We start from the raw sequence: 57,671 nt of genomic DNA, 5'->3' as shown, positions 1-57,671 counted from the left end.
TTCCCGATGAAAAGGGTTCAATAGCCTATGAGCGACTTTTATATCATTGCAGTAATTCGGCTACATCACGGCCATAAAATTCTTTAAACAGTTTCCTGAAATAAGCTGGGGTTTCAAAACCGGCAACGTAAGATATTTCGGCAACGGTGCGGTACTTACCGCTATTGATCGCTTCCATCGACATCTGTAAACGGATCCTCCGGATGTAGTTATTAGGTGTAACCCCTGTAGTATTTTTTATGCGCCGGTGCAACTGTCTTTCACTTAAGCCCATTTCGCTGCTCAGCAACACAATACCCAAATCAACTTTCCCAATGTATTTTCTTACCAGCGTTTCAAGTTCATAAAGCCACAACTGGTCGGCAATGGAAAGTTCGCTGATCGGCTTGAGGAGGTCTGTACGGGTAAGATCGCCCTCTTTCAGTATTTCGCTGTTTCGCGCCGACAGTAATGAGGTCCTGCTAAATTCTTCCAGCTTCTTTTTATCGGTAATATTTTTGGCGATGGCAAAAACCAGTTGCTGGCTTTTTACCGGCATCGATGTCCATGAAAGCCATACTATTTCCCCGCTTTTGGTTAGATACCTGTTCTCAAAATTATATAGCGGATTGTTTTTTTTGATACTCTCACGTTTACTGGCGGTGATGCTCCTATCCTCTGGATAAACAAACGAGTCGATAGGCTTTGCAAACAGTTCGCTGTCGGTATAACCTAAGGTTCTTGAAACAGCCGGGTTAATTTTTTTAAAGTAACCATCGAACCCGGCCACGCACAACCAATCGGGCGACAGGTGAAAAAAGTATTCCAAGTCAAAAATCTCATTCAAGTTTTCCATGCAAATTTTCGTTCTTCTTCACCGGGTATTGTAATATGCCAGGCAAGTAATATGATATAGCCGCAGGTTGTGAAATGGCCAATCCAAAAGAAACCATTTTTTATGACACAAACAGCCATTTATTTTATACTGGCAGGATTGTTTAATAAAATGTCAGTCTTGTCAACTTTCGGAAACCCATTTGTCGGTTCGGGTAATAGCGTCGACAGTAAAATCATGTTTTGCTGCTCCTGTGCGGTGGTAATTTTCGACGTTTTTTTATATCATTACGGGTAATATGAAAACCCTATTCCCAAACACAATTAAGCTCATTTCCTTTACCTTGCTGGCTATATCATTACAAAGCTGTATCAAACAGCCCGGAGCCTGGCGAAACGACCAGATCCCCGGAGGTAAACGCGACGATTTTCACAAACTTAATGAACAACTGCTTCATGACCTGCGCAGCAACAACAGCGATGATATCGGCAACATGGAATCACAGGAGATGCTGCAGGATAAATCAAACCTCCGGCAAATTGAACTGGTAGGCAACGCAGCAAAAACCACCGATTATGACATTTATGACGAGTACTACATTATAAACAAACATCGCAATACAGATACAGCAAGCAATCTGTCGGCAGGCATTAACAGCTATAAAATGATCTACAATGGCATTACCCATGAAATGTACATTGCCTTATTTTTGCCCAAGGATAAAAGCTTGCCTAACCAGGAAATGATAACCGCCATGTATGCTAAATACAATTATGGCTGGAAGCTAATCTCAGTAAATGTAAATACCTATAAGATCAACGGTAAAACGGCGCCCGAGCTTTTTGAACAGGGAAAAGAAAAATACAACAAACAGCATTTTGCCGATGCCCGTTTAACACTCGAGCTGTCTTTACAATGTACCGCCCCTAATGATTACTGGCAATATCTGCATGATACCGATGCAGGCAAATTATTCCAGGATGCTGCCGAAGCAACGGTAAAGCAATATCGTTTCCCGGTGGTAATTGATGGTGTTGCAGGAGAACCGAGGGTGTTCCGGTTAGCCAATCAAAAGAACAGTCATGGCTGGTTCCCGGTAATTTATTATGCCACCAAGGTAAACATTGCCGATACCAACGCGGTAAAAAACGAAAACACGCAGATTGGGAAGGTTATCAACAAACTGCTTCCGGGAATTACCGAGGATAAAGATTATATTTTTTATTCTGCCTGTAGCAAACTTCCGCTAAGTTCGGCGAGAGTTGAGCATTTTGATATGACGAAGAAGTTGAGGTAATAAATAGTACTCATAATATATGAATGAAACACCTCTTGTAATTGCAAAACCGAGCTTAGGAGCATTTATAACCTGTATATCAGGCGTGGGCTTTTTTGGCTGGATTACATGGCTGATATGCAATTCGGGCAATAAACATATAGAAGACTCATCGAAAACAGCCTTTTATATACTTAGCGCTTTTTTTGCTTTTGCTGCAATTGGTTCTCTAATTACATTGTTAACAGTGCGATCATTTGAATTAACCCAAAAAACATTAATTGTAAAAAGACCTTTTTTATTTTTAAAGCATACAATCCACTTAACCAGCATTGAAACAGTTACCGAAAAACCTTTCAAAGTTGAAAGCACGACACGGGGAAACAAAATTCTTATTCATACCGGCTCAAAAGCAACAATTATGCTTATCAATGGGAAGAAACTAACAATAGATACCTTTTCGACACGAAATTATAAAGAATTGATCAAGCAACTCAAGCATCTACATCGCCTTAAATAAAAGCACATTTACCGCAAGGCTGCGCCTTGTGGTAAATGTGCTAATTAAGATACGCGATGACGAGTTTGTTTGCTATATGAAGTAAGATGATAAGGTGATGCAATGAACACCTTGCATACGGGCCACAAGGCAAAGCCTTGCGGCAGCGATGGACTATTGATTATTTGTCAAGTTAAGCTGAAAGCTTGACCCATTTTAGGTCGAAGTCACGCTATCGCTAAACTTCGACCAGTTCATAAAACAAGAAAGGGAGCGGCAAGCCGCTCCCTTTCTTGTTTTAAATCGTTCCTATCAGATCGCTTCCAACTGCAGTACCACACTGGTATGGTAAGTACTGGCTTCAGGATTGATACCTACGTTCATCAGGAAATCGCCGGTAAAGGTTAAATCTTCGTTTCCTAACACCGAACCAGTGCCAGGGTAAAGGTTGATCTCTTTTACACGGTATTTTTTGTTAGGGTCGAGGCCTTTCAGGCGTACAGGTACTTTGCTGCCTGAGCCGTAACGGTTATTCACCAAATAATTGAACATTACCGCTTTTGATTTATCAGTATTTACATACATGATAGAAGCCGCGTCGTTATCCCACGGTGATGATAAACGGTACTGATCGCCATGCCAGATCACATCTTTCAGTGCATCATAATTTTTCAGGGCCGACTGGCAGAAGCTCAGATCGCCTTCGCTCAGTTTACCAATCACAATATCAAAGCCCATTTTACCCATCATAGCCACATCCACACGGTATTTAATTGGCTGTTTGCCCCAATCGGTTACGTGATTTGAACTGGTGATTGCCGGATAGAAGAATGAATATTCCCACTGGATAAACACGCGCTCCAGCGGATCAGTGTTGTCACTTGGCCAGTACTCGGTAAAGTATTGCAGTGCACCATAATCAACACGGCCACCACCGCCTGAGCAAAGCATCAAAGGCACTTTAGGATACTTAGCACGAACACGTTTCAACACGTTGTACAAACCGTTCACATAATCAACATAAATGTGCGACTGGTCTTTTTTCAAATAAGCCGAATAAGCATTGTAGATAACCGCGTTACAATCCCATTTAATGTAAGCCAAATCGGGATTTTTGGTGAACAAGTTATCAACCACGCCAAATACAAAATCCTGCACTTTAGGATTGGCCAAATCAAGCACCAGCTGGTTCCTGAAATACTTTTCAGGGCGGTTTGGTTGTTTGATCACCCAATCAGGATGCGCTTTATACAGATCGCTGGCAGGGTTAACCATCTCCGGCTCAATCCAGATGCCGAATTTTACGCCATTGGCCTGCGCTTCTTTTACCAATGAGCTGATACCGTTAGGGAGCTTTTGTTTGTTCTCCTGCCAATCGCCCAAACCGGCGTTGTCGCCATTACGCGGGTGGCTGTTACCAAACCAGCCATCATCCAGTAAAAATAAGTCGACACCAAGCTTTTTGGTATCTTTTAACAAGCCTGCAAGCTTGCTCTCATTAAAATCGAAATAAGTGGATTCCCAATTATTGAGCAACGTAAGCCTTGAGCCTTCGCCGTCAACAATTTTGTATTTACGGGCCCAGCTTTGCAGCTTGCGGCTGGCATCACCTTTACCATGATCCGAATAGGTGTACAGGAAAGCTGGGGTTGCAAATTCAGCACCCGGCTTTAAATGGTACTCGGAAGCAGCATTGTTAATACCTGCAATAATTTTCAGGTTATTGGCCACATCCAGCTCAAAATCAACCCTGAAATTGCCCGACCATTCCAAAGCGCCGTAAAGTACTTTGCCTTCATCCTCGGTAGCAGGTTTATCCATCGATACCATGAACATCGAGTGCTCGTATAAATTGGCACGGGTACCCAGTTTACTGTCGATAGTTTTAATACCGTGAGTTAACCTTGCTTCTTCAGGCTGCATTTCCATGGCCCAGTTGCCGTGGTATTGTTTCAACCAAAAACCGCCGGTAGTATTACCTTTTAAGCTCAGGTTGGCAGATGCATATTTATCAAGCGTTACTATTCCTTTTTCATTATGTTTTATCACCGACCATTGTTCGGTAACATCCTCTTTAAAATAGGTTTTGTAGTAAAGCTTTACCTCAAAATCGTAAACAGGATCTTTCATGGTAACCACCAATAGTGAAATATCATCATCAACCTTGCTAACCGTATGGCTTACATAGGCCAGGTTTAATGATTTATTACCATCGGCATGGGTAACGGTAATGGCAGGTTCGCCAAGACTGGCCGATCCTGATGGCGTATAAACATCATTCTGTACACCCGAATCATCGGCCTGTTTGTACATTTTCCGGATGCGGGCATACTCGGCTGTGTTGGCAAGCTTTGCGCCGAGGTACACCATGTTCAGGTGTTTTTCGGCATCGGTTTGCAATACGATAGCGTTGTGTTGTGTTTCAACGGGGATTGTTACATCCTGCGCTGCCGCCCTGCCGGCCAACAGCATTGAGCCTGCAAAAAGCAGGCCCAGTGGTAAAGTTTTTCTTTGAGTAGTTCTCACGTGTGATTTTTGGTTTAACCGGCTACTTCGGTAATTTGGTTTATCATGTTTTGATGGATCCTCGCCCCAAAGTGCCCGGCGTCGAGTTTCAGAACTTCGGTAAAGGACTTTTGTGCATGCTCAAAATCATGTAAACCGAGATATCCCAGTCCCTGTAAAAAGTAGCAATGCACCCTGTTCCTTACCTGCAGATCATCTTCAAAAATGAGCAAATTTGGCAGCGAGACGGCAAAGTAATCAATTTTTACGTTATCATCCATGTGCCCAATACCATAATTAAGCAGTTTTTTGAAGATACGCTCTGCCGATGTACTGTCACCGAGACATTTTTTAGCTAAACCCTGATAAAAGATCTTATCGGGCTGCTGATCGTTGTAAAAAACTGCCGCTGTGGGATCTTCCAAACCGATGGCTGCTTTCTCAAAATAAGCCTTAGCTTCTTCGGTTTGCTGCAGGTTTTCATAGGCCTTACCTAACCAATAAAAGATATCATTTTCCTGCGTGCCGAACAACTTGCCCTCGCCTAAATTATGCGGATAAGTTTGTGCTTGATTTAGTTGTTCAATGGCCTCGTTATTTTTACCATCACGGATATTTTGCTTGGCCATTTCAACCAATGATGCAACATACTGGCCCGAAGCCTTGCCTTCGCCTCCCTCCCATGGATGGAAAGTCCTTTGCGTCACTTGTTCAAAAGCCGTTTGGTGTTCGCCTAAAAAGTTATACAGGGTTGCGCGCTCCAAATAAACATCGTCGCGGAGTTTGGCAGTTTCCAGGTTAGCTTCTACAAATTTCAGGCGAGCATCGGCAGGGTGGTTCAGCTTTTTGTATAGCTGATCAAGCTCCATCAAGATGCGGGCATCGGTTATATCCAGCGCGAAGGCTTTTTCAAAGCATGTTAAAGCTTTTGCCGGGTCGTTGCGCTTGTTGTAATAAGCTATGCCCAAATTCCTGAATACAGTTGGGAAAGTATCATCCAGTTGTGCCGATGCTTCCCAGGCTGCAATGGCATCGTCATACTGCAGTTTATCATAAAACAGGTTGCCTAAGTAATAAGGCGCTTTGGCATCGGCTGGCACTAAGGCAGCGGCCAGTTTCAACACGCTGATATCTTCGAGCCTGTCGGGGAAACACAGGTATGAATCAGCCGCCGAAGCCAGTTTAAAGTACGCTGATGCCTGTTCATTATTACCCAACTGACAGGCAAAATAACCGAGATAATAATACACCATAGGACTGGTAGCATCACCATTCACAGCATAATTCAGCAGGTCGGTAGCTTCCTCATATAGTCCCGCATTAGCATAATCAAGTGCGTACTCAATATAGTTTTGGTAATACCCCCGTGATAGTTTGGTCAATTCATTAAGGCTGTTCATGGCTTTTTCTTCATTGCCCAAAGCTTTGTAAGCATATACCAGTTCAAACAAAGCGCCTAAGTTAAAGGCATCCCTCTTAATAGCTGCAACACCAACTTCAACAGCCTCTTCAAACCGTTCCAGTTTGCGGAAAGCCGCGGAGCGTAAAACATAAGCTTTACTGTTGTTGGCGTTCCTGTCTAAAGATGACAACGAATGGTCAAGCGCCAGTTCATAATCGCCGTTTTCCAGGTCAATCTGTGCTACCGAAAAGTAGCCGCTGTCTTTCCAGGCATTGCTCCAGGTGGCTTTGTAAAATGTTTTATAAGCTTCATCCTTTTTACCAAGAAACTTCAACGCCAAACCTAAATTATAATAGCACTCGCTATCGTAAGGGTTAGGGTTGCGCTGGGTAATGGTTTCAACCGCCCTGCGGAAGTATGGCTCACTTTTAGCAAACTGCCCGCGGCGCAGGTACCATAAACCCAGGGCATTGTTGTTACGGAGATCTTTTGGATCGCGGCGTAAAGCCTCTTCATAATAAGGTACCGGGCTGTAGGTAGCATGACGGTACTGCTCCAGATGTTGCGCGGTTAAAAACAACTGCTCGTTATTTTCCACATCGGCAGGCAGTAAAGCCGGTTTGGCAGCTTCCGGAATGTTGTTAAGCTTATTGCTTGCCGCATCGTATTTAATAAGCTCCTTGCCAGCCTCTGAATGTACGGTTAGCAATAAAAGGTTTTCATCGATGTTTTTAACGGCTATATCCCTTACAAAAACCTGCTCCGGTACGATAGAAGCATTTTCGCTTAGCAATAACTTACCATCGTGCTGTAGTTTGATGTTAAGGTTATTTTGTTCGCCGGTTACATATACTTTTAACAGCAGTTTGCCATCTTCATAATTCAGCGCCACCAGGATATCTTTAGTAGCATTTTTAATTACACCAAGTTCACGGTATGGCATAAAGTACTGGGTAAAATGCTTTTCTTCATGCGGCATCAACCAGGTAAAATCTGGTTGGTTATCGGTAAACATTCCGGTCATCAGCTCAATGTATGGGCCATCCTCATCCGTCAGGTTCCTGTCCCACGCAACACCGAAATCGCTATGGCCCCAGGTCCACTGTTTTTTACCGGGCGATACATGATGATTGGCTACGTGCAGCAAACCGGCCTGGCTATCATGCTCATATCCGCCTACAAAATCGTAGTTGGAGTTGATAGCCATGTACGATGTTGGCACCGGGATATTTTTATACCTCGAAATATCCGTACCCGGCGAATAGTCAACTTTGTAATAAGTACCAGTAGCAATTGGGAAAGTTGATACATCGCGCTTGCCGTGGTCAAATACCGCGTTCACATCAGGCGGAAAAACCGACTGGTAATCGTCATTCACCTTTACAGCCGGGTTTGCCCACCATAAAAAGGTTTGCGGCAGGGCCGAGCGGTTATACAGTTTCGCTTTTATTTCGATGTAAGCTTTATCAGGGTGCAGGGTAAAACCGGCCATGCCCTTGGTATGGAACATGCGCTCTACCTCGTTAACCCAAACGGTTTTACTGCCGTCAGCATTTTCTTCAATCTTATAATCAACCGGCTCAAATGTACTTGGGCGGTGGTGCTGCGGCCAGTTAAACTCAATACCGCCCGAAATCCAGGGACCAGTTAAGCCTACCAGCGCCGGTTTAATCACCTGGTTGTGGTAAATAAAATGACGGTCTTTGATCTTGTCATAAGCTGTCTGGATCCGGCCGCCAAGCTCAGGCAGGATCAGCACTTTAAGGTATTTATTCTCCAGGTACAGGCCTGTGTATTCCTTATCTTCCTTTTCGTCGTAAATTTTTTCGATAACAGGGTTAGGGTATACCTTACCGCTGCTGCCCTGGTAAACCCGCTTTTCAAAAAACATGGGGTTTTTATCGGGCTTGCCTATACCGTAGGTTGGGATAATTACCTTTTCTTCCCAAACATTTACATCCAAATTATTCATGTAGCTTACAATTATTAATGTCTTATTAAATTTTCTTCTAACTCTTCAAGGGTTTGGCCTTTGGTTTCCTTCACTTTCCTCAGTACAAACAAAAAGCCCAGAAAGCAGATCACCGCGTACATATAGAACGGCCCGTAAGTACCCAATACCTTAGCCAGGATCGGAAAGGTGAACACCAGTATAAAATAGGCTCCCCATAACGATACAATGGCCACTGTTGATGCAGCGCCGCGAATTTTATTAGGGAAGATCTCCGAAATGAGCACCCAGGTGATAGGCGCAAGTGAAAGCGCGTAAGTACTGATGGCCAGTAACACAAAAACCGACACCAGTTTAGCCGACAAGTGATTTTGCAGCAGGTATGCCAATACAATATAAAATATCGACAATCCTAAGGAGCCAATGAGCATCAATGGCTTACGGCCAAGTTTATCAACCTGCCACATAGCAAGCAGCGTAAACACCAGGTTAACTATGCCGATAGAAACAGTTTCAAAAAGCTGCTGGTTAAGGCTTGAACCTACCGAAGCGAAGATGGTTGAGGTATAATTAAACACCACATTGATGCCGCAAAACTGCTGAAACACTGCCAATGTAATCCCTATCAGCACAGCGGGGCGTACGGCTTTTTCAAATACTGCGCGGTATGATTGCTTGCCTGTCCCTCCTTTCAATGACTTTTCAATGGCTTCCTGAGTAGCGGTAACAAACTCTTCAGGGCCTATTTTGTAAAGCACCTTTTCGGCATCTTCATTCCTGCCTACTTTCATGAGCCATCTTGGGCTTTCGGGCAGGAACAATACACCCAGCATAAAAACTACTGCAGGTACAGTACCCAGGCCAAACATCCATCGCCAGGCATTGTGGCCGGTATCTGCCAAAAAGTAATTACACAGATTGGTGATCAGGATGCCCAGCACTACCGTAAGCTGATTGATAGCCACGTTACGTCCGCGTACTTTGGCCGGCGAAATCTCGGCAATGTACATGGGGCAAAGCATGGATGCCATGCCTACGCCAACGCCAGCCGCAAAGCGCATCGTAATAAAATAGGCAAGCCATGTTGATACCGAAATAGCCAATGACGATACCGCGAAGATGAACGCGGCAATCATCAGGCCCGGCTTGCGGCCAAATTTTTCGGCAATACTACCGGCAATGATACAGCCTAAAATACAGCCCAGTGCCAATGAACCGGTCAGGAATCCTTCCCAAATAGGGTCGAGCCCAAATTCTTTACGAAGGAACGGCAGCGCACCAGATATTACAGCAAAATCAAAGCCGAACAGGTAGCCGCCCAGTGCCGATATAAAGGAGATCCCTATAATATAGCTGCTGTTAAACTTAATTTCTTTTTTCAAATCGATGGTCATTTTATATTGGTTAGCTTCTTCTCTTTATAAATTTACTTTAATTAACTCTTTACTAAATATAGAGCATCGCACCTTTTGCTTTCAGCTTTCAGCTTTAAGCCTTCGGCTTTCAGCTCCTGCCTTACCTCCCGTGCAGGTGAACTACTGCGCCGCCACCCGATGCCAGCTTCAGGTTTAACTTGGTTGAGCGGTTAACGGTGATGGTTTTATGCTCGTATTTTTCGGCATTCTTATCTGCATCGGCAGCGTCAGAGTACAGGTCGGCAGTATAATTAACTCCGGCAGGCAAAAAGGAGAAATCAACATTGATGTCCCTTGCATCCCAATTGGTCATAGCGCCCACGTACCAGTCGCTGCCTTTCTTTTTTGCTATCGCGATGTATTCGCCTACTTTGGCGTCCAGCGGTTTAGTTTCATCGAACACAGTCGGCACGGCCGATAGGTATTGTTCGATGTCCGGGTACTTTTCATACTCGGTCGGCGAATCGCAGAATACAGCTAAGGGCTGATCAAACACCACAAACATGGCCAGTTCATGACAACGGGTGCCCTGTGTTGATGGCAAACCCTCAGCTATCGGCTTAAATGTATCTTTTGATTTGTTGCGCATAGATCCCGGCGTATAATCCAGCGGACCACCCAGCATCCTGATAAAAGGAAAAGTAGTATGATGCACCGGGTTGGTGGTAAAATCCCATTTTGAACATTCCTGTCCGCGCACAGCCTCGTAATTCACAATATTTGGATAGGTGCGTTGTAGGCCGGTTGGTTTTGAACAACCGTGAAAATCGACCATTAAATGTCTTTTGGCAGCACCTTCGGCAATTACCTGCAGCCATTTGATAGCCTGCTGATCGTCGCGGTCAAAAAAATCGACCTTGATACCTACTGCGCCGATCTCTTTCAGATAATCCAGATTAGCATCCAGATCTTTCAACAAAGGCGAAGCTACGCACCATACAAAGATGCCTACATGTTTTTCGTTAGCGTGCTGAATTACAGCCCGGATATCTGTTTTTTGAAGAGGTTTTTTAACATCGTAATTATCGCTCCAGCCTGCATCTATCATCATGTACTCCAGTTTGTTTTTGGCAGCGAAATCGGTATAAAAATTATACAGTTGGGTACTCCGGTTTTCCATACCCGATGGAATAGGCGCACCGGGCAGGATAGCATCATGCCACCACTCCCAGGCTGCCTTTCCGGGTTTTATCCAGGCTGTATTTTCCAATACCGACGGCTTTGATAATTTGTAAATGAGCTGGTTATTCAGTAAAGTTTTATCATCATCGGTAGCGATAAGCACACGCCATGGGTACTCTTTTTTGCCGGGTTCTTTGGCGATATAATTTTCACGCGAGGTTACTAACGATACAAAATCGCCCCAGCTGCCCATTTTTGTGGTAGCCGGATAGCCAGCCCATTCGCTTGTGATATTGCCGTTTTTCTTTTTAACGTACATGCCGGGGTAATCAAACAGGTCGGCTTCGGCAATAACCAATTTCACACCATTGTTGTAACTGTACAATGCAGGGGTAATGGCATGTTTATCTTCTTTTACTTCGCTGATGGATTTGTATTGATTATAAGCCAGTTCCCAGGCGGTGTAGTTATCCGTTTCGGCAATGGTAGTGCCGGGCGAGCCTTTCAGGTTAAAACCGGCCTGCTCGCTCATTACTTTAACCGAATCTTTTAAATCGGTAACAAAACGGTAAGCAACACCTTCGTTATAAGCGCGGATAAGCAGCTTATAGTTCCCTGCAAAACTGATAGCTAATTCGTTATAATTATCGGTAAGCACAGCAGCCTTACCATACAACGGGCGGATAGTTTTATTTACCGTTGATGGCTTGGTGCCCAATACTTTGGCATTTGCACCAAGGGTAGTTTTATCCAACTTCAGACCGATGGCCGATGGCGAGATCAGCTGGCTGTTTTTATAAGTCAATGAATAACTAATGCTGTCGTTCACCTTAAGCTCCAGTTTCAGGTTATTATCGGGCGATTTAACCGTGTAACTTTGCGCCGATGCTCCAAGGGTAAAAGCAGACAGGATAAAAAATATCAGGGTAGTTTTTTTCATATAGTGCCGAACTTGTATAAAATGCTTTGATCGTAAACATCGCCTGCCTGTAATATGGCCTGCGGGAAATTGGGATGGTTAATGCTATCCGGATAATGCTGGCATTCCAGGCAAAGGGCATCAAACGGTTTTGCCGGCTTACCGGTATGGGTTGGCGAGGTGCTGCTTAAATAATCGCCAGTGTACAGGAACACGCCGGGATAATCAGTATATACTTTGAGCGTACGGCCCGATTCTTCATCGGTTAAAAGAGCGGCGTAAGCAAATTCGTTCTCTTCAGCTTTGGTATCGATGATATAAAACAGGTTAAGCCCTTCAACCCGGCTTTCATCTATTTTAAATTTATCGCTCAGTTTATTATTGCTAAAAGCCTTTTGCCTGGCAGGTATAATAGCCCCGCTCGGCGTATAATCTTCGTACGAATCGACAATAGATTCCGATGATATGGTAAGCCTATGGTTATATATCTTACTTTTAAATGCCGAGAGATTAAAATAGGCATGATTGGTAAAGTTGGCTATCGTAGTTTTATCAGTAATAGCTTTATAATTGATCAGCAGTTCGTTACCGGCACTCCAGGTGTAGGTAATAGTAAGCTGCAATGTACCTGGATAACCACCATCTCCATCGGGACTGGTAAGGGCCATCACTACACCATTTTCAATAGTTTCGGCAGTAAATACCCTGTAGTTAAAACCACTTTTGCCCGCGTGGTTGGAATTTTTCCCGTCGTTAGCGTCCAGCTGGTAAGTTTCGCCTTCAAACTGAAATTTCACCCTGCTGATGCGGTTGGCATAACGGCCAATAGTTGAGCCAATGTAGCAGGTATCGCTTAAATATCCGTCCAGATCAGGAAAACCAACCACCACGTTTTCGAGCTGCTGATGCCTGTCGGGCACCACAACCGACACAATGGCCGCACCATAATTGGTAAGCTCAACATAGGCCCCTGTTTCGTTTTCTATTTTGAAAAGGTAAACATTGTGCCCCTCGTATTGCCCCCATAAACGGGATGTGGTATTAACTGCGTACGGATATTTAAATTGTTTATTCATGTGTTTCAACTTCATCAAAACAGCCGGATAATCACCGTTACTGGTTTCTGTGCTTAATTGGTTTCGGTAAACCTACTATGAAACAGCGGTTAAAAAAATGGATAATTTTCAGAAAGTGATGGATAATACTATCATATATAAAGACGGCTAAAGAACTTGCTTTCAATAAAAAATAAATATCTTTAAACACCAATTAACCATTAAGCTATGAATGTGATAGCCGAACCTAAAAAAAAGATAAAAGAAGGCTTCATCGGTCAAAAAAAGATCGTATTACCGCCCAACATCAAAAAAACCATTACCAATAACCCTTTGACCAAAGGCTTCTACCTAACGGCGATAGGCTATTATCCAAAGGCCGCCTATCATGATTGGGAGCGCCGGGCCGGCAGCAACGAGTATATTTTACTTTACTGTATTGATGGAGAAGGCTATGTTTATTTGAACGGGCAGCACCATGTTTTGAAACCCAATACTTTTTTCATTATTCCGCGTAATGTGGGCCATCGCTATCAAAGCTCTGAAACCACGCCCTGGAGTATTTATTGGGTGCATTTCAGCGGCTTAAATTCACAGTTCATTTATGAGCGCTCGCTTCAAAACGGGCAGCCTGTGGTACAATCCATTCCTTATGATAACAGCCGGATAAAGCTTTACGAACAAATTTACGCCGTACTTGAACACAGCTACCACGAAAAGGAAATGGAGATCGTAAATATCAACCTGCTCAATTTCATCTCTTCACTGGTTTACTATAAGCAAACCAACCCGGTTGATTACGATAACGATTCTGTGAGCAACTCCATCGCTTACATGAAAAAGCATATCAGTAAAAAATTTGAGGTGATCCATTTGGCTAAACAGCAGGGCATTTCGGCCTCACATTACTTACGCCTGTTTAAGCAAAAAACAGGTTCATCGCCTATCAACTATTTTAACCTGCTCAAGATCCAGGCATCGTGCCAGTATCTTTACTTTACCGACAGGAGTATCAAGGAGATCTGCTCGGACCTGGGCTTTGATGACCCGTATTACTTTTCGAGGTTGTTTACCAAGTTGAGCGGCATGTCGCCATCAAAATATCGAAAAACGCATAAGCGGTAGACCAGGCGAAGATTTTGGCTAAAGCCGGTTGCCGGTTATCTTTTCCCCGTCGGTTAAAAACCGACGGCAATGAAGTTTTTTTGTAGAGACGCATCACATGCATCTCCCGCAGGACAAGCCGACTTGCAAGAGCGGAATCATCCGTTTGGAAAATCGTTTGCCGTGTTGGTGAATCAAACGTAATTTGCATACGGGAGACGCAATTATGCGTCTCTACCAAAAACTTGGCTATGCACCCGCCCAAACCCCGACTTTTCCATATCAGCGAACAGCCCGGTATCAGCATATTTACCCCTCGTCCTTCCCCATCTCATTTTGAAAACATTACAGGCGATGTTGTTTTGCCATCAGCGATCAGTTACTGCATAATTACCTGCTGCCCCGCGATTGCCCGAGGGTAACATTTTATGCAGGGACTAATACTACTGATGCAGATAAGCAAAAGTTCATGGGCAATACAACGGCCAGTCATGTTGTTGCTGTTGAAAGCGGTTGGTATCAGCAAATCAAAGAAACTACGCTGTACTGCTACGAGTTTTTACCGGATGATTTTATGCTGATAGATGATTGTGCGGGATACTACGTATCCTATAAACCTGTTGTGCCGATAGCAGTGACCATTATTGATGATATTATGGCCACGTTGTTAAACCGGGATATTGAGCTGCGGTTTATGCCATCGTTAATTGATATTGCAGATGCTGTGCGCGATTCGAGCCTTCAGTTTTCGTTGATCAGGATGCGGAATGCGAAGAGGGTGAATTGGAGTAAATAAAGTGGGCTGTCACCCTGAGCTTGTCGAAGGGTCGCGCGCAGAGGCCCTACCCACCATGCTTCGACAAGCTCAGCATGACACCCATTTTTTAACTTGCCATGGGTAAAGGGTAAAAACTACAAATCCCGCTGCTTCAATTGAAACAACGGGAATTTGCCATTATTAAACCAAACCAAGGTTTTATTTATCCACTTTATACATAGTCAGTTCTATGAGGTGGAAATAATTTGTTCCGCCCCAGGTTTCCAGTACTTTGAACCTGATGTAACGGTATGCAGGCAAGTCGGCAGGGAAGTTGAACGGTTCGCCAGCTGCTGCAAAGTCGGCATCGGCCTGGGTGTTTTGTCCCACAGGCAATCCCGAAGGCTTAACCGAAGTAAAGCTTGCCAGCTTTGTCCAGCTGTTGTAACTGCCATCCGAGCTCGGGCTGTTGCTGCCGTAGATCTCAAACCTTTTCGGATTACCTACATTATATAACGCCGAAGTACGCTGCCAGATCTTCATTTTAGCCAGCGATGCCTGTTGGCCCATGTCAAATGTAAACCATTGCGGCATACTCGTTCCCGGTGTATGAAAGCCCGGCTCATTGGTACTCTTATCCCACAGGTTATAAGTTTCCCAGCCGTATGCCGATGGAATATCGGTAGGCAGATTATAGGCTTTAAACAATGATTTATCACACTCTACTGTCCCATAGATCTTCGGAAAATCATCGAAAGATGTTGTATTGAACACATCAACCGCATCCGTTGTTGGTTTGTATGATGAGCGGTATTGGATATTTGTTCCCAGTTTAAGATCTGTTAGCGTTATACCGCTGCTATCTACACTAAGCTCTTTTGTTGCCCCGGCCCCTGCTGTATTGATGTACTTAATAGTGGTTGAAACATTACCGGTATCCGCCTTATTAAAAAAAAGCCTTACCGAACCATTATCATTTACCTGAAAAGGGTTAGCGGTATTATACGAACGGTTCAGGAGACTTGCCTGGTAAACCGCGCCATACACCCGCACGTTATTTACATCCTGCCCAACCGATGAATTGCCTGCATTATCGTGCGCTGTGAGCCTGAAGCTGTAAACGTATTCTTTCAAATCAGGGATCGATACGCTGATCGAATCTGCAGGGCTATGTGTTGTGGCATCTACTATCAACGAATCGGTACCATTGTTCCAGGTGATCTTGTAATTTTTAATACTCGGATCAGGACTTGGGTGCCAAACCAGCACAGCCCTTAAATTACCGGGATGAAAGTTCACCCCGCTTGCCAAACCGGGGTAGGTTATTTCATGGTTATCTAAATAATTTTTGTAATCCTTATCGTACTTTTTGCAACCGAGCATTGCAATACCTACCAAAAAGAAAGCAGCTATATTGTGTCTGATGTTCATTTCTTTTAATATTTAACTGTTATTGCAATGGGTTACCGTAAAATGAAATTTCAAGCGCATTCACATAATTGAGCCCGCCCCAGGTTTGAGTGCATTGCAGCCTGATAAATTTGGTTGCCGGCGCGCTGATGTCGATCTTGAAGTTAACGCCCGCGGCAACAAAGGCCTGGTCGGAAGCGTTGGCCTGGTTTGGAGGCAAGCCCGACGGCGGATTAGGATAGGTAAAGTTGCCCAGGTTAACCCAATCGCCGGATACGGTGCCCGGTGCTGAGCTTAGCGGCAGCGTGGAATCCTGCGGTGCATCGCTGCTGCTACCCCAAAGTGTCATCTGCCTGATATTTTGATATCCAAAAATACCGCTCAAACGCTCCCACAATACAAAACGGCTTAGTTTGGCATTCATGCCTAATCCTAATGTACCCTGGTTTGTTGGCGCGGGATCAGTGTGCCAGCCCGGCTCGCCGGTATTACCATCAAACAGGTTTTTAAATACCCAGCCAAAACCTATAGGGCTATCACTTGCAAGGTGATACGTATAAAACTTACTTTTATCAAGCAAGGTTTCAAACAGCGGGGTAAGAGTTTTAAATACCGTGTCTGACACGTTGCCAAACCTATCGGTAGTAAATACACCAAACTTTTTAGGCGTAGCGTCAAAACCACGAACCGAAAGGTTTACTGTATCTGTGCTCAGGTACTGCGGGTCCTGCTCATCATACTTATTCTTTTTGTCGTTAAACGATAATACGTGTATGGCTACCGGCACTTTGTTAGGGTTAAAGCCAAAAAAGTTAGCGCCGCCAAAATCTGGAGTAATATCCAGGTTGTCATTTATCAACAGATAATTAGGTGTTTTAGGACTAACCTTAACTACTATAGGGTCTGATTTGATATTGGCCCTGCTCACAGCGTACAAAGTAACCTCGTACTCTTTGGCGCGGGCAAAACCATCAACCATAATGGTATCGGTATAGTAGCTGGCCTTCGTTTCGCGGGTTATTTTATCATTGATATTATAGCTGGCCAGTACGTATAACAGGTTTTTTGAATTGGGCAGTGTGTATGTTAACCTGGCTGCACCATTTAAATTTTCAACTTTTACGTTGGTTACCACGCCCGGTTTAGTAGTGTCGTTTGATACCACTTCAATGCCCGATTCATTTTTTTTGCATGAAACGATGAGCATCACGAGTAAAACCGGTACCAGTAGTAAACTACCAAGCCATCTGCGGTTATTAATCTTTTTCATAATTTATATTTTAAATATGGATCATCTTAATTGTTCAATAAAATGGCGCTCCTACCAGTAAGGGTTTTGCGTAAGGTTATTATTCACAATGAGGTCATTGGTGCTTATGGGCCATAAATAATCCTTAATACCAAATACAGGCCGTACAACAGTTAGCGGACGGTAGTAATTTTCGGCATTGCCTTCATTTACGTTCCAGCCCTGCAATGGTTTGCTCAGCACATCCTGCAGCTCTTTCCAGCGGCGCAGGTCCCAGCCGCTTTGTGCTTCAAAACAAAGCTCAATACGGCGTTCCTGGTGAATGATTTGGCGCAGGCCTTCTTTTGAGGCTGGTTTCGATGGATTTTTTGAGTAATTGGCCCATGATTCCTGTACACCTTTTAAACCAGCCCTTGCTCTTACCCTGTCAATGTAGCTATAAGCTTCAGCTGTAGGCCCTTCGGCTTCATTCAGTGCTTCGGCATATAACAAGTACAAGCCCGATAAACGCATTACCGGCAGATGGTAATTTTCTGTAGTGAACAGGTTGGTGTAAACAGTTAGGTAGTTAGCCAGCTTTTTAGGCCAGTAACCGGTAATATTGGTAGCCGTTAAGCTTTTAGGACCGGCCAGTGCATATGGACCCCGGGCATTAACATAATAAGCCTCACTTTCGTTGCGCTTGCCGTTACCAAACCAAATACCGCCATCAAAAGCGATATCAGCGTAAAATCGCTGCTCGCGGTTAAAATGGACCCTTGCGGTGGCATAGCCCGATTGAATAAGCGGCTTGCTGGCGTCATCGCCGGTTTGAATGGCGTAACGATTGGCATAATCCCAGCTTTTATCTTCATTAAGGGGCACGCCGTTATCGGTATAAAACAACTCGGCAGTTTGAATAGGCACCGCAAAGGTACCCGGATTACTTGATGCCAAACCAGCCGCCTCCGATGTAAGCCTTGGTATAGTAAAGTTTTGATAAGTAAACCCGTAGTTTAAAGCCCAGATAAGTTCAGGGTTTTGCTCCCATTTTTCGGTGATATCATTCTGTAGGGTTAAAATGCGGCTCAGCTTATCTGATATGGTGCCTACGTTCACAGTTGGCGCGGTGGTATAAAGCTTCAGGCCCTGCGCTTCGCATTCGGTTATAGCGGCTTTGCAGGCATCGGCGGCTTTACGCCATTTGGTGGCATCATAACTGGCCGAAAAAAGCGCTTTGCCATCGTGATCTTTAATGTTGGCATAATCCGGATTGCCATTAAACAATGGGCTTGCCTGGGTTGCCAGTATTTCGGCCTTTACCGACATAGCAATAAACTTCGTGATCCGGCCAAACTCAACAGCTTGATTTTCGATAACCGGCGGCAGGTCAGGAATGGCTTCGTCAAGCAGCGATACCACATAATCAAAACCTTCATCAACCGATGCCCGTTTGCGCTTCACCTCTTCGGCACTGGCAGTTATCGGGAAGTTTTCTTTGATGAGCAGCATCGGCCCGTACATCCTGATCAGATAGTAATGATAGTAAGCTTTCAGGAACTTGGTTTCGGCTATCCAGCGCTTTTTCTCCGAAGCGCTCAGGTCAATGGGCTTATCAATATTCTCCAGCATGATATTACAGCGCCTTAAGGCCTGAAACAATTGCTGACCGCCGTTTGTACCGTCCCAATAATTAAGGGCCGGATCTGAGCTTATTTGCAAACCTCTGATGAGGTTAAAGCCCGATTCGTTAAAAAAGTGATCGTTAAGGTTGTTGGGATATACGATCTCTGACGAATACACAAAACCCGGGTTGTTCACCACATCGTTCAGGTGCTGCATGGTTGAGTAACAGCTAAACAGGTAGTCTTCAGTCTCGTTGCGGTTCCTGAATGTGTAATCAAGCGTGGCTACATTATCCGGGGTAATATCCAGGTATTTTTTGCATGACTGGCCCATGGTAGCCAAAGCAGCCAGCAGCATTATTTTATAGTATGATCTTAAATTTTTCATTTCAAATCCGTTTTAGGGTTATAAACTCACGTTTAAGCCCAGGTTAAACACTTTTTGAATCGGGTATGCAAAGCCGTTACCGCCAAGCTCAGGGTCCCAGCCCTTGAAAGGGCTCCAGGTAACCAGGTTTAAGCCGTTAAAGTAAATGCGGCAGCTTGTTACGTGCAATGACTTTGAAACACCTTTTGGCAGCGTATATCCAAATTCAACCGATTTGAGCCTCAGAAAGCTACCATCGCGCAGCCACCAGCTGCTTGATTGCAGGTTGTTCAACTCGGATGACAGCGTGGTACCTAAACGCGGGTAAAGGGCGTACAGGTCCTGGTGCTCCTCGCTCCAGTGACTGTCGGCAAAATCCTGCAATACCTGGGTGTTACCGTAGATATACTTTTCGTTGCTGGGGATAAAAGGGCTCACCTTGTTCGGGTCGATGAAGAACGATACCCTTGCCTGCCCCTGGAAGAAGGCCGACATATCGAAGCCTTTATATCCTCCCGAGAAACCAAACCCGTAAACAATTTCGGGCGTGGTTGGGTAACCGATAAAGGCCTGATCAAGGTAATCGATCTTACCATCACCATTTAAATCGCGGTATTTGATATCGCCGCCTTGTGGTAAAATACCGTTTACGGCGTTACCGTAGGCATCGGCCCCTTTAAAGATCTGGGTAGGTGAATTACGGGCCTCCTGATCGTCAACAAATAAACGCTCGGCAATGTAACCGTAACCGCGGCTTATAGGCTGACCGATAAAGTGCCTCCATGGCTCTTTATAATCGGGCTCTTCAATGTATTTATACCTGTTGGTTGAGTATGTAAAGTTACCGCGGATCTGCGCCCAGCCGGTATTGCTGAAACTTTGCTTATAATCAAGTGAAAGATCGACACCTTTTGAATCCACCTTGCCTAAGTTAGCGCTGGTGGTTGACTCCAGTCCCTCGCTTGTTGGCGTATTTTTACGCTCCTGTAAAATATCATAACGGTTATTACGGTAAAACTCGGCCACAAAATTGAAATTTTTGAACAGCGTAGCTTCAACCGCAAGGTTGGTTTGTTTAGAGGTTTCCCAGGTTACATCAGGGTTGGCATAGTTGCGGATGGTAACGCCTTTACGCTCATATTGGTTATTGATACCAAACTGGGCATAGTTATAACCCTCGTTCAGCAATACATCCGACTGGTAGAAGAAACGCTGTGAACCGATAGCATCATTACCCACCTTACCATAACTGCCACGGATCTTTAAACGATCAATGATTGACGGATCCCAGAATTTTTCGTTAGATACAACCCATGAGCCGCCGATAGTTGGGAAGAAACCATACCTGTGATTTGCCGAAAAACGCTCGGAGCCATTATAACCGAAGTTGGTTTCAACAAAATATCTGCTTTTGTAGGAGTAGGTTAACCTGCCGGCCAAACCCAAGTTGCGGAAGGGCAGTGAGTAAGGCAATGTGGTAGTATTGGTACGCGGATCGACAGCGCTTGAATAAAGCGTTTGCTGCGCGGTACCAATTAAAGTTGAGCTGATATTATGCCCGTTGCCAATGGCCTTATTATACTCCAATGCCGTTTGCAGGTAGAAAAAAGTATTAGCATTTGGGATGCTTCGGCTAAAGTTTAAGTACTCGGTTGGTACGTTGTTGCCTGTTGGTTTGGGGTTAAGCCATTGCAGCGTGTACTGATTGGTATCCTTATCATAACTGCCGATGTTATAATAAAATGGCGAATACGATAATTGCGAATCAAAGTATGAATACCTGTTGGTGTTGAAAATGGTTTTGAACTTTAAACCATCGGTAAGCCACTTCAGATCCTGGTTTAACTCAAACTGTGCCGACATTCTTGACTCGGACGAGTTTTTATGCCCCCTGAGCAACGAGGCGTAAGGATTATTAAACTGGATATTATTATCGGTACTGCCAGCCAAACCTACGTTGCCAAATAAAATATGCTGCACGTTGGCGTTAGCCGCATCGGGCTGATAGTAAGCCGGAAAATCAACCGGACTGGTGTGGATGGCCACGTTGTACAGATCTGAAGCGAAAGACCCATCCGTAGTGATAGGCCCATTATACTCGCTGAAAGTACCCGAAAGCCTTACAATAATCTCGGTAGTTTTGGTTAGGTTGATGTTTATGTTTGAGCGTAACTGGTAGTTTTTAAAATTAACGTTGTTGTTATTGTTATTACGGATATCAGTACGCAAAACGCCGTTATCAAGATTATACGAACCTGCTATATAATAACGGGCAGTAGGGCCACCGCCACTAATATTCAAATCATTACGCTGGGTAGTAGCACGCTTTTTAAATAACATGCCAAACCAATCAACCGCGGGGTATACATAAGGATTACTGCCGGGCGCGTTGTTGATGGTGTTAATGGTATTGTTGATCTGGCTTTGCGGGTACTTGAGCGGCAAGGTAGGGTTGCGGGTAAGCAATGCTTCGTTAAACAAAGTCATGTACTGAATAGGATCAACCAAGTTGAGTGTTTGCGTTGCCTGCGATGATGAAAACTCCGAACGGAAACTCAGTTTGGCCGGCCCTTGCTTGCCTTCTTTGGTAGCAACCAAAATGACACCGTTTGCACCGCGGGCACCGTAAAGTGCGGTAGCACTTGCATCCTTCAATATCGAAAAACTGGCAATGTCGTCAACATTTAAACGGGCAAGATCATTGGTTGAAAGCTCCACATTATCGATCAAAATCAACGGATCGCGTTTGTAGCCAAAAGTGGTTACACCCCTTATAAAGAACGAGGCATTGTCCTGTCCCGGCTGGCCGCTGCGCTGATAGGCGATAATACCTGCCGCCTGGCCTGCAAGCGCATTGGTTAGGTTACTTGCCGGGATCTTCAATTCGCCGGGTTTGATACTGGTAACTGAACCAACAAGGGCTTCCTTGCGTTCCTTTTTACCAAAGGCTGTTACTACTACTTCTTCGGCAAGGAGCTTTTGCTCTTTAAGTCTGACGGTAACATGTTGATCATCGGCAGTAACAACAATATGCTGGTCAATGAAACCAACAAACGAGATTTTAAGACTTGTACCAGCCGCTACTTCAAGTACAAACCGACCGTTGATATCAGACGTTGTACCTACATTCTTAACATTTTCGGCAATAATGTTGGCGCCGGGAATTTTTACGCCAAGGGTATCGGTCACCTGCCCGATAACAGTGATCTTATTTTGCGCATGTACATTCATGGCAAAACAAAATAATATCAAAAGCATTAATAACCGACCAATGAAAAGATAGCTTTGCTGCCTGCCTCTTTTCACAGGAAATTGATCGTAACTGTAAAATGGTTTCATAAAATTGGGTTCATATAAATTATTTAGGGTTAGCCGGATTTTTCAAAATCAAATTTTCGGTCGCTTAAGTCCATAGCATTTCCATGCCGGGTTACCTTAACCATTGATTAAATAGTTAAGCAACCAACACTAATAGAAAAATTAAATAATAGCTAATAATATCATTTGGCCGAAATGGCATGATGAGTTACCGGACTTATTCGGCTTCGGTAAATTTTAATTGTAGCAACGACAGTTTCGCCGTATTAAGGAAGTAGAGCTTCTTTTCATAATTTTTTGCGTTTGATTTTACTAATTGGTTTTGTAAATGTATACGAGTATCGTAAAATTTAAAATGGATAAAACATATAAAAAGATGGATAATATTATCAGCACAAACACTCCTATTCGAAGTGAATTACAGACATTTATACCATCTTTTTAAACAGACCTATCAAACTGAACCAATAGGATTTGACAGCATTACAGCTTCCGGTATCAACAGAAGAAGGCCGCTATGCGGCCTTAACAAAATGAACACTACTGCTTTTTACTATTGCAAAAACCTTTTAGTTACCCCGAAGCCGCTCACGCTCCTCTTTTGAGCCACTTTCTTGTTTACTGCGGTTTGAAGATCCGGTACCGCCAAACGACTTTGTATAAGTAAGCTTGATTATTGGGAAACGCCGTGTTTCTGTATTGACAAGCACGTTGCTTTTTATATTAAAAGCCTCGCGTGTAAGCGTACCATACCGCACATGAATTTGCGAAGCGCTAAATATATCGGCCACTGCTAATTGCAGGCTGCCTCCGTTATTTTTTAACTCTTTTTTGATGCCGGCATTGATCACCCCAAAACCATCAACCCTTACGGTGCTGTTGTACGACAACGAGTTGTATTGCCCCGATACCTCTGCCGAAAAGCTGTTGGGCAACTTAAACAGCTGGTTAAAATTGAAGGAATAACCGAAATATGATTTAGTTAAGGGATTCAAAGTATAATCTTCCTTAAACTGACGCAGTCCGCCAACGAAGCTGTAGGTCATCTCCCACCAGTTGCCTACTTTAAACGGCGCATTAGCCTGAAAGGTAAGATAGTTTTGGTATGGTAAATTTTGAGGGGAGATAAACAGGATATCATGCGCAGGGCTTTCGCTGAGCTGATAACGGGCAATGGCGTTATCGTCCCGGCTGTAAAGCAGGGAAAAGCTATAATCCCCATAATTATAGCCCAGCTTTATATTATTGGTGATGGTTGGTTTAAGAAACGGATTACCGGTGTAAACAGCAGTAGGATCGCTGTAAGCAAAGTACGACGCCAGATCATCATATGACGGCCGGGCTATCCTTTTGGTATAAGATAACTGCAGTTCTGAGCGGTCATTTAGCTTTTGGGTAAAAAGTACTGTCGGGAACAGTTTGCCCAGTTTTCTGTTCACGATATTGCTGCCGGTTTGCGGGTTATCCATATTGGTATATGAATATTCATAGCGCGCGCCGGTATTCAGGCTTGTACCTTTGCTCAGTTGCCAGTTAAGCGAAAGATACGCAGCGCCAATATCTTCTTTCATGTAAATATTTGCCGCGGTTTGCATGTTGCGCTCCCAAACCCCATTGTCAAAACTTTCGATACCCGATGAACTGGAACTGCCGGTATGTGTCCCCTTAATGCCGGTTTCCAGCTTTAGCAAAGGCGATAGCTGGTTAGTATAATCGGCTTTAAACACACCTACGTTGATAGTGGTATTGGCAAATCCACGCTGCTGCTGGGCGCTTACACTGTTATTGGCGTAAACCTGTTCGCCATGTTTGTTTACAAAGGAAGTATTAACTACGGTTGGGCCATCGCTGCTGTAATGGATATAATCGCCCTCCATGCTGATCTTCTCTCCTTCCTTCAGTACGCGCTCAATATTGATTGAGCTTGTGAGATTACTAAGGCGGTCGTTACCGTTGATATGCCCGATATACCTGAGCAATGAATCGGGCAGGATATTGTACCCGGCGTCACTGTAAGTATAATTTGGCGAGTGGATGTTGTTGTAACTCACGTTACCGCTCAGCGTGGTTTTGGCGTCCAATTTAATATCCGCTCCCAAATTAGCATTATGATTATTGCTGATCCGTTTGGTTTTAGTATAAAACTCAACCTCGGCATTACCACCGATGAAGGGCATATACTGGCTGCCGGTGATAAAAAGATCGGTATAGGTCCGGTCGTGCTGGAAAGTATAGGAACCGTACAGGTTAATATTTTTGGTGTTATGATTGAGGTTGAAGCTTGCCGTACCTTTTTCGCCCATGCCGTAGCCTCCGGTTAAGGAGTATGAGCCATTGGTGCCCTGCTTTTTACTTTTCTTCATTACTATGTTGATGATCCCGGCGCTGCCTTCGGCATCGTATCCGGCAGGCGGGGTGCTCAGCAGTTCTATCTTTTCAATATTATCGGCACTGGTACCGTTAAGCAGGTTCGTGATCTGTGCCAGCGGCATGCGCACCAGTTTACCGTTTATCATAATCGTAGCGCCGCTTTTTCCATTTAATGAGATACCATTGTCCCGGTGGTCAATGGCTACGCCCGGCGACCGTTCCAATACCTGCAAAGCCGTACTGCCTTTGGTAAGCACACTGCTCTCCACATTTACCACCAACCCATCACTTCGCTGCTGATATAAGGGCTTGCTGGCCCTTACCACCACCTCTCCCAGTTGCCGGGTATCTTCTTTCATCACAATAACGGCAAGGTATTTTGCCTCTTTGTTTCCGCTGGTTTCAAAAGGGGATGAAAACCAGGTTTGATAACCGATGCTGCTTAATTTAAGGCGATAATTGCCGGCGGGTACGTCAGCGATATTGTAAGCCCCCTGCTCATTGGTAAGCATACTTTTAACTGATAGTGAATCTGCCGCTTTCATAAGCGATACGGTTACATATGCTAAAGGCTGGCCATTGGAGGTAGTTACCCGGCCTGACACCTGCGCTTTTACACTCTGTAAAAGGCAAATAAACAACAAACTGAGGCTTAAAGTTTTCATATGCTTTATAACCTTTTTAGCGGTTATGCCAACAAATAAAAACCGGTTCCTGAACTTTAAAAAACTTCAGTGATGAGTAGCTGCGGATAATTGACCACCTACACAAATACAGGCTAATCCACTTAAAATCAAAACCATATTAGCTTTTTTACCATTTATAAGTTAAGCGTTGCATTTGGTCAATTATTTATGCCGCTTGATATAATGACGGTGCATAAATCATTGCAATTGCTGTATCTTTAGGTGTGATGTTGAAAATGCGATGAACCTCAGGGTCCTCTGCGAGAGACCCCGAGGGAACGGAACATAAGGTGTAGAGGGCCTGTCATCCTGAGCTTGTCGAAGGACGCGCGCAGAGGCCCCTCCCGCTATGCTTCGACAGGCTCAGCATGACCCGTTTTTGAGGTGTAGCGATCGCCGCGGGGGTATCATGGCGTACAGTCAACTCACCCGGTCTACGCTTCGCATAAAGAGGGTAAAAACCAATCCCCTCTCTACGCAAGCGTAGAGAGGGTGACAAGCGCAGGATGTCGGAGTGAGTCAATACGGTGGCAGAGATATTAACGTCCCATCAGGGTCTCTCGCAGAGGACCCTGATGTCTGCGCCAGGCAACGCAGCAAACCGCAGGGGCTCTTCGAGGACAAGAGGGGAACAATAACCTGTATTTTGAACCATTATCATATTTAATATGAACAGGCTATCAGTAGATACATTAAACCAAAACTGGCTGTTTAAATACAAGCTGTACCACATCCCGTTTTGGTGTGTGTACCATTATTTTTGGTTTACTATTGCAGTGGCTAACCCTGTAGCTGCGGCTAAATCCATGTTCTTTTCGGCTTATAGTGTCAAAATTCTGGCTTATGTGGCATTCCAGGCACTGGCGGTATATTTTAACTTGTACTACCTGATGCCGAGGTACATGAAAAAGGGCAGTCTCACGCAATATGTAATTTACCTTTCACTAACCGTTATCTGCGCATCATCCCTTATCAACGGCGGTTATTACTTAAGCGCTTTTTTTGCAGGCTGTTCGGTTAAAAAAATGTTCGGGGTTGATCCTTCCGACTTCGCATCATTTTATAATACATCGTTCCCGTCTACCGTGGCCAGCATGACTTTGGGCATGAGTATCAAGCTTACCAAAAACTGGCTGCAAACCCAGCACCGCCAGCAACTGCTCGAAAAAGAGAAACTGGAAACGGAGCTTAAATTCCTGAAATACCAGTTTAACCCGCATTTCCTGTTCAATAGTATCAACTCGATATTTTTCCTGATCCACAAAAACCCGGGCATGGCCTCGGCCTCGCTGGCTAAATTTTCAGAATTACTGCGATATCAGCTATATGAATGTAATGACCATCAGATCCCGTTAGGAAAAGAGCTCACCTATCTCGAAAATTTTATCGAGCTGGAAAAGCTCAGGCAAAACAATAATGTGCATGTTACTTTTGAGGCAGATGAACCCCTGTCAGAGCATTTAGGCATAGCCCCTTTTATCCTCATGACCTTTGTAGAAAATGCTTTTAAGCATGTATCCAAGGATGCAGAATCTCCTAACTGGATAGGTATTAAATTGGGACTGGCAGGGCACCAGCTTGATTTTTACGTAGCCAACAGCACATCGCACCAAACGGAAACCGAAGTAGTAAACTACAGCGGCATCGGCCTGAAAAATGTAAAACGACGGCTCGACCTGATCTACCCCGAACTCCACAAACTGGAAATCCAAAATACGGCAAACCGTTTTGAAGCACACCTGCAACTAACATTGGCCGAACTGGAACAATCGGCCGCCACCCTACAAATGGCTTCTCTATGATGAACTGCGTAATAATTGACGATGAACCATTAGCCCGCGAAGGGTTAGCCAACTACGTACGCGAGGTTGATTTCCTGAGTTTAACTGGCACCTGCGAGAACCCGCTTGAGCTGATCATGTTACTTGACCGGCAGGCTATCGACCTGATATTTCTGGATATCCAGATGCCGAAAATGAACGGGATCGATTTTTTAAAGATCATACAAAAACCTCCCATGGTGATCATCACTACGGCTTACCCCAGCTACGCACTGGAAGGTTTCCAGCTCAATGTACTTGATTACCTGCTGAAACCTATCACGTTCGACCGCTTTTTTAAATCGGCCAATAAGGCTAAAGACTACCATCGCCTGCTTAACAATTCGGCCCAGCCGGGCGCACCGAAAACGGAAGCCGATGAGGATTATTTCTTCATCAAATGTGGCAATAAGTACGAAAAGATCTATTTTGACGAGATCCTGTATGTAGAAGGCATGCAAAACTATGTCACCATTTTTACCACCAAAGGCAAATACATAACATTGTTAAACCTCAAAAGCCTGGAACAAAATTTAGATAGCAAACTGTTTATCCGGGTGCATAAATCATACATTGTATCAACCGGTAAAATTGATGGCATTGAAGGGAACGATATTTTCATCGGGCTACACCGTATCCCCATCAGCCGTAATTACCGCGAGCAGGTGATCCAGCAGGTTGTTGCCAACAAACTATGGGATAAAATAAAATTTTCCTGATATATTTATATCAGTTTTAAACCTTTATCAGCCTAAAGCCATGGCCAAAAACACCAACAAAACCATCGAAACTAAAGCAAGTGTAAGCGATTTTATCAACACTGTTGAAGATGAAACCAAACGCAGTGATGGTTTCAAGATCATTGAACTGATGCAGGAGGTAACCGGTCTTGAAGCAAAAATGTGGGGACCGGCAATAGTTGGTTTTGGCAGCTATCACTACAAATCTGAAGCCGGCCGTGAAGGTGATGCCCCGCTGGTAGCTTTTTCGCCCCGTAAAAGCTCCTTTAGCTTATACCTTTCGGGCTATGACGGAAAAGTTCAGTTGCTGGAAAAGTTAGGAAAGCATAAACAAAGCGGGGGCTGTACACATATTGTTAAACTGGCCGATGTGGATACTGAAGTGCTAAAACAACTGATCAAAGGTGCATTTGAAAAGGCGAAGACACTGCATAAGGGTTAATTTGCCAAAGGCACAAGTCATCCACCCCTATGCCAACCACATAGTACCTTGCGCCGGATGAGGGGCATTTTTTTTCAAAAATCGTCAAATTTAAACAGCTTCTAACAAAGCCCCTTTATCAATTTCCCTAATACCCTAAAACTCTCCTCCACTACATCATCAAAAGTTAAACCGAAACTAATGCGAATAAAATTGTTAAAACGCCCATCCACACTAAAGATCTGACCGGGGGCTATACTGATGTTGTGTTCCATAGCCAATTGATAAAGCTCAAAAGCATTTACCTTTTTATCCAGTTCAACCCAAAGGGCGTAGCCTCCCTGTGGCCGGCTTATTTTGGTGCCCGGTGGGAAATGTGTTGCTATCGCCTGCGTGTACCGAAGGCACTGAGTATATAATGCTTTACGCAGGTGCCTCATATGCAAATCATATCGCCCGGTTTCAAAAAAGTGACCTATTGCCGCTTGTGTAGGTGTTGCCGATGCAATAGAATGCATCATTTTAATATTCAATACCTGTTCTTTAAACTGACCGGGAATGCACCAGCCTACCCTGTACCCCGGCGCTATTGATTTGGAAACCGACGAACACAGGATCACCAGTCCCTCTTTATCGTAGCTTTTGCAGGTTCGCGGGCGGCTTTTGTCAAAATAGATCTCACCGTAAATATCATCTTCAATTAAAGGGATTTGCTTTTTGGCGAGCATGTGTACCAGTTGTTGCTTGCGCTCATCGGCCATGCAAATGCCTGTGGGGTTGCTGAAATTAGTAACAAACAGGCATACTTTAACCGGCACCTCCTCCAGCGCCCGCTCCAGATATTCCAGGTCGAGGCCTGTATCAGGGTTAACCGGGATCTCCAATACTTTCAAATCAAGGCTCAGCATCACATTGAAAATTCCAAAATAGGTAGGACTTTCAATGGCGATGGTATCGCCGGGTTTGGTGAGTGCCCGCAGGCAAAATATCAGCGCTTCCAGGCAGCCTTGTGTGGTTACCACATCGTCTTCGGTAATGTTTCCACCCCAGTTAAAAGCATTTTTAGCAACCTGTTTACGGAGTGCCATATTACCCTGTGGGTTTTCGTAAGTGATATTTCCGGTGGGACTGTTACGGATAGACTCCATCATGGATTTGCTGAGTTTAGCCAGCGGGATCAAACTCAATGGCGGCGATGAGCGTGACAATTGCAGCACACTATCTTCAGACATATTGCGGTAAACCATGGCAATCATTTCCGCAACACTGGCTTCCCCTGCTTTTTTAACCGGTGGTTTTGCTTCAGGCACACTCGTAAAACGGGCCGGCAGGTATTTTACGTAATATCCCGATTTGGTGCGGGCTTCAATCAAACTCATGTTCTCCAACTCAACATAAGCCTTATAAGCTGTGCTTAGGCTGATGCCTTGTTCCTGGCTTAGCATCCTTACGGATGGCAGCTTGTCGCCGGGTTTAAGCAGGTTTTGTTTGATCTGCTTTTCAATGCGGGAGGCTATCTGAGCATATAAGAAATCATGATCTGTGCTAACTGCCGGGCTTTCCATACAAAAATCTGTTATGCTCAAAAATAATAAAACTGCATCTGTTTTGCTATTGTGTTATGCTTTTATTTTGTATTGATCAAATAATTAAGCACATGGAACTACAGGTTATCGATTATCAGCCGCAACACGCCCCCTACTTTGAAAAATTTAACAAAGCATGGCTTGAAGAGTATTTTACCGTTGAACCTTTTGACAAATGGGTATTGGAAAACCCTGATGAGGCTATCATTAAAACCGGCGGCAGCATTTATTTTGTCACATCTAACCAAACCATCATAGGCACTGTTGCGCTGCGATATATTGAAGATGGTGTTTACGAGCTTACCAAAATGGCGGTAGATAAAGGTCATCGCGGAGCAGGCGTCGGTCAGTTTTTATGCCAGGCCGGTATTGATAAAGCCCGGGAACTGGGTGTAAAAAAGCTCATTCTATTTTCAAGCAGGGTACTTGAAAACGCCATCCACATTTACCGCAAACTGGGCTTTACCGAAATACCTGTTGAGCCAGGCACCTACAAACGTGCCGATATCATGATGGAAATAAATTTTATAAATAACTAAGCTCCTATGAATACCATATTAACAGAACAGGAAGTACAGCAATTACGGGCCGAAACCCGTGGCACAACAAAAACTATCCATTTTAACAATGCCGGTTCATCCTTGCACCCCGATTTGGTGGTTGATACCGTCATCGACTATCTGTATGAAGAGGCCCAAAACGGCGGCTACGAAACAGAATACACATACCGCGAAGAACTGGATAATACCTACAGCCTTATAGCCCGGCTCATTAATGCCCATAAGGATGAAATTGCCGTTGTTGAAAATGCCAGCGTTGGCTGGTGGCTGGCCTTTAACGGCATTGACTTTAAACCCGGTGATGAGATCATTACCTGCGAAATGGAATATGTGACCAACCTCATAGGCTTGCTGCACGCCAAAAAAACGTACGGTGTTGAATTTAAAGTGATCCCGAATGACGAGCATGGCAATTTTCAGTTGCAGGCTTTGGAAGATGCCATTTCTGAACGGACAAAATTGATAGCTGTAACCCATATCGCTTCAACTGCAGGAGGTATGATCCCCGTGGTTGAAATAGGGGAAATAGCACACAGGCATAATATATTGTACCTGCTTGATGCCTGCCAAAGTGCGGGCCATGTGCCACTGGATGTGCAGGAAATAGGCTGCGATATGCTGGCAGTTACCGGCAGGAAATACCTCCGTGCGCCCCGAGGCACCGGATTTTTATATGTGAAGAAAGAGATTCAGGATAAGTTGAAACTGTTTTTTTTGGATGGCTTCACAACTGAATGGGTAACTGAAACCGACTTTAAACCCCGTGACGATGCCCGCCGTTTTGAGGTGTATGAGAAAAGTCGTGCCTTAACCCTTGGTCTTGGTAAAGCGGTTGAATATGCCCTCAACATCGGCGTTGAGCGTAGCTGGCAGCGCATCCAACATTTAGCCGGGTTACTGCGCGAAAAACTAAAAGAAGTTAACGGCATAACCGTTCATGATTTCGGTGGTCAGCTATGCGGTATCGTAACTTTTTCGGTAGACGGAACGGATGCGGCAACGGTAAAAAACAAACTTGCTGAAAAGCATATCAATGTATCGGTTGGCAAGGCGGCATCAACCCTCATCTACATGAATAAAAACCACCTGAGCAATGTTGTAAGAGCCTCAGTGCATTATTATAATACGGAGGAAGAGATAGGGGTTTTGTGTGAAATATTGAAAGATGTAGTGTAGAAAACAATCGTCATTGCGAGGTACGAAGCAATCCCCGATCAGCAGGTCCGCCCTGTATAGTTCGCGATTGCTTCGTACCTCGCAATGACGGCTTTTTATTTATTGCTTGTGGCCGGTGTTATTTTCTCGCAAAGGCGCGAAGCTTTTTCTTAGCGCCTTTGCATCTTTGCGAACTTATATTTATTAATGCAGGTCCCTTAAAACTTAACAACAAGTAATCTCCCCATATAACTATATTAGCACTTTCATAACTACTCATTGAAAGCGATCCACGATAAAGCAGGCGAGTTTTTATTAGGCCTGAAAGAACCACAGGATGATTTTTTGTGCAAACCTGCCCAGTTTTCAGAATATACGGTTTACTTTATTCCTGAAGGACAGGGAACCTTTCATGCCGACTTTGGCGCTTTTGCGTTCACCGGCCCGGTTTTGTTATTCTCAACCCCGCTGCAGGTTATTTATATCGATGACTGCCGCGTAAGCAAAAGCAATATCATCCAGTTCCACAGTGATTTTTATTGCATTGAATATCACCGCGAGGAAGTAGCCTGCAATGGTTTGCTATTCAATAATATCTACCTCGATCCGGTAGTAATACTAACCGAACGGGAAGCTAAGATCTTTGAGCTTTTGTTAGGGCAGATAGACGACGAGTTTATGCAGCCTGCCCCCTCCGATATTGTGCTGCGTGCTTTCCTGCAATTATTTTTGGCTAAAGCCAGTACCATTAAAATGAGCTCCATCAGCACCCGGCAGGATAAACCCGAAAAAGACGAGCTGATGGAACGTTTCCGCCAGTTGCTGGACCAGCATTATCTTGATCTGCATAAACCTTCGGACTATGCTTCGTTATTGGCCGTATCGCCGGATACATTCACCCGGCGTTGCAGCAAGTATTTCCACAAATCGCCATCACAACTGATCCAGGAACGGCTGATCCTCGAGGCCAAAAAACAGCTTCACCTAACGCGGCAAAGCGTTAAAGAAATTGCCTATAATCTTAAATTCCAGGACGAGTTTTATTTTAGCCGGGTGTTTAAAAAGTTCACCAAGGTATCCCCCCAAACCTTTCGCGATAAAACAGGAATTTCCATCGTCGCGGATTTGTACAAATAAAACCCTTTTTTGTCCATGTTCCGGCGCTTCGTATTGCTGTAGTTTTGCTTCATCAAAAAACAACAGTATGAAAACTTCAATCATAAATATCATAGCCGGCCTTGATCAGCTTGGTAAAAAAGCCGTTCGTTTCGGCATCGTAGTCGTATTTCTTTGGATAGGCGGTCTTAAATTTTTCACTTATGAAGCCGATGGCGTTGTGCCCTTTGTAGCCAACAGTCCGGTGATGTCATTCTTTTACAACCACCCAACCGAATATAAAAAACACATGAACAAAGAAGGTGAGCTGATAGCCACCAATCACCAATGGAATATTGAAAATAACACCTATGGCTTTTCAACAGGCTTGGGCATTATGCTGGTAGCGCTTGGTATTTTGGTTGCACTTTATAAAGTGGCTCCAATACCCAGTATGATAGCCAGTATTCTTATTTTCATCATGACATTAGGTACACTATCCTTTTTAATAACTACGCCCGAAAGCTGGGTGCCGCATTTAACCGATAACCAGTGGGGCTTTCCTTACCTGTCAGGTCGTGGGCGCTTGGTTATTAAGGATATCGTGATCCTCGGCGGCGCTATCATCACCATGAGTGAAACCGCGCAGCTTTATCTTAAACGTAAATCAATAAGTAAATAATTTAAAATCAGCATATAATCATGAAAACTATAAATGTTCCCACCCGCGACCAGGTAAGTGCCGAAGCGCAGGTCATGTTTGATACTTTCACAAAACGCGTAGGTAAAGTACCTAATCTTTATGCCACTATGGGCTACTCAGCCCCTGCCCTCAAAATGTTTATGGATATGGAAGAAGATTTGAGCAAAAGCTTATTTACCCCGAAAGAAAGGGAAGCTATTGCACTCATCGTGTCTGAAATAAACGGTTGTGCCTACTGTTTAGCAGGCCACAGCATGCTGGCCATGAAACGCGGTTTTACTAAAGACCAAACCATGGATATCAGGAGAGGGCATACTACAGATGATAAATTGAACGCCATCATTGGTTTAGCCAAATCAATTGTTGAAAACAAGGGCAAAGGCGATGAAGCCGTACTGAATAATTTCTACGCCGCCGGTTTTGATGAAGCCGCTTTGATAGAGCTTATTGGTTTTATCACTGTACGCGTTTATACCACCTATGTATTTGCCAATACCGAAATTCCTGTTGATTTCCCTGCTGCCGAACCTATTAACTAAATTGCCTCCATCATCATGAAAACCACCGAAGAAATAAAAGAACAGTTAGCCAATAAGTTTTTAACCGGATTAAAAAACCGCGACTGGCAACTCATGCGTTCGGCCCTTGCCGACGATGTTACCTGGACGCTGCCGGGAACAAGTCTATTATCGGGTCCGGCGATTGGTGCAGATGCCGTAATAAAACGGGCCGGTCAGTTGCGTGATTTTGGGGTGATGGTTCAGCTGAACCACATTTTATATGGGTTAGACAGCGTTGCCCTGTCGCTCCACAATACTGCCAGCCGCGGCGATCTGATCCTGGATGAGCAGGTAGCCATTGTGTGCGATATTAATGAAGGCAAAATCAGCAGGATAGTTACTCATTTGAGTGATGTCGAAGGCATCAATAAGTTTTTTGTTGAACGAGTGAGTTAACATCAGGCAAAGAATTGCCATTGAAGTACGAAGATCTAATCACGCAAAGGCGCAAAGCCGCTAAGAAAAATAAGCTGTGCGTCTTGGCACCTTTGCATGAGATATATAATACCCTAACTTTAAACCAAAATAATTTTTAATGAGATATCTTACCACATTCATCCTGTTCATCGCACTAAGTACCGCCAGTTACGCTCAAAACCATAAAGCACTAATAGCCGAATTTAGGAAAGGCTATATGGACGACTTTTTAAAAGATCCCCGATCTCCCCTAAAAAAGGAAGACCTGGAATTTCTTCGTTTTTATGATGCTGACAGTTCTTACCGCGTTACCGCCAAAGCAGAGTTGTTGACTAATCAACCGACTTTTATCATACCTACCTTTAGTGGTTCAGGTAGCCAGTATGTTAGATACGCTTTGCTATCCTTTACGCTCAAAGGCAAGCCGATGCAGTTAACCATCTACAAAAGCATCGCGCTGTCGCAGAACCCGACATTCAGCAGTTACCTGTTCCTACCATTTACTGATGCTACCAACGGCTCGGAAACCTATGGCGGCGGCCGCTATATCGACCTTACCACCAAAGACATTAAAAACGGTTCTATTATTATAGACTTCAATAAAGCCTACAACCCATATTGCGCTTTCAGCAGCGGCTACTCATGCCCTAAACCGCCTGACGAAAACCGGGTTGATATAGCTGTTGAGGCCGGCGAAAAGAACTTTGGTAAAGGACATTGATTTCCCCCCGGTAATACAAGAAATCAATAGTAGCGGGCTGGTTGCCAGTAAACATATTCGTTTTGATTACGGCTTCCCTCCTGCTACCTGTTAAAACTCCTTATCACTCATTTCGCTGCTGGGCAGTTTCAGTTTGCCGGTAAACCGGTTCAGGTTAAAAGTTATATTCAACAACAAAATGTTTGTTTCGTAAATATAATTGGTGGTGGTAAAAAAGTCGGCGCCCGAAGTGGTGATTCGCTGCCTGCTGGCATTAAACACGTTAATATTTTGCCACAGTAATGACGCGGCGAAACGTCCGTCCATAAACGTTTTTTTGACAGAGGTATTTGGCACAAAAAACCGCGAGTCCTGCCCCTGGGCAGTAGGGCGTTTTGATAAATAGTTTACGTTTGCCTGCAGGCTCCATGTTTTTGAAACCTGAAAATTAGTATTGCCATTAATTGAATAAGCCCAGTTTTTATTGGCGATGGTTACCGGCGCATTTAAAATCCGGATATTACCATTTATCTGATAGTTATAAACGTTAGCACCAAGGTACAAGCTCCACCATTTTGCAGGTTGTAAATTGGTTCCGGCTTCTAAACCAAACAACCTTGCATTACCGGCATTGGTGTAAACACGGTTCAATATCGTATCGGCATAAACACTGTTCAATCGTTGTATGGGGTTTTTTATGTGTTGATAATAGAGGGTGGTAAAAAAAGAGCCTTTGCTAAAAGTACGGATCAATCCTAATTCTGCCAGGTCGATAAATTCGGGCAGCAAGTCAGGGTCACCTTCCTCTAATGTTTCGGAATGCTCCCGTTCCGGTATCGGATTTAACTCAAGGTTGGTGGTACGATTGATCCGCCTGCTGTAGCCGGCTTTTAAGTTAAATCCCTCTTTTAAGTGATAAAGCAGGTTAGCCGACGGGAATAAATTTGACAGGTTGAGCCTGTGTTGATTTGCATCGTATGAAATATCGACCCTACGGGTTGCATATTCATAACGTAAGCCGCCGCTATACTCCAGCTTTGATAGCTTACCCGAGTACTGGCTATATACCGAATTGATCACGTTTTTGGCGTGCAGGGTTCCGCTAAATTTATCGGCGTCAGGCTGAGAAGTCGGTGGGGTCACCAAATAAGCAAACTTACCATCCTGCTTGTCATATCTAATCTGGTAGCCGCTTTCCAACTTACCCTTACCAATGGTAATGCTGTGGTCTACTTTAAACCGGTAACCATTAATAGGTCGCTCATAGGGGTTATAAACATATTGAATAGGGTCCGTAATATCAGGGTAGTGCAAATTTCGGTTTTTGGTATCACCATACAAATTGGCATCTTCATAAAGCAAACCGGTAGTAAGCGTAGATTTATCAGCAAATGTATGGGTATAATCCATACTGGCTAAAGCAAAGTTGCCCTGCTTTGTTTGTGTATTGGCATTGTAATAGGTGGTATTTTTAATGGGCGCGTTAGTTGTCAGGTTATTAGTGGTATTGTGATACAGCAGGTCGGCCTCACGGTCCTGGTAGCGCTTGCCCAGAAAAACAGAAGCGGATATTACGTTTGAAGCATCGGCCGTGTAGTTTATGGTGGCCCGCCCGGCATAATTATATTTTTTAAAACTCCGTTCACCAACAGAAGGAAAACGGGTTATTGTGCCTGCACTGAAGTTTTTGGTGTAAGCATCGCCTTCACGATAGCCGGCATTGTCATTACGGTTATAATTGCCACCAACAGAAACATCCCATTTTGCTTTTCTATAATTCAAAGTAATGTCGCCTCCAAAACGCACCGGCTTACGGCTGTTATCATAATCCTTAACGGAGGTCAGGCCACCCTGCGCGTTGGCGGCAATAGTAAAACCATCATTTACTCCTTTTTTAGTGATGATGTTTACTATTCCTCCCCGCCCGTCGGGGTCATATTTGGCAGACGGCGCTGTAATCAGTTCAATATTATCCACCGCGTTTGCAGGTAATTGGCTCAATACCGTTTGCGCATCCGTTAGTACAGGTTTGCCATTGATGAGCACCATAAATCCCGAAGAGCCGCGCACGCTAATATTGCCTTCGCCATTTACCGATACTGAGGGTAGGTTCTTTAGCACATCAATTGCCGAACCACCCCTGGCCGATTCAAACTGGCCCGCCTTATAACTTTGTTTATCTATCTTATTCAGCGCTTTGGTTTGCTGACCGGATATCGTTACCTGGTTCAGGAGCCGCTGGCTGGGTGCAAGAGCCACATTCACTTCTTTTGCCTCAGCTGCCCTGCCAATGTCTATCATTTGTGAAACAGTTAAATACCCCAAAAAGGCAACTTTTAAGCGGTAACTGCCTGCGGCAACATTAATAAAGCGATAGGTGCCATTAACCGCGGTAACCGTTCCGGCTGCAAGAGTTGAATCTTTGCCTTTGAGCAGGGCCACAGTTGCATATTCTACCGGCTGTTTATTTTGAGCATCGGTTATTTTACCTTGAATTGTAACTGTTTGTGCAAATGACCATGGGGCGGCCCCAAACGTGAAGATGAGCAAAATAAGCTTTAAGTAGCGCATAAATAGATCGTTCAATGAACGGCCTAAAATTACTTTAAAACAAATACCAGGAATTGTACAATACCCCTATTTGATTGTATCCTACTTTTTTGCCAAAGCCAATTCCCTGTAATGTCCCGGCGTAATGTTGGCGTGCAGCTTAAAGAAATTAATAAAATGGGGAGCATCAGCAAATTTAAGCTGATGGGCAATTGAGTTTACCGGTGATGCAGTGGCAGAAAGCAGCAATTTTGCTTCCAGCAACACCCGTTCGTTAATAATGGTCATAGCTGTTTTACCCATCGCTTTTTTACAGGTTTCATTTAGTACAGCTGTTGTTACGTTCAGTTTACCGGCATAAAACAAAAGCTGCCGGGTTTGCATAAAGTGCTCATTAACTTCCCTTTTGTAAAGTTGAAAAAGCTGATCAGATGCCGAATATCCAATCTTAACCGTTTGCGACAACTGCCTGAGCTTGGAGATAAGCAAGTGAAGGTACGCCTGATAAACTTCGGTACCAGCCTCTCCAGTTTTAAATTCAGAAAAAAACGCGGCGGCGATCTCAAACAACAGCTCCTGTTTTTGTAATGCGATTTGGGTGGGTAAGGTGTACAACAGGTCGATATCTTCCTTTCGTAAAAGCTCCTCCCTAAACAATATCACATAACCTTTAGGAATTGCTGTAAAGTTCCAGCAGTGTGTTTGGCCCGGCCTAAGATAGTAGATAACAGGTGTAACTACTTCGAAATCGCGGGTATCTACTTCATGAAATCCCGCGCCCTGACTTAACAGGATCAGCTCATGATAATCCGCATGCCGGTGCGGCACTGTAGGCTTAATAATCTCCTTCATCAAACTAACTTTCACAAGTTGTTCGGCGGCCATCTTATCTTTTACTGGTATTTCTGCAGTTATTGAATTTATTGTCATTTATTTACTCAATCCATGGCTAAGTTACCAATATTTACTAACAGGCAGGTTAGGTTTTCATTATGCTTTCCTTTTAAAACACCATAGTTACTATTACCGGGAAACTTCCAATAAATAAAAAAGAGCCCCGCTATAAACGGAGCCCTGCTGTTACAAAAGCGCCTGCATGACGCCCTAATCATCTATTTAAAATCCAGGTCGCCGATGTAAACAGTGCCGTTGGTGCCTTTTTTCATTTGCAATACAATGATCTCTTTCTTTTCGTCCGGTGTTCCATAATGCGTATACATTTCTGCCATAACGGTAGTTGGCCCGGCTATGGTGGCCTGCCTGTCGCCATAATAGTTGATCTCTATTTTATAGGTGCCTTTGATAGCTTTCTTCAATAAAAACTGCTCCGGTCCAAAACCTTGTGTCATATCACGTGAAATGCGCCCGCCTGCTGTAGTGCGGTTGTGGCCATAAAAGCATTTTTCGTTGTCAGGATCGGTTACCCAAAGGTCGATATCGGTATTATTCATGTTCCAGTCCATCACGATACGGATATCGACCGGCAAAGATTTGATCAGCTTTTTGTCGATAGCGGATAGGTTGAGCTTACCTTTATTTAAGGCGATGATCCTGTTTATTTCGGGCAGGAAAATCTCCTGAATGCCACTATACAAACCATCGGCATCAGCAGTATAGCTTTTGGTCATGGCCGTATAAAGCACATCGAGCGCCTTTTGATGTTCGCCGGCATCATCAAGGGCCAGGCCATAATCACGATAGCTTTGCGGATCAAGCGGGCGCAGTTCGGTTACTTTTTTAAAGGCGAATACCTCACCCTCAAAATCACCAAGCTGTTTCAATTTATAGCCCAGCATTTTGTATAACTCATAGCTGCCCAGGTCAAGCTCGGCAAGGTTGCTCAAGATGCGCTTCCCCAGTTCCGTGTTGCCTGTTTTTATAAAATAGTCGGCCACATCAAAATAATAAACGGGGTTACCGCTCAATGAGGTTCTTAACTCCAGGTATTTTTGATACTGCGCTGCCTTATCCGTTTTCTGGATGATCTTTAAATAATCGGCAGCGACAGGGTTGTATGCAACGCTGATGGCTCCGTTGTGATTTGGCGGACTTGCCACAGAATCCGCCTGAACTGCAGGGTTATGACCATTGCGGGTACGGATCACTACAGCGCCACCAGCCGCCCTTGCACCGTAAATAGCCGAAGCGTTGTCTGCTTTTAAAACATTAACAGATGCTATTTCATTGGGATTACTATTGGGGTTATTGAGGGTTGCGACCCCATCAACAATATATAGCGGCGCATCGGTAACAACGCTCGCATTACCACGGATCCTCACTTCAGCATTTGAACCCGGTGAGCTGGAACTGGTTACCTGTACCCCTGCTACCCTGCCTTCCAATTGTGTATTTATATTGGCTGAGGGGGCAGCAACATCCTGAACCTGGCTTACTGAACCGGTAAGGCTTTGTTTTTTTTGTACCCCATACCCTACCACAACCACCTCGCTAAGCTGATTTGCATTTTCCGGGGCTGCATTAGCCGAAGATCCTACCTGACCTACTGCCCGGGAGTTGCCAAAAACAACCGGAGTGTTAGCATTTCCGGCTCTGCGTGGTGATGCTGCCGGGGTACTCGTATTTTGTGTAACTACAGCAGTATTTTTATCTGCCTGTTTTGATTTTTCCTTCGTTTCGAGCTTTGTATCCCACCATTGTGCCAACTCTGTTTTCATGGCATAAGCGGTAGTCAGGTTCTCGCGTAGCGGCGCATTAACCGGGCCGCGCTGCTTCATGATGGCATCGTATTGGGCCTGCAATTCGGCCGGTGGCTCAATGCCATACTGGATATAATCACTTATATTTTCCAATACAATGAGCGATGTATTGCGGGTAATAATGCCGAACCGTTTACCGAGCGACTCAATTTCCTGCCGGTTGGCATCGTAGTTAATATCCAGCTCACTGATCTTTTTCTGCGCCCATAGTTTAGCAACATCTACATTCTCAACGGCGTTGCTGGCTAAATCAAGCGTAACGTTTTTCTCCAGGCTAACCTTATCGCCATAGCCATATTGCAGCGTAATGGTTTGGTTGGGATTACGGGTGATCCCGGCTATTGAAAAGGAATTACCAACTGCAACAGGCAATGAGGGGTAAGTTTCCTCTACCGTAGCACCGGCTTTGATCCCCAGGAAATGCAGCGAGCGGGTGGTTAGTTTGTTCAGCGCTTTATCGGCATCTCCGCCGGTGAGGTCAATCAGTTCGCCATGGGTTTTAAGGGCGATAAGCTTCAGGTTACTGTAATCGGCTGTTGGCGATGAATTGATACAGTAAACCGGCTTAGCGGTCAGTTTTAAAGCTTTTTCACCGAAGGTTTGATGACCATCGCTTATGAGCAGAAACTCATCTGCCGGGTATTGCGCCAGGTTGATATTGCCCAGATTGGTAGCGCCATCGTAGGTAACGTGTTCAAGCGCATTTTTTAGTTCGGCCCAGTCGCCGTTGCGCACTACGTAATTTTTAGTACCGATCACTTTATTGCTGAACGTAGTCAGACTGATCTCCGCGTTATTTACCTTTTTGAAGTAAGTATCCAACAGTGCCAGTTCTTTTTTACTATCGCGGTTGGTGCCGCTCAGGGAAGCATCCCACAGCAGGCCGATACGATGCGGAAGCGGTTTGTTCGCCGGTTGAGATTGTAACGCAGTATTAATAAAATAATAGTACTTATTGCCCTGGGCCTGTAGCATTACCTCATTCGCTTCCACAGGTTTAGGTATTAAAAACGAAAGGGAATGATCGGGAACATAGCTGCTTTTTTCGACAGATGCCGAATAAGTATTGTGATGGTTATCAAAATGCAGTACATCGCTTCCCCCTTCAGCAACCGGGGCCTCGGCATTTTGGATGACCGATGCATTGAGCGAAAATTTTTCGACAGTATCTTTAATATTAAGTGGCAGCGTAAATTTCAGGTTGCCATTATCAACTGCGGGAATCTCTTCCTCGTATCCAATAATTACCGTGCGGGTACTGTTGGGGTTAATAGGATAAATACGCGTGCGAAAAGCATTACCCTCCACTTTTTCAAGCAAACCCGGATCAACCCGGCGACGCTCGATAGCCTCGAAGGTTACGGTCCCTTTACCCCTGTCAACAGGTACGGCTTCCCGCATTTTGCCATTAATGTCCAGCGCGTAACGGCTAACGCTCACACCATCCTTTAACGGAAATATTAGTGTGCCTTCTAAAATGCGCGAAGTGGAGTTAAAAAAAGTCATTTGCCAGGTGATGCGGCTGATGTTACCGTAAATAGCAACGTCAACTTTTAACTGTTGTAGCTTAACACCGTTATTGCTTTTACCATCAACCGTAAGCTGCGGGCTTTGTGCGGAAACTGTTGTTATCTGTAATACAAGCAGTATAATTACTAACAGGGGAAAGGAAATTATCTTTTTCATGGATGCTTATTTCCCATAGGATGCAGGGATTTAAGCGTTTCCATAAAATGAATTAAAAAAATAAAAGAAATAAATAAGAAAATCGTCATTGGAGGCACGAAGTAATGACGATCCTTTTTGCTACATATCCTCTTAACGTCCCATCAGGGTCTCTCGCAGAGGAAACATGAAATTATTCCTTATGTCCCCTCAGGGTCTCTCGCAGAGGACCCTGAGGTTCTCCGCTTGTCTAAACAAACAAGATATTCCGACCAGTGGATTTGCATGGCGTATACATCAGGGTCCTCTGCGAGAGACCCTGATGGTACGTTGAACATCTCAAAAAATAGATGTTTAGATCCTTAAACTTTAAAAGAATATATTATCCTTTTTTCCCCTTTGCCTTATCGCTGTAAGTTAATTCCACAGCCGGGTTTTGACTATAGGCCTCCCAAAGGGCATCAAGGCTTTTACCGGTTAAGGTTACCCATGATTGGTCAGAATACTGGTGGGCGCGCAATTGTACATCCAGATCGGCAATTAAGCCCGGTTTAACATTTTTTTCGAGCCATACGAAAAAGCGGGCAGTTACGCGGTAGCTGTTAGTGTAATGTTGTTTACTGTTAAAAGCTGGTAAATACCATTTTGAACCTACATTATCAACGCCGTATTTATACCTTACATAATCGGCAATGCCCTCTGTTAACCAAACCGGCCCGGCGCTGTAGCCATAGCCCTGTACAAGGTGCATGGTTTCGTGGGTTACTACATCAATATCTGTTGGGTGTGCTTTGAAGTATTTAGTGCTGAACAGGATGCGGTTACCGCTGGCTTCGGCAACGCCACCATAAGCCGTATCAGTTACAAACACCACACTTTTGGTTGTTTTTTTATTGAAGGTTTTGATCAATACCGGGAAAATTTCAAAGTAGGTATCGATCAGGCTTTGCTGCACTGCCGGGTCGATGTGTTGGTTTTTATTGATAAAAACCAACTGAAACCCTTTTTTCCTGACGGTATCGGCCGAAACCCAGTTTTTTGACAGGGCCGATTCAATAGCTTTCTCCAGTTTCTTTTCAGACAGATCTTTAACTACAGCGGCACTGATCTCCATTTTACCATCTTCGGCAGTAATTGTCGGACTATCAGAAAAAGCAACCGATAAATGCTTTTTAGTATGATAACTGTTTGCCCGCGCGAAGTCGGGATAAATATTGTAGAAAGCTTTTGTAAGCTTCTCTTTTGATTTCGCATCTAAAGCGCTGCTGTCTGCAGGCAGGTTTAAATGGTATTCTTTCAAATCATTTTCCTTCTCTTGCGCAAAGCAGGCTCCTGTGCTGCATAAAAGGGCAAGGAATAATAGTTTTTTCCTGATCATTTTTATTTTTTATTAATAAGTAATTCCCGGAAAGTCTATACGGGCTTTTTCAAGCTGTGGTATCCAGCTATTTCCATGTTCATCTTTATCGCCGAAAGCAGTTAATGCAAGCTGTTTCAAATCCGCGCCCGCCGCGCCGCTCCAGAAATGGATAAACTCGCCCATATTCAGATCTCTTGAATATTCGGGGAAGTTTTGTTTGCCGTTATTGAAAGTTTGCTTCGGGAAATATTTCGCCAACAGCGTAAAGAAATTATTTAGTGCCTTTGTTTTGCCATGCTGTGTGTAGATAGGATAAAACCAATCCCTGAACCAGTGGGTACCTGTGCGCGGAAAATCATCTGTGGTGCTTAATTTCATATTGCTCCAGCGTACGGCGTCATCATCACGACCAAGGCCGAGGTAAACATCGTACTGGTAAATTTCCATCCATTTACTATCATGCCAGATAGCAAAAGCAGGTGAACCATGTACGCCTTTAGATGCGCCTTCAACAATGTGCCCGATTTCATGAGTTGACAGGTCGATATCATTACCCACACCCGCCGTCCAGGCATCAGGATCTGAAGAGCCGCAGTCTGTCACGTTATGATAATCATGACTGGCATCCATATACGTTGAGGGATGCCCTCCAGAATATTTAGCGGCATGGAACACAGCATACAACCGCGAATCGCTGCCAAAACTTCCGTAAGTTTTTTTGGTGTAGTTCCAGGCTTGCGCCATATAGGTTTTAGGCCAGGTTACAGATGCCTTTACATCGGCGTCATAATATACTACAACGCTGGTGTCGTAGTATATGCGGTTGAGCGTTTGGTTGTGCTCAAACCAATGTTCTTTCCATGTGGCGGCAGGTGCACTGGCATCGACGCTTGCACCCGGTTGCTTAACAGGGATAGTTGTTTTTTTGCTGCAAGCGGTCACTACTCCGGCAAAACAAAGAAAATAAAAAACCTTTTTCATTTGGTAGACTTTTTAAAAGCCCCGTTTATGCACGGGGCTTAATTTTGTGAAGATAATTGATTCCCGATAATACAAGGCAAAACCGGGAGCCATGTGTATTACCAGCCCGGGTTTTGGACCATATTATCGTTCTTCAACACCTCGTCGTTAGGGATAGGGAACAAGTAATCGCGTTTCTTAAATACCCTTGTTTCCAAAAGCGTTTTGTTATAAAAGCTATTATCGCTTTTGGTCATATCCATACCAAAAAATTGTCCCGCATCAGTGGTTTCAGCTATTTTCCATCTGCGTGTATCAAAATAACGCACGTTTTCAAAAGCCAATTCCACACGGCGCTCGCTCTGGATGGCCAAGCGCATAGCGGCCTGGCCAGCGGGTGCAGGCAAGCCTGTGCTGCCGTATAATGGCACACCTGCGCGTTGACGGATCAGGTTAAGATATTTCAGAATATCCGCGTCTCCCGGAGTCGACTCGTTTAGCGCTTCAGCATAATCCAAATAGATATTAGCAAGCCTTAACATAATAGCTCCCCTGGCACCATCACTTGTAGTAACATCTTTACGCACTGTGTAACCGGTTGGTGTAACATCAGACGTACTTTGCGAGCGGCCAGAGTTACCGTTTAAAGTAAAATCGGTAATAAGCGTTGAACCCGACACCTGATTTAACCAATAACTGCCGGTGTAGGTGATGCCCACATAAAAACGGGGCTCTCGACCTACCCATGGATTAAACGTATTCCTGGCGGCTACGTCAAAAGGAGCCTTAAAGCTTGAAAAACCAGTTGAAACATAACCCGATGCAGGATCTTTGATAGGTAAGCCATTGGCCATAGCATAAGCATCAACCATAGTTTGCGTTGCACCCAATGCTCCACCACCCTGGTTGGCACCACTTGGAGTTGCAGCGCCAACGTGTTTTGGAGTACGGTCGTACTGTGTAAAGCTGCCACTATTTGATCTCGCAAAGATCCATTCACTATTCCAATCGGTAGTTACTACATCCCGGCATGATTTATAAGCGGCTATAAAAGGATCAGCATCTGTTTCATGGTAGAGATCATAAGTAGTTGGCACAAAAGTGGCAATGAATGTTTTGGCAGCAGTAGCCGCGGCAGTCCATTTAGTTACATCAACAGCTTGGCTTATTAATACCTTACCATCTTTGTTTTTTAAAGATGCCATATCAGTATTCCCGTTGTAAAGCGGGCTGGCTTTGAGCAGTAAAGCCTCTACCTTGTAAGCTTTACAAATACCGCTGGTTATCCTTCCGTATTGCGCTGAGTTTGGAGTTGCCTGTAAATCAGCAGCGGCTCCGTCAAGTTCCGAAACAACAAAATCTATACCTTCATCAAATGAATTGCGGGGTAACCTTAAATCGGCGATAGGGGCGTTAACATCCAATATCTTATCACCAATAATTGGCACCGGCCCGTAAGTACGCAACAACCAAAAGTAAAAAAGGGCACGCAACCCACGCGCTTCAGCTTTATATGTCTTTTTTACGTTAACATCAACTTCGGCCGGATTAGCACTGTCAATGTTTTGCATAAAATAAGTTGCATTACGTATAGCTATATAATAGGCATTCCAATAAAACCCCACGTCACCATCGGTATTGCTCCAGGTGCTGGCATTCATGTTATTACTGTAGTTGAAATCCCAGTTATATTTAGCCTCATCAGATGATGCTGTCCATGGGCCCGAGTTATTGGTACCGTTATATCGTTGCGTTAATTCATCGGGGATGGTATTGTAAATATTAGCTAAAAAATTATCGGTATTAGTCCTGGAAGTAAATATTTTATCGGTTGTGATAATATCATCCGGAACCTGGCTCAGGTATTTTTTGCATGAACCCAAGCTTAGCGCAAGCACACACAAACCCATATATGTATATTTTTTCATTTTCTCTTAGTTATCGATTAATACTTTAAAAATTAGCCTGAACACCGAATGTTAATGTTCTTGTATTCGGGTAAGCGGTACCGTTAGTGGTATTAAGCTCCGGATCCCATAGTTTGAAAGGGCTCCAGTATAAAAGGTTCAGGCCTTGTACATACACCCTACCGGTTTTGAAACCAATAGTCTTGAGCAAGCTCTTTGGAAGGCTATAGCCTAAATCGGCTGTTTTTAAACGGACGAAATCTATATTCTTAACCCACCACGATGATGCTACCGCATTGTTTTTATTGGCACTGTTGCCATAAGCCAACCGAGGATAAAAAGCATTAGGGTTTGGATTTTCAGGTGTCCACCTGTCTTCAGCTATCGCAAAAAGATTACTGCGCTCAGCACCGGTACTGTTGTTAAACGGAATTATACCATCGCCGCTAATTAGCCTGTCGGCACCAGCTACGCCCTGGAAGAATACGCCGATGTAAAAGTTTTTGTATTGTAAATTAAAGCCTATGCCGTAAACAGTTGTAGGTACATCCCCATTTCCGATACGGGTTCTGTCGTTTGCGTCAATTTTACCATCGCCATTCAAATCTTTGTACCTGATATCGCCGGGACGCACAGTTCCAAGTTGTGATTGGCTTGGGGCAGCATCAATTTCTGCCTGGTTTTTGAAAAGCCCGGTAGCAACATAACCAAAGGTAGCCAGATAATTTGTGCCCCTGGTTTCCATATATGGATAAGGCTGAGGAGCCTGGTCGTTTTCAATAACCTTATCGCGGTTATAAGTAAATGTACCACGCACGTCAAGTGTAAAGGCTCCTATTTTTGTAGGGTTGAGTGCTATTGTTGCATCAATACCCTTATTGGTTATTATACCAAGATTTCCCTGAGGCGCGCTCACAAGACCAACCAATGCAGGGATAGAGGCCCTGTCCAGGAATACGCCGCTCCTTCTTTCATGAAAGAGATCTACTGTTAATGAAAATAACGATTTAAATGCCTGGATATCTAAGCCCAGATCCTGTTTATGTGACCTTGCCCACTGCACATCGCTACCATAACTGGTAATTGCTGTACCGCCATAGCTTGTATTACCACTGGCCGAACCATTACCAAATGTATAGCCGCCTGCACCTGTACTTACCAATGTCAGGTAGCCAAATCGCCTGCCATTACCGCCGGCTTGCACACCACCGTCGCCCACGATACCGTCAGAATACCTGATCTTCGCGAAGTCTACGATTTCTTTAATAGGCTCATAAAATTTCTCGTTAGATAGTACCCACCCCACGCCAAACGATGGAAAAAATCCGAACTTTTTAGCTGGTGCAAAGTTTTCAGAACCGTTGTAACCAAAGTTACCTTCGGCAAAGTATTTATTATCATATGAGTAAGTAACCCTGCCGGCCAGGCCCTGATTACGATAAGGAAGCGATCCTGTTAAATCCGTCGCGGAATTTAGCAACTGCTCTCTTTGGTTAAATAAGGCCAAACCTGTGATGTGACTCTTTTTACCAAAGCTTTTATCGTAATTTAAAGAGGCCTCGGTGTAATACTGACGTGTACCGTTGGCATCGCCCTGGGGAAAGAAACCAAGCTGATCCGAGCCTTGCTGAATAACATTTAAATTAATTGAGCCGTCATCGTTGTAAGGATTGGCCCTACTTATTTGATACCAGCTCCTTGTACGGGTACGGGCAATAGTATGCGTGTTATACACATCAAATGAGTACAATGCATTAAACGATAATCCGGGCAGCAAAAATTTCAAATCCTGCGTTAACCTTGCGTTTGACAAAACCTGGTTAGCGAAGATATTTTGATAACCTGTTTGTGTTACTTCTGCATACGGATTGGGCTGCGCGCCGGCCGAACTTACGCCTGGTACCAGGTTGCCCGGGTACATCACAGGGTAAAGCACAGGGTTAGTTTGCATCACATCGGCAAATGCACTATTAGGGCTTACACCCGGATAGTTTGTATTGCTAATGTAACCTTGCACACCTAAATCAAACTTGGTAGTGCTTGTCCAGTTCATGGACACGTTTGAGGTAAAATTGTAGCGTTTAAACTTGGTTGTAGCATCATAGCTTTGCAAGGCATCTGTTTTCAGCAAACTCTCCTCATCATAATAAGCTCCGGATACATAATAAGTAGCCGTTTCAGAACCGCCGCGGGCACTGAAGTTAGCCCTCCTGTTTTGAGCTGTGCTTTTAAATAAAGCATCCATCCAATTTACATTAGGGTAAAGATTGGGATCAAGATTTTTGATAGTTGCATTGATATAGTTGTTACTATATTCTTTGCTCTGGCCACTGGCCAAACGGGCCTCGTTCCTGAGCATCATGTATTCAACACCGTCGGTTAATTCCGGACGTTTGGTAAATGATGTAATGCCCTGGTTATAATTAAACATTAAAACCGGTTTACTATTGGTGCCTTTTTTAGTATTAATCAATATTACACCGTTAGCACCAGCTACACCATATACCGCGGTAGCCGACGCATCCTTCAAAATAGTGAATGAAGAAATATCTTCAGCGTCAAGACCATTAATATCTCTGCCCTGCACACCATCAATAATGATTAACGGAGATGCGTTATTACTGGCATTAAACGTGGAGATACCACGGATCCAAAGATCGGCGCCATTTTGCCCCGGTAAGCCTGACCGTTGTACACCAACCAAACCACTGATGCGGCCTGCTAATGTTGCACTCAGGTTAGCAACGGGCTGCTTAATATCCTCAAGGTTTACTGTTGACTGCGCACCTACTACGCTGATCTTTTTTTGCTGGCCGTAGCCCACAACTGCAACCTCATTTAAGCTATTGGCCGCCGCCTGCAGCGTAATAGTAAAATTAATTTCATCTTTAACTGCCGCAGTAAAAGTTCTGAAACCAATAAAGCTCACAGCAATTGAATCGCCGCGGCTGGCCTGGATGCTGAAGCGACCTTTTTCGTTGGTAACAGCTGCTGTTTTAGTTTTCAGGTTGCGTACTGTTACGCCGGGCAACGGGAGGTTAAGTTCATCCTTAACGGTACCGGTTATTGTTATTGCCTGGTGGGTTTCCTGCGCCCGAACGTTCATAACAAACGCCATACATACCAGGGCGATATACATGAGTTTGTTATTCCTCAAGCTTGCAAGAAAACCTTTTAAGAGTCGAATTTTTGACATAGTTTCTTATTTGTTGATTGAAAAGTATTTTGATTGATTAATTGGCTGTTTACTGCGGAACGTTAGTTACCCGCCATTCAGCCATTTGGAATAAGTCATCGCCACCGTTAGCCGTTATATTAAGCCTGTAATAGGTATAAGTTTTATCGTTGGTGAATGTGTAATTATTAGTTTGTCCACGAGCCGCGAAGGTTTCATTGGTACGGGTGTCCAATACCGTCCATGCGCTGCCATCATTTGATCCGGCGAGATTCCAGTTTTTAGGGTCTCTTCCAGGTGCGTCATTAGCAGAGGTAAGGGTATAACTGGTAATGTGCTGCGCCTGCTTAAATTTTAACTGGATATAAAACGTTGGATCATAAGTAAAAATCAGGAACTTGGTACCTGTATCACCATCGGTTACTCTTACTGAACCTTCAGTGGCGTTTGCCCCACCGGTATTTTCAATATTTGTAGACAATGTTCCCTCGGCGGTTACATCCTCCGGATCGGGTGGCAAAAGAGCATAAGTTCGCTGCTTATCCTTTTTGCAACCCGCACAAAAAATCAAGGCGATACAAAGCATTGCCAATGCCCGCCTGGTTAGTTTTAAAACATTCATAGATTAATTTGATTGTAGTTAGAAAATTGGAACATATATATTATTAATTAATAAGCTGTTATGAAAAATAAGCGCTATAATAAAAAAGCAATAAGATTCCTGTTCGCCATTGACGAAGTCTTTTTTTTAATAATTCCTTACCGTTAAAGAAGGATTATTTCAGAAGAAAAAATGGGGCCTGCCGCAACCCAAACTACCCTAACAATATGCCAATACAAAGCCATATCAGTATTTTTTCCTGAAGATGAAAGGCATAATATGATGATAGAATTTGCGGAGAAATTAAAACACGTACCTGTAATTCAAAATTGCTCTCATTGGTGATGGTGGCTAAGTTTAGTAATTGAAAGATAGTAAGTCCGATTAATATTTTATTGATAAAACGTTTTACCAATTATAAAAAATCATCCATACGCAACACATCTTTCGTTAACAGTAAAGCTAAGGAAATAATAACATTAATAAAACGTTTTACCATCATTTTTTCAATATGTATACTTTCCCACACCTATGTCAATGCGCTTCCAAATGTCAATACATTCCACCATTTAATCTCGCCAATGGGGCTATTTTTCAGACAATAAGCAAGTAGTTATATTATTTATACAATCACTAACAATCTGATAACAAGTTAGATAACACAATTATTCATTTAAAAATAATTATTAGGTATTTTGCCTGCAGGCTAAAAGCCTCCCCGCAGCTGTGGCTGTGAACACATTTAAAAACAACACCATGGAAAATATTAACAATATCTGGTATGTAACAATCCTGTTAAGTGCAGTTGCCGGCTTTTGCGACACAGTAACTTTTGTAGCCGCGGGTTCTATCTTTTCGGCACATGTTACGGGCAATTTTATTGTATTCGCTTTCCAGGTTATTAAGGGATCGGATCCGCAGGCCTGGATCAAACTACTCTCCTTCCCGGTTTTCGTTGCAGCGGTAATAACTGGCGGGCAAATAGGTTCCCAACCAGGCAGGAGGTACCGGCTATTATTTATTGAAGGTATCCTGCTCCTGCTAAGCGGAATTTTTTCCGTGTTTGTAAAGCTTTATTTCATAACCGACTGGGGCATGCACCTTACCGCAATGATGGTTGTATTTGCCATGGGTCTCCAAAACGCTTTCGGTAAACTTTATGCCAAAGAAACCTACGGTCCCACCACCATGATGACCGGCAATGTAACCCAGGCTTCACTTGATCTTGGCAGTCTGATCTTTTCCGCATTTAAAAACCAGGTTAGCCTGCAAAATTTAAAACAACAGACCATTACCATAGCTGGCTTTTTAACCGGTTGCCTGGCCGGCGCTTTCATGGCAAAAAGTTTCGGTTTGTATGTACTTTTTGCTCCCGGATTAATATTAGTTGTATGTTATTTAAGTACCGCCAGGCGGGCTGCAACAATTTAAAAGTCCCTCAATACCTGGATAATCACTATAAAACATTACTGGTAACGAGAGTGTTACAACTTAAACAGAACCTAACAGGTAAATTTGATCAAAGCCTCTAACAATTATGAACCATATCAACAAAGAAGATATCAATCAGGAAGTATTTGACCTGTATGATGATTACGCGCATAACCGCCTTGACAGGCGCACGTTTATGCAAAAACTATCCATGTATGCAGTGGGCGGCCTAACCGTTACGGCATTAATGAGTTTCATGATGCCCGATTACCAGGGCGCCATCCAAATAAAACAGGATGATCCGCGTTTAAAATCTGGTTATATCAATTACCCTTCGCCCAAAGGAGGCAAAACAATTAAAGGGCTATTATCGGAGCCCGCAGATGCTAAAAAGAAGTTGGGCGGTATTGTGGTAGTTCATGAAAATCGAGGTCTGAACCCCTATATTGAAGATGTGGCAAGAAGAGCTGCCCTGGCCGGATTTATTACCCTCGCGCCTGATGCCCTTTCGCCCCTTGGCGGTTACCCCGGCAATGATGATGAGGGACGTGCCATGCAGGCTAAAAGGGATAAAGGCGAAATGGAGGAAGATTTTATAGCTGCCTTTGAATACCTGAAAAACCACAAAGATTGCAATGGTAAGGTGGGTGTTGTAGGATTTTGTTACGGTGGAGGGATTGCCAACATGATGGCCGTACGTGTTCCCGACCTGGCTGCGGCTGTTCCATTTTACGGAAGTCAACCAGCCCTTGAAGATGTTCCTAAAATTAAAGCGCCGCTACAGCTGCACTATGCCTCACTGGATACCCGCATCACGGACGGCTGGCCGGCATATGAAAAAGCTTTAAAAGAAAACGGGAAAAAATACCAGGCCTTTATTTATGAAAACGCGAACCACGGTTTCCACAACAACACTACGCCTCGCTATGATAAAACCGCGGCAGAATTAGCCTGGAAACGGACGATCGACTTTTTTGCGGAATATTTAAACTAAAGGCCGGGTGCCCGGCCTTTTTGTTATTCAAAAATATTGTACAGGGGAAGGTACCTTATTCTTTCGGGGTATCTTCTTTATCTTCATCTTCCCGCTCTACCGTTATGGTACATTCTGTAACCAGGGCGGCCAGGGTACCTACAGCAGCAAACACGGGTGCCAGTATCACCCCAAAAAGGCCTACCGATAACGGAAAGGTCATTAACTCTTTACCATGTTTATCCGAAATGGTGATCCTGCTTGCTTTACCTTCGTTAATTATCTCTTTTATCTTTCCCAATAACGCTTCGCCGTTAATTGAAAATGTTTCTTTGGTGCTCATGTTTTTTCTAAGTTTTATGTTTTAGATGAGCATACCATCCCCTTGTTACAGATTCTGTTAAATATGACATTGTAATTTGTAGTGGATCGCTACCCCGCTTTACAGACTTACCTCTACCTTTTTACCGGTTTTAACCGCAAGATAAATAGCGTCGATAAGTTTAAGATCCTTTACCGCTTCTTCGCCATTCACGGGTACTACCGGCTGTTTATTTTTAAATATGATATCGGCCATTTCGTCCATTTGAACGGTTTGATGTGTGGTGATTGGCTGATTAAGCTCTCCTAAATGGGTACGGCCCCTGATTGGTCCGTAACCGGTAGAAGGCTGCATTTCGGCAAATCCTTTTTCGCCATCGAGGAAAAAGCGGTCGAGATTGTTCATATTATAGGTAGATAAACAGGAAGCTACTGCCCCGCTCGGGAAACCGAACTGGAATTGGATGGTCTCATCAACCCCTTCTTTGAATTTCACTGTATCCGTTTTAGTTTCCTGGGCGGTTACCCATATTGGCTCCTCCCCCGTCATGTAACGTGCTCCATTGATGGCATAAATACCTATATCCATCATGGAACCACCGCCCGCCAGCTTTTTATTCAACCGCCACTGTGTAGGATCGCCGATGGTAAATCCACATTGCCCCTGAAAAAACCTGATCTTACCAAATTCACCACTTTGTCTCATCCTAATTACTTCAAGCGTTTTGGGTTCAAAATGCATGCGGTAGCCAACCAGCAATTTTACATTGGCCTTTTTACAGGCATCAACCATGGCCTGTCCCTCCTGTGCATTAACAGCCATTGGTTTTTCGCATATAGCGTGTTTGCCGGCTGCTGCTGTCCTTATCACAAAATCATGGTGCAGCCCGTTGGGAGTGATAACATATACAGCATCGATGTCCGGGTTATTTTTTATGTTATCGAAATTCTCATAGTTGTAGCAATTTTTTTCGGGGATGCCGTATTTATTTTGCCACACTTTAACTTTCGATGGTGTACCGCTGATCACGCCTACCAACTTAGCTTTGGTACACTTCTGCATAGCCTCGGCAACCATGGTTCCGTAGCCTCCAAGCCCCAAAATGGCTACACGCAATAACGGGCCGTCATAAAATGGTTCGGTTTTATTTGTTTCTGCCGACCATCCGGCATATGGCGCAAGATGCAGGGCCAGAGCGGATAAGCCCAATTTTTGTAAAAAATCACGACGAGAATTCATAGGTATGTTTTTTGGTTGATGACAATTTACATATTTCCGAAGAAAATGCACCTAAGTCATCTGATTTTTACAGGGAAGCGGTGTTTGAAGTAATTCGATTTCGTTGAAATTTCATACCGAAAATTTCCACACGAATGCTTTTCAAGGCATCTACAATTACGAATTACACAATCTTTCTATCGAAGCCTGTGATCGGTGTTATCACCGTACCACATGATTAGCATGGCGGATTACTAATTAAACGTCCCATCAGGGTCTCTCGGAGAGGAAATGAATTTAAAACCCCAACTAATCCAAGCCCTCTATAATTACATCCCTTTAGGCTGATTTGCCGGTTTAACCGCCCAGTTATTCCCTGATTTATCGTTCAGATAGATTTCGAGCTTACCGCCGTTCCTGATCTCGCTGAAACGGATAAAATTATCAGGCATTAGTTTGCCGTTCAATTTCACCGCGCGGATATACATTGATTTTGAGCTTGACTTATGACTGATGATCTCAAACTTTCTTCCATTTTGAAGTGTAATGGCAATTTTATCGAACAAAGGCGAACATAACAGGTACTCGTCCGAAACCGGGTTTACGGGGTAAAAACCCATTGAAGCAAACATATACCAGGCCGACATTTGCCCCGCATCATCATTTCCTCCCAAACCACCGGGACCATCGCTGTACTCTGTGGCTAAGATCTTACGTACGGCCGCCTGTGTTTTCCATGGAGATGGAGTATAGTTGTACATAAAAGGAATCTGGTGCCCGGGCTCGTTGCCATGCCAATACTCGCCTTTATCAAACAGGCTATCTAATGATTGCTCCAGTTTGTTTGTACCCCCCATCAGCTTTGCCAAACCGGGCACATCCTGCGGTACATAAAACGTGTATTGGCGTGCTGTACCCTCTGTGATAAAAGTTGCCTTTTTATCCGGATCAAAAGGAGATACCCAGGTGCCATCGGCATGTTTACCGCGGACAAACCCCGTTGACACATCAAATACATTGGTATAATATTTTGCCCGTTTGCTGAGTGCCGTATAGTCGGCAGATTTTTTTAAAGCTTTTGCAAATTGTGCCAATGCATAATCGTCATATGCATACTCCATCGTGCGGCTCACCTGCTCCATTTTATGAAAAGCATCGCGTACGCTATCTTCTAAAGGGATGTATTGATATTTCAAATAACTATCCAGCGCCCTGCGTCCTTTGCCTTCCACATAATCGGCTCGGTTAGCAGGCAGTTCAAAAGCATTATGCCTTAAAATTTGGTAAGCATCATTAGCATCAAAATCGGTGATCCCTTTTAAATATGCCGAACTGATCACGGAAGCTGTATGATCGCCTATCATTTCGGAAGTATAACTGTTCCAGCATGGAAAAACGGGCATCCAGCCGCCTTGCTTACCTTTCAGGATCAGTGACTTTGCCAGGTTATTGATCAAAGATGGGTTCAGGATCTCAAACAGCGGCAACTGTGCCCGGTAAATATCCCACATCGAAAAATCATCATAATAATTACCGCCCGATAACTTTTCAATCTGGTAATTACCAGAAAACCGCGGGTACTTGCCATCAACATCATTAAAAAGACGTGGGTGCTGCATGGCGTGATAAAACGATGTATAAAAGATCCGTTTATCTTGCTCGCTGCCGGTTGAAACGCTGATCTGCCCTAAAGCTTTTTCCCATCTTGATTTGCTGTTTGCTACAGCCCTGTCAAAATCAAACCCGGGCATCTCGGCCTGCAGGTTTTTACGGGCGCCATCCAGGCTGGTAAACGAGGTACCTATCCTGATCCTTAGATTTTCGCCTTTATTGAGCTTGAACCCTGCATAAATGCCTGTGCCTACATCGTTTTTGATGCTATCGGCAGTAAATATTTTATCGCCTGCAAAGGTTCCTGTTTTACCTAAACTTCGTTCAAATCTGATCACAAAGAAACCGCTGAAACCTGCGCTTTTCCCCCAGCCCTGATAAATACGGTGCGCCGGGTTATAGCCCGATATTTCGCCGGTTTGCCTATCTACTTTTACAAAACCTTCATGATAATCACTGTTTGCTTTGATCAATAAATAAAGACTGTCTGCCTGCTCCATAGTAAACTGCATCATGCCGCAACGTTCGGTAGCGGTTACCGCGGCTTTCACTTTATACTGGTTAATATTTACGCTATAAAAGTAAGGTGATGATAGTTCATCAGTATGTTTAAATATTGCGCTATAATTAGCTGTTTTTAGCTTGCCTGTGATGGGCATAATAGTGAAGCTGCCATAATCTTGCGTACATGAACCGCTTAACCAATGCGAGCCACGGAGGCCGTTAAATACACTGTCTTTATAATAATAAGGAGGGACGCACTTAGTTTCACCGGATTCAGTTTCTGCTGTCCATTGCGTCATGCCAAAGGGGGAAGTGACCGCTGGAATAGTATTGGCAAAGCGTGTATCTGCCGCCTGGCCGTGCTTTAGTGCCGACGCCGTAGTGGCGATAGCCGTGCCCGCCATCGGTTGTACATATTTAACCAGGTCCTGCGCAAAAACAGAATATGGAAACAACAGCAGGGTAATATAAATAAACCGGTTTATGAGTTTTGGGGTGAAGTTCATTTCAGACGGGTATTAAACAAAAAATATTGCGGTAAAATACAGCAATCATCGCTAATACTGTTATTCGAAAGAAGTAAAATATTGTTAAAATTTTACCAAAAAACACCCGGCGGGTCCTTGAAATTTATTAACCGGCAATATATCAGCAAATATGTCTAACTGGGGTCACGATTTGTCCGGTTCAGGGCATTAGCCATTTTCATAAGGTTAGTGTAGGTGTACTTTTGTTATGCCAACGATGAGGAAAGCATCTGATGGTGAACTTACTAACAAACTAAACTTGGAAAACATGAACAACGAAACAACATTCAGCCGCCGCCGCTTTCTTGGCATCTCCGCATTAACAGTTGCAGCAGCAGAGTTAGGCGGCCTCGGTTTACTTAAAGCCGAAACCAGGCGCACAGATTCACCAGCCCAACAAAATGCTCTTTTTTCTACCGCCTCTTTTGATAGTATCAAACAAGTAAAAGCAGGTGTGCTCGATATTGGTTATGCAGAAAGCGGTCCGGCAAACGGGCAGCCTGTTATTTTGCTTCATGGATGGCCATATGATATACATAGTTATACTGAGGTATCAGCCATACTTGCCAA

The 57,671-nt window shown here is 44.1% G+C and carries 40 protein-coding genes and 1 pseudogene (2 of these 41 cut by a window edge); 18 read left to right on the top strand and 23 right to left on the bottom strand.

Features of this window, described 5'->3' with window-relative positions:
- A protein-coding gene (locus AC1DUD_RS21740; RefSeq protein ID WP_477378268.1) for a DUF6265 family protein crosses the window boundary here: on the top strand, positions 1-24 show its 3' portion. 471 nt of this gene lie to the left of the window's left edge; only the last 24 of its 495 coding nucleotides appear in the window; its start codon lies beyond the left edge, outside the window; it ends in the stop codon at positions 22-24.
- A 19-nt stretch (positions 25-43) separates the two neighbouring features.
- Here AC1DUD_RS21740 and AC1DUD_RS21735 read toward each other — a convergent pair whose 3' ends face one another.
- Positions 44-835: a helix-turn-helix domain-containing protein gene (locus AC1DUD_RS21735; protein ID WP_477378266.1), complete on the bottom strand. Its 792-nt coding sequence runs from the start codon at positions 833-835 to the stop codon at positions 44-46.
- A gap of 277 nt (positions 836-1,112) precedes the next feature.
- Here AC1DUD_RS21735 and AC1DUD_RS21730 point away from each other — a divergent pair, with 277 nt between their 5' ends.
- Both AC1DUD_RS21730 and AC1DUD_RS21725 read left to right on the top strand, forming a co-directional pair.
- Entirely contained in the window at positions 1,113-2,111 is a 999-nt protein-coding gene (locus tag AC1DUD_RS21730; RefSeq protein ID WP_477378264.1) for a hypothetical protein, read from the top strand.
- 19 nt (positions 2,112-2,130) lie between these two features.
- Positions 2,131-2,610: a hypothetical protein gene (locus AC1DUD_RS21725; protein WP_477378262.1), complete on the top strand. Its 480-nt coding sequence runs from the start codon at positions 2,131-2,133 to the stop codon at positions 2,608-2,610.
- Between the two features lie 291 nt (positions 2,611-2,901).
- On the opposite strand, the gene AC1DUD_RS21720 is transcribed toward AC1DUD_RS21725, so the two are convergent.
- The 5 genes from AC1DUD_RS21720 to AC1DUD_RS21700 all read right to left on the bottom strand — a co-directional run bounded on the left by AC1DUD_RS21720 (position 2,902) and on the right by AC1DUD_RS21700 (position 12,979).
- On the bottom strand, positions 2,902-5,115 hold the full coding sequence (locus tag AC1DUD_RS21720; RefSeq protein ID WP_477378260.1) for an alpha-galactosidase: 2,214 nt from the start codon (positions 5,113-5,115) through the stop codon (positions 2,902-2,904).
- A gap of 14 nt (positions 5,116-5,129) precedes the next feature.
- Positions 5,130-8,468 (bottom strand): DUF5107 domain-containing protein, encoded by a 3,339-nt coding sequence (locus tag AC1DUD_RS21715; RefSeq protein WP_477378258.1) that lies wholly within the window; start codon positions 8,466-8,468, stop codon positions 5,130-5,132.
- Positions 8,469-8,482: 14 nt separating this feature from the next.
- Positions 8,483-9,841: a sugar porter family MFS transporter gene (locus AC1DUD_RS21710; RefSeq protein ID WP_477378256.1), complete on the bottom strand. Its 1,359-nt coding sequence runs from the start codon at positions 9,839-9,841 to the stop codon at positions 8,483-8,485.
- 121 nt (positions 9,842-9,962) lie between these two features.
- Positions 9,963-11,924 carry a glycoside hydrolase family 97 protein gene (locus tag AC1DUD_RS21705; protein WP_477378254.1) on the bottom strand — a complete coding sequence of 654 codons (1,962 nt, stop codon included), beginning with the start codon at positions 11,922-11,924 and terminating at the stop codon, positions 9,963-9,965.
- On the bottom strand, positions 11,921-12,979 hold the full coding sequence (locus tag AC1DUD_RS21700; protein WP_477378252.1) for an aldose epimerase family protein: 1,059 nt from the start codon (positions 12,977-12,979) through the stop codon (positions 11,921-11,923). Before AC1DUD_RS21700 ends, AC1DUD_RS21705 begins: the two co-directional genes overlap by 4 nt.
- 207 nt (positions 12,980-13,186) lie before the next feature.
- On the opposite strand from AC1DUD_RS21700, the gene AC1DUD_RS21695 reads away from it, so the two are divergent.
- Entirely contained in the window at positions 13,187-14,083 is an 897-nt protein-coding gene (locus tag AC1DUD_RS21695; protein ID WP_330859683.1) for an AraC family transcriptional regulator, read from the top strand.
- 343 nt (positions 14,084-14,426) lie between these two features.
- Positions 14,427-14,858, top strand: a pseudogene (locus AC1DUD_RS21690) (DUF6886 family protein); the annotation flags it as partial.
- A 180-nt stretch (positions 14,859-15,038) separates the two neighbouring features.
- Here AC1DUD_RS21690 and AC1DUD_RS21685 read toward each other — a convergent pair.
- The 5 genes from AC1DUD_RS21685 to AC1DUD_RS21665 all read right to left on the bottom strand — a co-directional run bounded on the left by AC1DUD_RS21685 (position 15,039) and on the right by AC1DUD_RS21665 (position 25,802).
- Complete coding sequence (locus AC1DUD_RS21685; protein WP_477378249.1) at positions 15,039-16,250, bottom strand: DUF5000 domain-containing lipoprotein; 1,212 nt, start codon at positions 16,248-16,250, stop codon at positions 15,039-15,041.
- A 19-nt stretch (positions 16,251-16,269) separates the two neighbouring features.
- Complete coding sequence (locus AC1DUD_RS21680; protein ID WP_477378247.1) at positions 16,270-17,499, bottom strand: DUF4959 domain-containing protein; 1,230 nt, start codon at positions 17,497-17,499, stop codon at positions 16,270-16,272.
- Positions 17,500-17,550: 51 nt separating this feature from the next.
- On the bottom strand, positions 17,551-19,470 hold the full coding sequence (locus AC1DUD_RS21675) for a RagB/SusD family nutrient uptake outer membrane protein (protein WP_477378245.1): 1,920 nt from the start codon (positions 19,468-19,470) through the stop codon (positions 17,551-17,553).
- A gap of 18 nt (positions 19,471-19,488) precedes the next feature.
- On the bottom strand, positions 19,489-22,788 hold the full coding sequence (locus tag AC1DUD_RS21670; RefSeq protein ID WP_477378243.1) for a SusC/RagA family TonB-linked outer membrane protein: 3,300 nt from the start codon (positions 22,786-22,788) through the stop codon (positions 19,489-19,491).
- A gap of 548 nt (positions 22,789-23,336) precedes the next feature.
- Positions 23,337-25,802, bottom strand: a complete 2,466-nt coding sequence (locus AC1DUD_RS21665) for a TonB-dependent receptor (RefSeq protein WP_477378241.1) — start codon at positions 25,800-25,802, stop codon at positions 23,337-23,339.
- 689 nt (positions 25,803-26,491) lie between these two features.
- On the opposite strand from AC1DUD_RS21665, the gene AC1DUD_RS21660 reads away from it, so the two are divergent.
- Genes AC1DUD_RS21660 through AC1DUD_RS21650 form a run of 3 tightly spaced genes read left to right on the top strand, consistent with a single transcriptional unit; the run spans position 26,492 to position 28,825 of the window.
- On the top strand, positions 26,492-27,625 hold the full coding sequence (locus AC1DUD_RS21660) for a sensor histidine kinase (protein ID WP_477378239.1): 1,134 nt from the start codon (positions 26,492-26,494) through the stop codon (positions 27,623-27,625).
- On the top strand, positions 27,622-28,362 hold the full coding sequence (locus tag AC1DUD_RS21655) for a LytR/AlgR family response regulator transcription factor (protein WP_477378236.1): 741 nt from the start codon (positions 27,622-27,624) through the stop codon (positions 28,360-28,362). The genes AC1DUD_RS21660 and AC1DUD_RS21655 overlap by 4 nt, the downstream gene beginning before the upstream one ends.
- A 40-nt stretch (positions 28,363-28,402) precedes the next feature.
- Positions 28,403-28,825: a DUF1801 domain-containing protein gene (locus AC1DUD_RS21650; RefSeq protein ID WP_477378234.1), complete on the top strand. Its 423-nt coding sequence runs from the start codon at positions 28,403-28,405 to the stop codon at positions 28,823-28,825.
- A gap of 101 nt (positions 28,826-28,926) precedes the next feature.
- On the opposite strand, the gene AC1DUD_RS21645 is transcribed toward AC1DUD_RS21650, so the two are convergent.
- The gene (locus AC1DUD_RS21645; protein WP_477378232.1) at positions 28,927-30,369 is read right to left on the bottom strand and encodes an aminotransferase-like domain-containing protein; all 1,443 of its coding nucleotides are present in this window, start codon (positions 30,367-30,369) and stop codon (positions 28,927-28,929) included.
- A 92-nt stretch (positions 30,370-30,461) separates the two neighbouring features.
- Here AC1DUD_RS21645 and AC1DUD_RS21640 point away from each other — a divergent pair, with 92 nt between their 5' ends.
- From AC1DUD_RS21640 to AC1DUD_RS21610, 7 genes are all read left to right on the top strand, one after another.
- Positions 30,462-30,929 carry a GNAT family N-acetyltransferase gene (locus tag AC1DUD_RS21640; RefSeq protein ID WP_477378230.1) on the top strand — a complete coding sequence of 156 codons (468 nt, stop codon included), beginning with the start codon at positions 30,462-30,464 and terminating at the stop codon, positions 30,927-30,929.
- 6 nt (positions 30,930-30,935) lie between these two features.
- On the top strand, positions 30,936-32,126 hold the full coding sequence (locus tag AC1DUD_RS21635; RefSeq protein WP_477378228.1) for an aminotransferase class V-fold PLP-dependent enzyme: 1,191 nt from the start codon (positions 30,936-30,938) through the stop codon (positions 32,124-32,126).
- 258 nt (positions 32,127-32,384) lie between these two features.
- Positions 32,385-33,242: a helix-turn-helix domain-containing protein gene (locus AC1DUD_RS21630; protein ID WP_477378226.1), complete on the top strand. Its 858-nt coding sequence runs from the start codon at positions 32,385-32,387 to the stop codon at positions 33,240-33,242.
- Between the two features lie 67 nt (positions 33,243-33,309).
- The gene (locus AC1DUD_RS21625) at positions 33,310-33,882 is read left to right on the top strand and encodes a DUF417 family protein (protein WP_477378224.1); all 573 of its coding nucleotides are present in this window, start codon (positions 33,310-33,312) and stop codon (positions 33,880-33,882) included.
- A 20-nt stretch (positions 33,883-33,902) separates the two neighbouring features.
- A complete protein-coding gene (locus AC1DUD_RS21620; protein WP_477378222.1) occupies positions 33,903-34,442 on the top strand; it encodes a carboxymuconolactone decarboxylase family protein in 540 nt (179 codons plus the stop codon).
- Between the two features lie 15 nt (positions 34,443-34,457).
- On the top strand, positions 34,458-34,859 hold the full coding sequence (locus tag AC1DUD_RS21615) for a nuclear transport factor 2 family protein (RefSeq protein ID WP_477378220.1): 402 nt from the start codon (positions 34,458-34,460) through the stop codon (positions 34,857-34,859).
- A 139-nt stretch (positions 34,860-34,998) separates the two neighbouring features.
- The gene (locus AC1DUD_RS21610; RefSeq protein WP_477378218.1) at positions 34,999-35,601 is read left to right on the top strand and encodes a DUF1684 domain-containing protein; all 603 of its coding nucleotides are present in this window, start codon (positions 34,999-35,001) and stop codon (positions 35,599-35,601) included.
- Between the two features lie 90 nt (positions 35,602-35,691).
- Here the strand turns inward: AC1DUD_RS21610 and AC1DUD_RS21605 are convergent, their stop codons facing one another.
- The 8 genes from AC1DUD_RS21605 to AC1DUD_RS21570 all read right to left on the bottom strand — a co-directional run bounded on the left by AC1DUD_RS21605 (position 35,692) and on the right by AC1DUD_RS21570 (position 50,536).
- Positions 35,692-38,151, bottom strand: a complete 2,460-nt coding sequence (locus AC1DUD_RS21605) for a TonB-dependent receptor (protein WP_477378216.1) — start codon at positions 38,149-38,151, stop codon at positions 35,692-35,694.
- An 81-nt stretch (positions 38,152-38,232) separates the two neighbouring features.
- Positions 38,233-39,060 carry an AraC family transcriptional regulator gene (locus AC1DUD_RS21600; protein WP_477378214.1) on the bottom strand — a complete coding sequence of 276 codons (828 nt, stop codon included), beginning with the start codon at positions 39,058-39,060 and terminating at the stop codon, positions 38,233-38,235.
- Positions 39,061-39,242: 182 nt separating this feature from the next.
- Positions 39,243-42,533, bottom strand: coding sequence for a VIT domain-containing protein (locus AC1DUD_RS21595; RefSeq protein ID WP_477378212.1), 3,291 nt, complete (start codon positions 42,531-42,533; stop codon positions 39,243-39,245).
- Between the two features lie 361 nt (positions 42,534-42,894).
- Entirely contained in the window at positions 42,895-43,890 is a 996-nt protein-coding gene (locus tag AC1DUD_RS21590; RefSeq protein WP_477378210.1) for a basic secretory protein-like protein, read from the bottom strand.
- Between the two features lie 12 nt (positions 43,891-43,902).
- Positions 43,903-44,853, bottom strand: a complete 951-nt coding sequence (locus AC1DUD_RS21585) for a hypothetical protein (protein ID WP_477378208.1) — start codon at positions 44,851-44,853, stop codon at positions 43,903-43,905.
- A 98-nt stretch (positions 44,854-44,951) separates the two neighbouring features.
- Entirely contained in the window at positions 44,952-46,760 is a 1,809-nt protein-coding gene (locus tag AC1DUD_RS21580; protein WP_477378206.1) for a RagB/SusD family nutrient uptake outer membrane protein, read from the bottom strand.
- A 25-nt stretch (positions 46,761-46,785) separates the two neighbouring features.
- The gene (locus tag AC1DUD_RS21575) at positions 46,786-49,935 is read right to left on the bottom strand and encodes a SusC/RagA family TonB-linked outer membrane protein (RefSeq protein WP_477378204.1); all 3,150 of its coding nucleotides are present in this window, start codon (positions 49,933-49,935) and stop codon (positions 46,786-46,788) included.
- A gap of 49 nt (positions 49,936-49,984) precedes the next feature.
- On the bottom strand, positions 49,985-50,536 hold the full coding sequence (locus tag AC1DUD_RS21570) for a discoidin domain-containing protein (protein ID WP_477378202.1): 552 nt from the start codon (positions 50,534-50,536) through the stop codon (positions 49,985-49,987).
- 735 nt (positions 50,537-51,271) lie between these two features.
- Between AC1DUD_RS21570 and AC1DUD_RS21565 the strand changes: the two genes are divergently transcribed.
- Entirely contained in the window at positions 51,272-51,946 is a 675-nt protein-coding gene (locus tag AC1DUD_RS21565) for a YoaK family protein (RefSeq protein ID WP_477378200.1), read from the top strand.
- Between the two features lie 106 nt (positions 51,947-52,052).
- A complete protein-coding gene (locus tag AC1DUD_RS21560) occupies positions 52,053-52,940 on the top strand; it encodes a dienelactone hydrolase family protein (protein WP_477378198.1) in 888 nt (295 codons plus the stop codon).
- Positions 52,941-52,995: 55 nt separating this feature from the next.
- Here AC1DUD_RS21560 and AC1DUD_RS21555 read toward each other — a convergent pair whose 3' ends face one another.
- From AC1DUD_RS21555 to AC1DUD_RS21545, 3 genes are all read right to left on the bottom strand, one after another.
- A complete protein-coding gene (locus AC1DUD_RS21555; protein ID WP_477378196.1) occupies positions 52,996-53,262 on the bottom strand; it encodes a DUF4342 domain-containing protein in 267 nt (88 codons plus the stop codon).
- Between the two features lie 99 nt (positions 53,263-53,361).
- Positions 53,362-54,480: a Gfo/Idh/MocA family protein gene (locus tag AC1DUD_RS21550; RefSeq protein ID WP_477378194.1), complete on the bottom strand. Its 1,119-nt coding sequence runs from the start codon at positions 54,478-54,480 to the stop codon at positions 53,362-53,364.
- 308 nt (positions 54,481-54,788) lie between these two features.
- Positions 54,789-57,080 carry a GH92 family glycosyl hydrolase gene (locus tag AC1DUD_RS21545; protein WP_477378192.1) on the bottom strand — a complete coding sequence of 764 codons (2,292 nt, stop codon included), beginning with the start codon at positions 57,078-57,080 and terminating at the stop codon, positions 54,789-54,791.
- 289 nt (positions 57,081-57,369) lie between these two features.
- Between AC1DUD_RS21545 and AC1DUD_RS21540 the strand changes: the two genes are divergently transcribed.
- Positions 57,370-57,671, top strand: partial view of an alpha/beta fold hydrolase gene (locus AC1DUD_RS21540; protein WP_477378190.1) — the 5' portion only. 754 nt of this gene lie beyond the right edge of the window; the window shows 302 of its 1,056 coding nt (coding positions 1-302); it begins with the start codon at positions 57,370-57,372; the stop codon falls past the right edge of the window.

It is taken from the genome of Mucilaginibacter sp. P4_A11 (genome assembly GCF_056402535.1).
This window is presented reverse-complemented; position numbering and strand designations above follow the sequence as displayed.

What these genes read in the sequence shown, in the direction of transcription:
- AC1DUD_RS21735 (WP_477378266.1), bottom strand. Translation starts at nt 835, where the DNA reads ATGGAAAACTTGAATGAGATTTTTGACTTGGAATACTTTTTTCACCTG.
- AC1DUD_RS21730 (WP_477378264.1), top strand. Translation starts at nt 1,113, where the DNA reads ATGAAAACCCTATTCCCAAACACAATTAAGCTCATTTCCTTTACCTTG.
- AC1DUD_RS21725 (WP_477378262.1), top strand. Translation starts at nt 2,131, where the DNA reads ATGAATGAAACACCTCTTGTAATTGCAAAACCGAGCTTAGGAGCATTT.
- AC1DUD_RS21715 (WP_477378258.1), bottom strand. Translation starts at nt 8,468, where the DNA reads ATGAATAATTTGGATGTAAATGTTTGGGAAGAAAAGGTAATTATCCCA.
- AC1DUD_RS21710 (WP_477378256.1), bottom strand. Translation starts at nt 9,841, where the DNA reads ATGACCATCGATTTGAAAAAAGAAATTAAGTTTAACAGCAGCTATATT.
- AC1DUD_RS21705 (WP_477378254.1), bottom strand. Translation starts at nt 11,924, where the DNA reads ATGAAAAAAACTACCCTGATATTTTTTATCCTGTCTGCTTTTACCCTT.
- AC1DUD_RS21700 (WP_477378252.1), bottom strand. Translation starts at nt 12,979, where the DNA reads ATGAATAAACAATTTAAATATCCGTACGCAGTTAATACCACATCCCGT.
- AC1DUD_RS21695 (WP_330859683.1), top strand. Translation starts at nt 13,187, where the DNA reads ATGAATGTGATAGCCGAACCTAAAAAAAAGATAAAAGAAGGCTTCATC.
- AC1DUD_RS21685 (WP_477378249.1), bottom strand. Translation starts at nt 16,250, where the DNA reads ATGAACATCAGACACAATATAGCTGCTTTCTTTTTGGTAGGTATTGCA.
- AC1DUD_RS21680 (WP_477378247.1), bottom strand. Translation starts at nt 17,499, where the DNA reads ATGAAAAAGATTAATAACCGCAGATGGCTTGGTAGTTTACTACTGGTA.
- AC1DUD_RS21675 (WP_477378245.1), bottom strand. Translation starts at nt 19,470, where the DNA reads ATGAAAAATTTAAGATCATACTATAAAATAATGCTGCTGGCTGCTTTG.
- AC1DUD_RS21670 (WP_477378243.1), bottom strand. Translation starts at nt 22,788, where the DNA reads ATGAAACCATTTTACAGTTACGATCAATTTCCTGTGAAAAGAGGCAGG.
- AC1DUD_RS21665 (WP_477378241.1), bottom strand. Translation starts at nt 25,802, where the DNA reads ATGAAAACTTTAAGCCTCAGTTTGTTGTTTATTTGCCTTTTACAGAGT.
- AC1DUD_RS21660 (WP_477378239.1), top strand. Translation starts at nt 26,492, where the DNA reads ATGAACAGGCTATCAGTAGATACATTAAACCAAAACTGGCTGTTTAAA.
- AC1DUD_RS21655 (WP_477378236.1), top strand. Translation starts at nt 27,622, where the DNA reads ATGATGAACTGCGTAATAATTGACGATGAACCATTAGCCCGCGAAGGG.
- AC1DUD_RS21650 (WP_477378234.1), top strand. Translation starts at nt 28,403, where the DNA reads ATGGCCAAAAACACCAACAAAACCATCGAAACTAAAGCAAGTGTAAGC.
- AC1DUD_RS21645 (WP_477378232.1), bottom strand. Translation starts at nt 30,369, where the DNA reads ATGGAAAGCCCGGCAGTTAGCACAGATCATGATTTCTTATATGCTCAG.
- AC1DUD_RS21640 (WP_477378230.1), top strand. Translation starts at nt 30,462, where the DNA reads ATGGAACTACAGGTTATCGATTATCAGCCGCAACACGCCCCCTACTTT.
- AC1DUD_RS21635 (WP_477378228.1), top strand. Translation starts at nt 30,936, where the DNA reads ATGAATACCATATTAACAGAACAGGAAGTACAGCAATTACGGGCCGAA.
- AC1DUD_RS21625 (WP_477378224.1), top strand. Translation starts at nt 33,310, where the DNA reads ATGAAAACTTCAATCATAAATATCATAGCCGGCCTTGATCAGCTTGGT.
- AC1DUD_RS21620 (WP_477378222.1), top strand. Translation starts at nt 33,903, where the DNA reads ATGAAAACTATAAATGTTCCCACCCGCGACCAGGTAAGTGCCGAAGCG.
- AC1DUD_RS21615 (WP_477378220.1), top strand. Translation starts at nt 34,458, where the DNA reads ATGAAAACCACCGAAGAAATAAAAGAACAGTTAGCCAATAAGTTTTTA.
- AC1DUD_RS21610 (WP_477378218.1), top strand. Translation starts at nt 34,999, where the DNA reads ATGAGATATCTTACCACATTCATCCTGTTCATCGCACTAAGTACCGCC.
- AC1DUD_RS21605 (WP_477378216.1), bottom strand. Translation starts at nt 38,151, where the DNA reads ATGCGCTACTTAAAGCTTATTTTGCTCATCTTCACGTTTGGGGCCGCC.
- AC1DUD_RS21600 (WP_477378214.1), bottom strand. Translation starts at nt 39,060, where the DNA reads ATGACAATAAATTCAATAACTGCAGAAATACCAGTAAAAGATAAGATG.
- AC1DUD_RS21595 (WP_477378212.1), bottom strand. Translation starts at nt 42,533, where the DNA reads ATGAAAAAGATAATTTCCTTTCCCCTGTTAGTAATTATACTGCTTGTA.
- AC1DUD_RS21590 (WP_477378210.1), bottom strand. Translation starts at nt 43,890, where the DNA reads ATGATCAGGAAAAAACTATTATTCCTTGCCCTTTTATGCAGCACAGGA.
- AC1DUD_RS21585 (WP_477378208.1), bottom strand. Translation starts at nt 44,853, where the DNA reads ATGAAAAAGGTTTTTTATTTTCTTTGTTTTGCCGGAGTAGTGACCGCT.
- AC1DUD_RS21580 (WP_477378206.1), bottom strand. Translation starts at nt 46,760, where the DNA reads ATGAAAAAATATACATATATGGGTTTGTGTGTGCTTGCGCTAAGCTTG.
- AC1DUD_RS21575 (WP_477378204.1), bottom strand. Translation starts at nt 49,935, where the DNA reads ATGTCAAAAATTCGACTCTTAAAAGGTTTTCTTGCAAGCTTGAGGAAT.
- AC1DUD_RS21570 (WP_477378202.1), bottom strand. Translation starts at nt 50,536, where the DNA reads ATGAATGTTTTAAAACTAACCAGGCGGGCATTGGCAATGCTTTGTATC.
- AC1DUD_RS21565 (WP_477378200.1), top strand. Translation starts at nt 51,272, where the DNA reads ATGGAAAATATTAACAATATCTGGTATGTAACAATCCTGTTAAGTGCA.
- AC1DUD_RS21560 (WP_477378198.1), top strand. Translation starts at nt 52,053, where the DNA reads ATGAACCATATCAACAAAGAAGATATCAATCAGGAAGTATTTGACCTG.
- AC1DUD_RS21555 (WP_477378196.1), bottom strand. Translation starts at nt 53,262, where the DNA reads ATGAGCACCAAAGAAACATTTTCAATTAACGGCGAAGCGTTATTGGGA.
- AC1DUD_RS21550 (WP_477378194.1), bottom strand. Translation starts at nt 54,480, where the DNA reads ATGAATTCTCGTCGTGATTTTTTACAAAAATTGGGCTTATCCGCTCTG.
- AC1DUD_RS21545 (WP_477378192.1), bottom strand. Translation starts at nt 57,080, where the DNA reads ATGAACTTCACCCCAAAACTCATAAACCGGTTTATTTATATTACCCTG.